The sequence below is a fragment of the Micrococcus sp. genome (assembly GCF_030523875.1).
Classification (GTDB): domain Bacteria; phylum Actinomycetota; class Actinomycetes; order Actinomycetales; family Micrococcaceae; genus Micrococcus.
Map to the genome: position 1 here is coordinate 1 of NZ_JAUNHR010000001.1, position 55708 is coordinate 55708.

Annotated in this window: 51 protein-coding genes and 1 tRNA gene (1 of these 52 cut by a window edge); 35 read left to right on the plus strand and 17 right to left on the minus strand. The window is 75.2% G+C overall.

Annotated elements, in window-relative coordinates:
• The 3 genes from Q4D18_RS00005 to Q4D18_RS00015 all read right to left on the minus strand — a co-directional run.
• Positions 1–730: SURF1 family protein (locus tag Q4D18_RS00005; RefSeq protein ID WP_303124584.1), on the minus strand; the 730-nt coding region annotated here is incomplete at its 3' end.
• The gene (locus Q4D18_RS00010; protein ID WP_303124586.1) at positions 727–1041 is read right to left on the minus strand and encodes a hypothetical protein; all 315 of its coding nucleotides are present in this window, start codon (positions 1039–1041) and stop codon (positions 727–729) included. The genes Q4D18_RS00005 and Q4D18_RS00010, both read right to left, overlap by 4 nt.
• Positions 1038–1472, minus strand: coding sequence for a DUF3099 domain-containing protein (locus Q4D18_RS00015; protein WP_303124587.1), 435 nt, complete (start codon positions 1470–1472; stop codon positions 1038–1040). Before Q4D18_RS00015 ends, Q4D18_RS00010 begins: the two co-directional genes overlap by 4 nt.
• Before the next feature lie 158 nt (positions 1473–1630).
• Here Q4D18_RS00015 and Q4D18_RS00020 point away from each other — a divergent pair, with 158 nt between their 5' ends.
• Together Q4D18_RS00020 and Q4D18_RS00025 are read left to right on the plus strand one after the other, a co-directional pair.
• Positions 1631–2365, plus strand: a complete 735-nt coding sequence (locus Q4D18_RS00020; RefSeq protein ID WP_303124588.1) for a beta-ketoacyl-ACP reductase — start codon at positions 1631–1633, stop codon at positions 2363–2365.
• 48 nt (positions 2366–2413) lie between these two features.
• Positions 2414–3187 (plus strand): SDR family oxidoreductase, encoded by a 774-nt coding sequence (locus Q4D18_RS00025; RefSeq protein ID WP_303124589.1) that lies wholly within the window; start codon positions 2414–2416, stop codon positions 3185–3187.
• A 104-nt stretch (positions 3188–3291) separates the two neighbouring features.
• On the opposite strand, the gene serB is transcribed toward Q4D18_RS00025, so the two are convergent.
• Positions 3292–4143 (minus strand): phosphoserine phosphatase SerB, encoded by an 852-nt coding sequence (gene serB, locus Q4D18_RS00030; RefSeq protein WP_303124591.1) that lies wholly within the window; start codon positions 4141–4143, stop codon positions 3292–3294.
• Between the two features lie 84 nt (positions 4144–4227).
• On the opposite strand from serB, the gene Q4D18_RS00035 reads away from it, so the two are divergent.
• From Q4D18_RS00035 to Q4D18_RS00055, 5 genes are all read left to right on the plus strand, one after another.
• On the plus strand, positions 4228–5076 hold the full coding sequence (locus Q4D18_RS00035; RefSeq protein WP_303124592.1) for an ABC transporter ATP-binding protein: 849 nt from the start codon (positions 4228–4230) through the stop codon (positions 5074–5076).
• Positions 5073–5915 (plus strand): sulfite exporter TauE/SafE family protein, encoded by an 843-nt coding sequence (locus Q4D18_RS00040; protein WP_303124593.1) that lies wholly within the window; start codon positions 5073–5075, stop codon positions 5913–5915. The genes Q4D18_RS00035 and Q4D18_RS00040 overlap by 4 nt, the downstream gene beginning before the upstream one ends.
• 50 nt (positions 5916–5965) lie before the next feature.
• Entirely contained in the window at positions 5966–6796 is an 831-nt protein-coding gene (locus Q4D18_RS00045) for an RNA methyltransferase (RefSeq protein WP_303124706.1), read from the plus strand.
• A 112-nt stretch (positions 6797–6908) separates the two neighbouring features.
• Positions 6909–7166 carry a type B 50S ribosomal protein L31 gene (locus Q4D18_RS00050; protein ID WP_248123346.1) on the plus strand — a complete coding sequence of 86 codons (258 nt, stop codon included), beginning with the start codon at positions 6909–6911 and terminating at the stop codon, positions 7164–7166.
• Positions 7167–7423: 257 nt separating this feature from the next.
• Positions 7424–8482 (plus strand): biotin/lipoate A/B protein ligase family protein, encoded by a 1059-nt coding sequence (locus Q4D18_RS00055; RefSeq protein WP_303124596.1) that lies wholly within the window; start codon positions 7424–7426, stop codon positions 8480–8482.
• An 85-nt stretch (positions 8483–8567) separates the two neighbouring features.
• Here the strand turns inward: Q4D18_RS00055 and pepN are convergent, their stop codons facing one another.
• Positions 8568–11249 (minus strand): aminopeptidase N, encoded by a 2682-nt coding sequence (gene pepN / locus Q4D18_RS00060; protein ID WP_303124598.1) that lies wholly within the window; start codon positions 11247–11249, stop codon positions 8568–8570.
• Between the two features lie 61 nt (positions 11250–11310).
• Positions 11311–12555, minus strand: a complete 1245-nt coding sequence (gene glgC / locus Q4D18_RS00065; RefSeq protein WP_303124600.1) for a glucose-1-phosphate adenylyltransferase — start codon at positions 12553–12555, stop codon at positions 11311–11313.
• A gap of 111 nt (positions 12556–12666) precedes the next feature.
• Between glgC and glgA the strand changes: the two genes are divergently transcribed.
• Positions 12667–13863 (plus strand): glycogen synthase, encoded by a 1197-nt coding sequence (glgA, locus tag Q4D18_RS00070; protein WP_303124602.1) that lies wholly within the window; start codon positions 12667–12669, stop codon positions 13861–13863.
• Positions 13864–13953: 90 nt separating this feature from the next.
• On the opposite strand, the gene Q4D18_RS00075 is transcribed toward glgA, so the two are convergent.
• Both Q4D18_RS00075 and Q4D18_RS00080 read right to left on the minus strand, forming a co-directional pair.
• Complete coding sequence (locus Q4D18_RS00075; RefSeq protein ID WP_303124604.1) at positions 13954–16080, minus strand: acyl-CoA dehydrogenase; 2127 nt, start codon at positions 16078–16080, stop codon at positions 13954–13956.
• A 1-nt stretch (position 16081) separates the two neighbouring features.
• Positions 16082–16750, minus strand: coding sequence for a TetR/AcrR family transcriptional regulator (locus tag Q4D18_RS00080; RefSeq protein ID WP_303124606.1), 669 nt, complete (start codon positions 16748–16750; stop codon positions 16082–16084).
• 94 nt (positions 16751–16844) lie between these two features.
• Here Q4D18_RS00080 and Q4D18_RS00085 point away from each other — a divergent pair, with 94 nt between their 5' ends.
• The 3 genes from Q4D18_RS00085 (at position 16845) to Q4D18_RS00095 (ending at position 20513) form a co-directional block, all read left to right on the plus strand.
• Positions 16845–18182, plus strand: coding sequence for an acetyl-CoA C-acetyltransferase (locus tag Q4D18_RS00085; protein ID WP_303124608.1), 1338 nt, complete (start codon positions 16845–16847; stop codon positions 18180–18182).
• Positions 18183–18252: 70 nt separating this feature from the next.
• A complete protein-coding gene (locus Q4D18_RS00090; RefSeq protein ID WP_303124610.1) occupies positions 18253–19617 on the plus strand; it encodes a 3-oxoacyl-ACP reductase in 1365 nt (454 codons plus the stop codon).
• Positions 19614–20513, plus strand: a complete 900-nt coding sequence (locus Q4D18_RS00095; protein ID WP_303124612.1) for a MaoC/PaaZ C-terminal domain-containing protein — start codon at positions 19614–19616, stop codon at positions 20511–20513. Before Q4D18_RS00090 ends, Q4D18_RS00095 begins: the two co-directional genes overlap by 4 nt.
• A 93-nt stretch (positions 20514–20606) precedes the next feature.
• On the opposite strand, the gene malQ is transcribed toward Q4D18_RS00095, so the two are convergent.
• Together malQ and Q4D18_RS00105 are read right to left on the minus strand one after the other, a co-directional pair.
• On the minus strand, positions 20607–24074 hold the full coding sequence (malQ, locus tag Q4D18_RS00100; RefSeq protein WP_303124613.1) for a 4-alpha-glucanotransferase: 3468 nt from the start codon (positions 24072–24074) through the stop codon (positions 20607–20609).
• Between the two features lie 188 nt (positions 24075–24262).
• Positions 24263–24347, minus strand: a tRNA-Leu gene (locus tag Q4D18_RS00105).
• A gap of 120 nt (positions 24348–24467) precedes the next feature.
• Here Q4D18_RS00105 and Q4D18_RS00110 point away from each other — a divergent pair.
• Positions 24468–25790 carry a M20/M25/M40 family metallo-hydrolase gene (locus tag Q4D18_RS00110; protein WP_303124614.1) on the plus strand — a complete coding sequence of 441 codons (1323 nt, stop codon included), beginning with the start codon at positions 24468–24470 and terminating at the stop codon, positions 25788–25790.
• Between the two features lie 44 nt (positions 25791–25834).
• Here the strand turns inward: Q4D18_RS00110 and Q4D18_RS00115 are convergent, their stop codons facing one another.
• A complete protein-coding gene (locus Q4D18_RS00115; protein ID WP_303124616.1) occupies positions 25835–26074 on the minus strand; it encodes a DUF5703 family protein in 240 nt (79 codons plus the stop codon).
• Positions 26075–26162: 88 nt separating this feature from the next.
• Between Q4D18_RS00115 and Q4D18_RS00120 the strand changes: the two genes are divergently transcribed.
• The 3 genes from Q4D18_RS00120 to mshC all read left to right on the plus strand — a co-directional run bounded on the left by Q4D18_RS00120 (position 26163) and on the right by mshC (position 28626).
• Positions 26163–26393, plus strand: coding sequence for a hypothetical protein (locus tag Q4D18_RS00120; protein ID WP_303124618.1), 231 nt, complete (start codon positions 26163–26165; stop codon positions 26391–26393).
• Between the two features lie 90 nt (positions 26394–26483).
• A complete protein-coding gene (locus Q4D18_RS00125; RefSeq protein ID WP_303124620.1) occupies positions 26484–27317 on the plus strand; it encodes an undecaprenyl-diphosphate phosphatase in 834 nt (277 codons plus the stop codon).
• A 43-nt stretch (positions 27318–27360) separates the two neighbouring features.
• Positions 27361–28626 (plus strand): cysteine--1-D-myo-inosityl 2-amino-2-deoxy-alpha-D-glucopyranoside ligase, encoded by a 1266-nt coding sequence (gene mshC / locus Q4D18_RS00130; RefSeq protein ID WP_303124622.1) that lies wholly within the window; start codon positions 27361–27363, stop codon positions 28624–28626.
• Between the two features lie 10 nt (positions 28627–28636).
• On the opposite strand, the gene Q4D18_RS00135 is transcribed toward mshC, so the two are convergent.
• On the minus strand, positions 28637–29620 hold the full coding sequence (locus Q4D18_RS00135; RefSeq protein WP_303124623.1) for a PAC2 family protein: 984 nt from the start codon (positions 29618–29620) through the stop codon (positions 28637–28639).
• 80 nt (positions 29621–29700) lie between these two features.
• On the opposite strand from Q4D18_RS00135, the gene Q4D18_RS00140 reads away from it, so the two are divergent.
• From Q4D18_RS00140 to Q4D18_RS00165, 7 genes are all read left to right on the plus strand, one after another.
• The gene (locus Q4D18_RS00140) at positions 29701–30396 is read left to right on the plus strand and encodes an HAD family phosphatase (RefSeq protein WP_303124625.1); all 696 of its coding nucleotides are present in this window, start codon (positions 29701–29703) and stop codon (positions 30394–30396) included.
• Complete coding sequence (locus tag Q4D18_RS00145) at positions 30393–31568, plus strand: site-2 protease family protein (RefSeq protein ID WP_303124627.1); 1176 nt, start codon at positions 30393–30395, stop codon at positions 31566–31568. Before Q4D18_RS00140 ends, Q4D18_RS00145 begins: the two co-directional genes overlap by 4 nt.
• Positions 31565–32728, plus strand: coding sequence for a tRNA (adenine-N1)-methyltransferase (locus Q4D18_RS00150; protein ID WP_303124629.1), 1164 nt, complete (start codon positions 31565–31567; stop codon positions 32726–32728). Before Q4D18_RS00145 ends, Q4D18_RS00150 begins: the two co-directional genes overlap by 4 nt.
• Positions 32721–34484 (plus strand): proteasome ATPase, encoded by a 1764-nt coding sequence (gene arc / locus Q4D18_RS00155; RefSeq protein WP_303124630.1) that lies wholly within the window; start codon positions 32721–32723, stop codon positions 34482–34484. Before Q4D18_RS00150 ends, arc begins: the two co-directional genes overlap by 8 nt.
• Entirely contained in the window at positions 34481–36220 is a 1740-nt protein-coding gene (gene dop, locus Q4D18_RS00160) for a depupylase/deamidase Dop (RefSeq protein ID WP_303124631.1), read from the plus strand. The genes arc and dop overlap by 4 nt, the downstream gene beginning before the upstream one ends.
• A gap of 119 nt (positions 36221–36339) precedes the next feature.
• A complete protein-coding gene (locus Q4D18_RS11895) occupies positions 36340–36471 on the plus strand; it encodes a hypothetical protein (RefSeq protein ID WP_368389620.1) in 132 nt (43 codons plus the stop codon).
• Between the two features lie 20 nt (positions 36472–36491).
• Positions 36492–36800: a hypothetical protein gene (locus tag Q4D18_RS00165; protein ID WP_368389621.1), complete on the plus strand. Its 309-nt coding sequence runs from the start codon at positions 36492–36494 to the stop codon at positions 36798–36800.
• 15 nt (positions 36801–36815) lie between these two features.
• Here Q4D18_RS00165 and Q4D18_RS00170 read toward each other — a convergent pair whose 3' ends face one another.
• Together Q4D18_RS00170 and Q4D18_RS00175 are read right to left on the minus strand one after the other, a co-directional pair.
• Positions 36816–37409, minus strand: coding sequence for a cyclodeaminase/cyclohydrolase family protein (locus Q4D18_RS00170; protein WP_303124633.1), 594 nt, complete (start codon positions 37407–37409; stop codon positions 36816–36818).
• A gap of 55 nt (positions 37410–37464) precedes the next feature.
• Positions 37465–37947, minus strand: coding sequence for a pyrimidine dimer DNA glycosylase/endonuclease V (locus Q4D18_RS00175; protein WP_303124634.1), 483 nt, complete (start codon positions 37945–37947; stop codon positions 37465–37467).
• Positions 37948–38060: 113 nt separating this feature from the next.
• On the opposite strand from Q4D18_RS00175, the gene Q4D18_RS00180 reads away from it, so the two are divergent.
• The 10 genes from Q4D18_RS00180 to Q4D18_RS00225 all read left to right on the plus strand — a co-directional run bounded on the left by Q4D18_RS00180 (position 38061) and on the right by Q4D18_RS00225 (position 49557).
• On the plus strand, positions 38061–38249 hold the full coding sequence (locus Q4D18_RS00180; protein ID WP_303124635.1) for a ubiquitin-like protein Pup: 189 nt from the start codon (positions 38061–38063) through the stop codon (positions 38247–38249).
• Positions 38250–38269: 20 nt separating this feature from the next.
• A complete protein-coding gene (pafA, locus tag Q4D18_RS00185; RefSeq protein ID WP_303124708.1) occupies positions 38270–39634 on the plus strand; it encodes a Pup--protein ligase in 1365 nt (454 codons plus the stop codon).
• 35 nt (positions 39635–39669) lie between these two features.
• A complete protein-coding gene (locus tag Q4D18_RS00190) occupies positions 39670–40767 on the plus strand; it encodes an FKBP-type peptidyl-prolyl cis-trans isomerase (protein WP_303124636.1) in 1098 nt (365 codons plus the stop codon).
• A 31-nt stretch (positions 40768–40798) separates the two neighbouring features.
• Positions 40799–41194, plus strand: coding sequence for an FKBP-type peptidyl-prolyl cis-trans isomerase (locus Q4D18_RS00195; RefSeq protein ID WP_135027441.1), 396 nt, complete (start codon positions 40799–40801; stop codon positions 41192–41194).
• Between the two features lie 13 nt (positions 41195–41207).
• Positions 41208–43310, plus strand: a complete 2103-nt coding sequence (locus tag Q4D18_RS00200) for a YafY family protein (RefSeq protein WP_303124638.1) — start codon at positions 41208–41210, stop codon at positions 43308–43310.
• Positions 43311–43340: 30 nt separating this feature from the next.
• Positions 43341–43604, plus strand: coding sequence for a Sec-independent protein translocase subunit TatA (tatA, locus tag Q4D18_RS00205; RefSeq protein WP_303124640.1), 264 nt, complete (start codon positions 43341–43343; stop codon positions 43602–43604).
• Between the two features lie 29 nt (positions 43605–43633).
• Entirely contained in the window at positions 43634–44494 is an 861-nt protein-coding gene (gene tatC, locus Q4D18_RS00210) for a twin-arginine translocase subunit TatC (RefSeq protein WP_303124642.1), read from the plus strand.
• A gap of 100 nt (positions 44495–44594) precedes the next feature.
• A complete protein-coding gene (locus tag Q4D18_RS00215) occupies positions 44595–47615 on the plus strand; it encodes an RNA helicase (RefSeq protein WP_303124644.1) in 3021 nt (1006 codons plus the stop codon).
• 25 nt (positions 47616–47640) lie between these two features.
• Positions 47641–48729 (plus strand): hypothetical protein, encoded by a 1089-nt coding sequence (locus tag Q4D18_RS00220; protein WP_303124646.1) that lies wholly within the window; start codon positions 47641–47643, stop codon positions 48727–48729.
• A 96-nt stretch (positions 48730–48825) separates the two neighbouring features.
• Positions 48826–49557, plus strand: coding sequence for a polyprenol monophosphomannose synthase (locus Q4D18_RS00225; RefSeq protein WP_303124648.1), 732 nt, complete (start codon positions 48826–48828; stop codon positions 49555–49557).
• A 199-nt stretch (positions 49558–49756) separates the two neighbouring features.
• On the opposite strand, the gene Q4D18_RS00230 is transcribed toward Q4D18_RS00225, so the two are convergent.
• The 3 genes from Q4D18_RS00230 to Q4D18_RS00240 form a co-directional block, all read right to left on the minus strand.
• A complete protein-coding gene (locus Q4D18_RS00230) occupies positions 49757–50098 on the minus strand; it encodes an RNA polymerase-binding protein RbpA (protein ID WP_303124650.1) in 342 nt (113 codons plus the stop codon).
• Positions 50099–50196: 98 nt separating this feature from the next.
• Positions 50197–51360, minus strand: coding sequence for an SPFH domain-containing protein (locus Q4D18_RS00235; RefSeq protein WP_303124652.1), 1164 nt, complete (start codon positions 51358–51360; stop codon positions 50197–50199).
• A gap of 37 nt (positions 51361–51397) precedes the next feature.
• Entirely contained in the window at positions 51398–51874 is a 477-nt protein-coding gene (locus tag Q4D18_RS00240; RefSeq protein ID WP_303124654.1) for an NfeD family protein, read from the minus strand.
• Positions 51875–52083: 209 nt separating this feature from the next.
• Here Q4D18_RS00240 and Q4D18_RS00245 point away from each other — a divergent pair, with 209 nt between their 5' ends.
• The 3 genes from Q4D18_RS00245 to Q4D18_RS00255 all read left to right on the plus strand — a co-directional run.
• The gene (locus Q4D18_RS00245; RefSeq protein ID WP_303124656.1) at positions 52084–54186 is read left to right on the plus strand and encodes an FAD-dependent oxidoreductase; all 2103 of its coding nucleotides are present in this window, start codon (positions 52084–52086) and stop codon (positions 54184–54186) included.
• 51 nt (positions 54187–54237) lie between these two features.
• Positions 54238–54783 (plus strand): hypothetical protein, encoded by a 546-nt coding sequence (locus Q4D18_RS00250; protein ID WP_303124657.1) that lies wholly within the window; start codon positions 54238–54240, stop codon positions 54781–54783.
• A 465-nt stretch (positions 54784–55248) separates the two neighbouring features.
• Positions 55249–55708, plus strand: partial view of an FMN-binding glutamate synthase family protein gene (locus Q4D18_RS00255; RefSeq protein ID WP_303124661.1) — the start only. 1157 nt of this gene lie beyond the right edge of the window; only the first 460 of its 1617 coding nucleotides appear in the window; the start codon lies at positions 55249–55251; its stop codon lies beyond the right edge, outside the window.

The window sequence follows — 55708 nt, forward strand, 5'->3', positions numbered from 1 at the left end:
CCATGGCCGCGAAGATGTACCACTGGATCGCGTAGGACAGGTGCGGGCCCTCGTCGAGGGTGGGCTCCACGAGCGCGCTCGGCGTGGTGTCCGCGGCGGGGGTCTCCTCGACCATCAGGCCGTACGCGGTGCCCGCCACCGGCCCGTCCACGAGACCGCCGATCTGGGCCAGGTCGATCGAGGGCACCTGCCCGTCCGGGGCGTCCCGGTCCAGGGCGGGCTCGCCGGGCTTGACGCGCACCACCACCTCGCGGGCGTCTGGGTGCGGGGCGGGGATCGTGTCGGGCCGGCCCGGCTGGGAGCCGATGGGCAGCCAGCCGCGGTCCACGACCACCACCGGCCCCTCCTGGGTGCGGAACGGCACGAGCACCTCGTAGCCGGGGCGCCCGGCGCGCGGCCGGTTGCGCACCACGAGGGTCTGCTCCTCGACGTACTCGCCCCTCAGCGTCACGGGGGTCCACTCGTCGTCGCTGTCGACGGCGGTGAACATCCCGGACGCCTGCGCGAAGGGGACCGGCTCGTCGTCGTAGTTCTCCAGGACCCGGTTGACCTGGTGCATGACCTCCACTCGCCGGTCCCACTGCCACTGGGCCAGCCCATGGCACAGGAGGGCGAAGAGGATGCACACCACGAACCCGAAGATCCAGCCCGGGCTGAGCACGAAGCCGAAGCGCAGCGGCGGCAGGTCCGTCGGGGCCTCCTCGACGACGGGCGTGGGGGCGGGGCTCATGCGGGGTCCTCCCGGGGGGTCGGGGCGCCCAGCGCGGCGACGTCCCGCAGGAAGCCGCGCGAGGCGAGGAAGTCGTCCAGGTGCGCGCGGTGCTCCTCGCACGCGGTCCAGGTCTTCACCCGGTCCGGGGCGTGCACGCGCGGGTTGTTCCAGTGCAGGGCCCACACCGCCGGGGCGGTGCAGCCGCGGCGGGAGCAGACGGGGGCGCCGTCCGGCGTGGCGGCCTCCGCGGAGGGGCGGGCGGCGGGCACGGAGGGGGAGGCCGGGTCGTGGCCGGCGGCCAGGGCGCCCAGCAGGTCGGGGCCGGTCACGCGACGCCCCCGGGCCGGGCGGCGGGCAGGGCACGACGCGCGGCGGGGTCGTCCTCGTCCACCACCTCGCCCACCAGCACCACAGGCTCGGCGGGGGCGGCGGCCGCACGGGACGGCTCCGCCGCGAGCGCGGGGCGGGCCGGCGCGGTGGGGCGGATCTGCCCGGCGGCGTGGGGGCCGGCGTTGTTCACGCGCACCACGGCGACGTAGGGCAGGATCACGGCGCCGGCGATGAACACCAGCTGCCACCACCCGTGGGTGAACAGGGCGGCGATGAAGCAGGCCGTGCGGACGGCCATCTGCACGACGTAGACGCGCATGCGGGCCTGGCGGTCCTCGCTGCGCGGTGCGGCCGCGGTGGTCACGCCCTGGACGTCCGGGGCGCGGCGCGCGCCGCGGCCCGTGGGCGTCCCGGGGTCGGCGGTGGTCATCGGACTGCTCCTCACCGGGGGTGTCGGGTGCCCTCCACGGCGGTGCGCCGTGCGTAGAGTGTGCTGCATCGGCGGACGCACGAGAGGAGATCCGGTGAGGATCGCCGTCGTCGCCCGTTGACCCTCCAGTCTAGTCCCGAGCAGCGAAGGTGGTCGTCATGGCCGAGCAGTCCGCGTCCGAGTCCCAGGGCCGCAGCGTCCTCGTCACGGGAGGCAACCGGGGCATCGGGCTGGCCGTCGCCGAGGCCTTCCTCGCCGCGGGCGACCGGGTGGCCGTGACCTCGCGCTCCGGGGAGGGCGGCCCCGAGGGTGCGCTGACCGTGGCGGCCGATGTGACCGACGCCGCCTCCGTGGACGCCGCGTTCCGTCAGGTGGAGGAGGCGCACGGCCCGGTGGAGGTGCTCGTGGCCAACGCGGGCATCACCCACGACCAGCTGCTGCTGCGCATGACCGAGGAGGACTTCACCTCGGTGGTGGACACCAACCTCACGGGCTCCTTCCGCGTGGTGCAGCGCGCCACCAAGGGCATGATGCGCCTCAAGCGCGGGCGGATCGTGCTGGTCTCCTCCGTGGTGGGCCTGCTGGGCTCGCCGGGCCAGGTGAACTACGCCGCGTCGAAGTCCGGCCTCGTGGGCATGGCCCGCTCCATCACCCGCGAGCTCGGGGCGCGCGGGGTGACCGCCAACGTGGTGGCCCCCGGCTACATCGACACCGAGATGACCCGGGCCCTGGACGAGGACCTGAAGAAGCAGTACAAGAAGTCCATCCCGGCCGGCCGCTTCGCCGATCCGGCGGAGGTGGCCGGCGTCGTGCGCTGGCTCGCCTCGGACGAGGCCGCATACGTCTCCGGGGCCGTGATCCCCGTGGACGGCGGCCTCGGCATGGGCCACTGACCCCGCACCCCGCACCATCGACCAGCACCCCTGCCGCAGGAGGCACCCATGACCGAGAACACCACCCAGGACCTCGCCGGCAAGGGCGTCGTCGTCACCGGCTCGTCCCGCGGGATCGGGGCGGAGACCGCCGCGCTGCTGGCCGCCCGCGGCGCCGGCGTCGTCGTGAACTACCGCCAGAAGGCGCCCCGGGCGAACAGGGTGGTCCAGGGCATCGAGGCGGCCGGCGGCCGTGCGGTGGCCGTGGGCGGGGACGTGACGCAGGCGGAGGACCGCGCCGCGCTGCTCGACGCCGCCGTGGAGCACTTCGGCTCCCTGGACGTGCTCGTGCTCAACGCCTCCGGCGGCATGGAGTCCCAGTTCGGCGAGGACTACGCCATGACCCTCAACCGGGACGCGCAGGCCGCGCTGGCCGACGCCGCCCTCGAGCGGATGTCCGCTGGCGGGCAGATCGTGTTCGTCACCTCCCACCAGGCGCACTTCATCGACGAGGTCCCCACGATGGACTCGTACGAGCCCGTGGCGCGCTCCAAGCGCGCCGGCGAGGACGCCCTGCGCGAGCGCATCCCGGCGTTCACCGAGAAGGGCGTGGGCTTCGCCGTGGTCTCGGGCGACATGATCGAGGGCACCATCACCGCCACCCTGCTGAACCGCGCCGAGCCGGGGGCCATCGAGGCCCGCCGCGAGGCCGCGGGGAAGCTGTACACCGTGGAGGAGTTCGCCGCCGAGGTGGCGGCCCTCGTGGGCCGGACGGACCTCGAGGTCGGGCACACCGAGCTGGTCGGCGGCGCGCAGGACTTCCTGGCCCGCCAGCAGGGCTGAGCCCGCCGCGTACGCTCCCTCTCCGGGGGGTTGTGGTCACGACGCGCCGTACGCTCGCCCCGCGACGCGGCGCGTCGTGACCACAGGCGTCTGTGGCCTGGCGGTCAGAGGCCCAGCAGCCAGCGCACCGGCGTCAGGGACGGCACGTCCAGCTCGACGTCCGCGTGCTCGCGCAGCGCCGGCTTGGCGCACAGGGCCACGCCGCAGCCGGCCGCGGCCAGCAGGTCGATGTCGTTGGCGCCGTCGCCGAGGGCCACGGCCTGCTCCGGGGTGGTCCCGGCCTCCTGCGCCCAGTGGCGCAGCATCCGCGCCTTGGCCGCCCGGTCCACCACGTGGCCGACGATCCGCCCCGTCAGGCGCCCGTCGATCACCTCGAGCGTGTTGGCCGCCCAGGCGTGCAGGCCCCACCGCTCGGCCAGGGGCTCCAGCACCTGGGTGAAGCCGCCGGAGACGGCGCACACCCGCCCGCCCGCGCCGGACACGGCCGCCACGAGCTCCACGGCCCCATGGGTCGGCTCCACCGTCGCGACGACGTCGTCCACCACCGACGCCGGCAGGCCCGCCAGGGTCTCCACGCGCGCGTGGAGGGACTGGGCGAAGTCGAGCTCGCCGCGCATCGCCCGCTCGGTGACGGCCGCGACCTCCGCCTCCCGCCCGGCGTGGGCGGCCAGCAGCTCGATGACCTCCTGACGGATCAGGGTCGAGTCCACGTCCGTGACCACGAGGGGCGCGGACGCGTCGGCCAGCGGACCCGGCAGGACGGCCGCGGCCCAGCCCTCCGGCGCGGCGACCTCCTCCGCCCCGCGCCAGCGCCAGCCCTCGAGCACGCTGCCGTCCGGGCCCTCGGCGTGCAGGGCCTCGGCCTCGGCCGGGACGGCGGCGGGACGGTCCGCCCCCGGCGCGGCGGCGTCGGCGGGGGAGAGGGCGCGGTGGATCAGGCGGCGGGGCTGGCTCATGCCCCGATGGTAGGGGTGGCCTCCTCCTCGATCGGGCACATGGCGCGGGTGCACGCGTCCCCGCCCCGCACTAGGCTGGCCGCCATGACCGCGCCCCACGATGCCGCCCGCCCCTCGCCCGCCGCGTTCGAGGACCCCTTCACGCCCGACGAGGACGCGGTCCTGCAGCTGCACGGGGTGACGGTGCGCCGCGGCGCCAAGGACATCCTGGCCGGCGTCGACTGGACGGTGCGCGCGGGGGAGCGGTGGGTCGTGATGGGCCCGAACGGGGCCGGCAAGTCCACGCTCCTGCAGATCGCGGCCTCCCGGATGTTCCCGACCTCCGGCGAGGTGGGCATCCTCGACGAGGTGCTCGGCGCCGTCGACGTGTTCGAGCTGCGCCCGCGCATCGGCCTGTCCTCCGCGCTGCTGGCGAACCAGGTGCGCGAGGAGGAGACCGTGCAGGACGCCGTGATCACCGCCTCCTACGGCATGACCGGCCGCTGGCGCGAGGAGTACGAGCTGGAGGACCGTGCCCGCGCGCTCGGCCTGGTCTCCGAGTGGGGCCTGGCCCGCCTGGCGCACCGCCGGTTCGGGACCCTCTCCGAGGGCGAGCGCAAGCGCGTGCTGATCGCCCGCGCCCTCATGACGGACCCCGAGCTGCTGCTGCTGGACGAGCCCGCCGCAGGCCTGGACCTGGCCGGCCGCGAGGCGCTCGTGGCGCAGCTGAGCGCCCTGGCCGAGGACGAGGCCGCCCCCGCCACCGTGCTGGTCACCCACCACGTGGAGGAGGTCCCCCCGGGCTTCACCCACGCCCTCCTCCTGAGCGAGGGCGCCGTGGTCTCCGCCGGCCCGCTCGAGGAGACCCTGACCTCCGAGCGGCTGTCCGAGGCGTTCGGCGTCGCCCTGAAGGCGACCCGCACGGACGGCCGCTACACCGCCGTCGCCGCGTGAGCACGCTGCTCACGTCCCAGGTCCTGGGCATGGACCTGTGGCAGGTCCTGCTGGTCCTGATCGCCGGGTTCTGGGCGGGGACGATCAACTCGATCATCGGCTCCGGCACGCTGGTGACCTTCCCGACCCTCGTGGCCGTGGGCTTCCCGCCGGTCACCGCGCAGGTCTCCAACGCGATGGGCCTGGTGGCCTCCGGGTTCTCCGGCACGTACGGCTACCGCCGCGAGCTCGGCCAGTCCCGGGCCCTGCTGCCCCGGCTGACGCTCGCCTCCTTCCTGGGCGCGGTCATCGGGGCGGGCCTGCTCACCGTCCTGCCGCCTGCGGTGTTCGGGTACGCGGCGCCGGTGCTGCTGGTGCTGGCCCTGACCATCGTGGTGCTGCAGCCGCGCATCCAGGCCTGGGTGCGCCGTCGCTCGGCCGACGGCGGCGAGGTCCCCGGCGCCGACTCGCCCGTCCCCGTGGGGCCGGCGTCCCCGGCGCTGTGGGCGCTCGTGTTCCTCACCGGCATCTACGGCGGGTACTTCGTGGCCGCGCAGGGCGTGATGCTCATGGCGATCTTCGGCGTGATGCTGGTGGGCGGCACGCTCGTGCACGCCAACGCGGTGAAGACCTGGCTTTCCCTCGTGGTGAACCTGACCGCCGCCGTGTTCTACCTGCTCTTCGCGTTCGACCGGATCGACTGGCGGGCCGTGGCCCTGATCGCCGTGTCCTCCCTGGTGGGCGGCTCGGTGGGCGCGCGGATCGGCCGGCGGATCTCCCCGACCGCGCTGCGCGTGACCATCGTGCTCGTGGGCCTCGCCGGGCTGGCCGTGATGGTCGCCCGCCAGGTTGGCGCGTGAGCGGGACCGCCCCGGGCCCGGCGGGGGAGCCCGCCCCGTTCCCCGGCGAGGTGCGGCTGCGCACGACGGCGGACCTCGCCGACCCGCGTCTGGCCCCCTACACCACGCTCACCGACGCGGCCCTGCGTCGGGACGCGGACGCGGCCCACGGCGTCTTCCTCGCCGAGTCCTCGCCCGTGGTGCGTCGCGCTCTCGACGCCGGCCACACGCCGCGGTCCTTCCTGCTGGGGGACCGGTACCGCGAGTCCTTCGCGGACGTGCTCGCCGCGCACCCCTCCGTGCCCGTGTTCACCGGCCCGGACGAGGTGCTCACCGCCCTGACCGGGTTCCATCTGCACCGCGGCGCGCTGGCCGCGATGGACCGCCCGGCCCCGCGCCCCGTGACCGATGTCCTGGCGGGCGTGCGCCGCGTACTGATCGCGGAGGACCTCGTGGACCACACCAACCTCGGCGCGGTGGTGCGCTCCGCCGTCGCCCTGGGCTGGGACGCCCTACTGCTGACCCCGCGGGCGGCCGACCCGCTGTACCGGCGGGCGATCCGCGTGTCGATGGGGACCGTGTTCCGCCTGCCCTGGGCGCGCACCGCGGGTCCGCTCGAGGACGTGGTCCCGGTCCTGCGGGAGGCCGGGTTCGCGACGGCCGCCCTGGAGGTGACGGACCGCGCCGTGGGCCTGGACGCCCCCGAGCTGGAGCCGATCCGCAGCGCGGACCGCCTTGCCCTCGTGCTGGGCCAGGAGGGACCGGGCGTGCGGCCGGAGACGCTGGCCGGCGTCGACGCCCACGTGGTGATCCCCATGCCGGAGGGCGTGGACTCCCTCAACGTGGCGGCCGCCGCGGCCGTGGCCCTGTGGGAGCTGCGGGCACGCCGCGCCGATCGATGACGGGCAGGGCCCATGCGGTAGAGTGGGCCGCTGGCCCGCCCGACGGCGGCGCCTCCCAGACCACCTCTCGCGCCCCTGGTCCCAATCAGGCGGCTGGAACGAAGGACACACCATGAAGACCGAGATCCACCCGGACTACCGCTACGTCATCTTCAACGACCTCGCCTCCGGTGAGAAGATCCTCACCCGCACCACCGCGAACTCCTCGAAGACCGCCACGTGGGAGGACGGGAACGAGTACCCGATCATCGACGTCGAGATCTCGGCCGCCTCGCACCCGTTCTACACGGGCAAGCAGCGCATCATGGACACCGCCGGCCGCGTCGAGCGCTTCAACGCCCGCTTCAAGGGCTTCGGCGGCAAGAAGTGATCTGAGGCGGCGTCGCGCCGCCCGCCCGATCCTCACGAGGGGTCCGGCACCCGGGAGCACCGGGTGGCGGGCCCCTCGTCGCGTCCGCGAGGCCTGCGCGCACCCGTGCGACCGACCGCTCCGTGGGCAGAAGCGGCGAACGGAACGGCTCCGTGGGCAGAACCCGCAAGCGACGCCGCCGCCCCGGTCGGGCCGCGGGGTTCCGCCGCGGGCGCACGGCCCCGACCCGCCGGCGCACGGGTCCGTAGGCTGGGCCCATGAGCACACACCACGGCGAGTACAAGGTGGTCGGCGGCAAGCTGGTGGCCGCTGACCTGACCATCGAGGACGGCCGGATCGTCTCCGCCAGCGTCAACGGCGACTTCTTCCTGGAGCCCGACGAGGCCCTCGAGGACCTCAACGCGGCCGTCACCGGCCTGTCCGCGGACGCCGAGCACCGGGCGATCCGCGACGCCGTCCAGCAGGGCCTGCGGCCCGAGGCCGAGCTGTTCGGCGTGGACGCCTTCGCGATCGCCTCCGCCGTGCGCCGCGCCCTCGGCAAGGCGACGACGTGGGAGGACCACGCGTGGGAGATCCTGCCGCCGCAGCCGCTGCCCATCACGCTGACGGTGGCCCTGGACGAGGTGCTCACCCGTCAGGTGGCCGAGGGGCGCCGCAGCCCCACCCTGCGCCTGTGGCAGTGGACCGAGCCGGCCGTGGTGATCGGGGCGTTCCAGTCCCTTGCCAACGAGGTGGACCCCGCCGGCGCCGAACGGCACGGGATCACCGTGGTGCGCCGCATCTCCGGCGGCGGGGCCATGTTCATGGAGGCGGACAACTGCGTCACCTACTCCCTGCACGCGCCCGCGTCCCTGGTGGACGGCCTCGAGACCGCGGAGACCTACCCGTTCCTGGACGAGTGGGTGATGGACGCGCTCTCCCGGATGGGCGTGCAGGCGTTCTACCAGCCGCTCAACGACATCGCCACGCCCGAGGGGAAGATCGGCGGCGCCGCGCAGAAGCGGGTGGGCGCGGACGGCCTGCTGCACCACGTGACCATGAGCTATGACATCGACGCGGACAAGATGCTCGAGGTCCTGCGGATCGGCCGCGAGAAGCTCAAGGGCAAGGGGGTCGCCTCCGCGAAGAAGCGCGTGGACCCGCTGCGCCGCCAGACCGGCCTCTCCCGGCCGGAGATCTGGGAGACCCTGATGGCCGTCTTCGAGGAGCGCCACGGTGCCCGCCGTGCGGAGCTCGACGAGGCCACCCTCGAGGAGGCCCGCGAGCTGGCCCGCATCAAGTTCGGCACCCAGGAGTGGCTCCACCGGGTGCCGTGACGGCCCGCACCGCGACGACGCCGAGGGACCCGGTCCGTCCAGGACCGGGCCCCTCCGTGTGCGCCGCCGGGCGCGGCCGGGCCCGTCAGCCCCGCGGCTGGGCGGCCTGCACCCGTAGGGACCGCCGCAGCTGGTCGGTGTGCTCCACGACGAGCCTGCGCAGCGCCCCCGGGGCCTCGGGATGGCCGTCAAGCCAGCCCTGGGCCGCGGCGAGCACCGGGTGCCGCTCCTGGACGTCGGCGTCGCCGGCCACGGCGTCCTGGTGCAGCGGGAACAGCCCCGCGATGGCCCGTGAGGCCAGCCCGTTGGACCGGGAGGACCACACGCGTTCCAGCTCCGGGAACAGCCGCACGGCATACGGGGCGGTGAGGGCGGCGTCGCCGGCGGCGAAGCCCTCGGCGGTGGCGGAGAGCAGGTCGTTCGAGAGCTCCCCGCCCTCGGCGTCCCGTCCGGCCAGCACGGCATCCCAGGCCGCGGCCTTCACCGCCGGGTCCGGGAGGGCGTGCACGGCCAGGCGGTGGCCCACCACGGTCCGGGCCGTGCGCCGCTCCGCGAGCGCGGCGTCCAGGGCGGCGCGGTCGATCCGGCCGGTGGCCGCCTGGGCCTGGAGCACCAGCCAGCGGATCTCGTCGTCGACGGCCAGGCCGGGGGCGGCGGTCGGGGCGTCCGTCAGCAGGGCCTGCTCCGCGCGCGCCGCGAGCGTCGCGTCCCGGCGTGCGACCAGGCCCAGCACGCGCGCGGCGGCGCGCTGCCGGTCCGACCCGGCCTCGAGCCCGGCCACGTGCCGCAGGAGGAGGTCCCCGAGGCGTCCGCGCAGGGCCGCCCGCTCCCCGGCCGCCGCGTAGAGCCCCACGGCGGAGGCCGCCTGCGAGAGCACCTGGGTGTACACGCCCACGGGCGCGATGGTGTCCGCGAGCCTCTCGACGGCGGCCACGAACGTCCGCACGGGCAGGTCGCCGGCGCGCACCATGGCCCACAGGGCGGCCCACACGGTCGCCTGCGCGAGCGGGTCCGCCACCCGGTGGGCCAGCACCGCGTCCAGGGACGCCTCGTCGAGGGCCACGGCGGCGTAGGTCAGGTCCTCGTCGTTGGGCAGCACGAGGCGCACGCCGTCGCTCGGCACGGTGAGCCCCACGAGCGGGGTGCGCTCGACGCCGGCCGCCACGTCCGCCCGCAGGCTCGAGGTGCGCACGAGGGCGCCGGAGGCGTCCGGCTCGTACAGGCCGACCTGCACCACGTGGGGGCGGCGGATGGGCTCGCCGGTGGTCGGGTCCTCACCCGACTGGACGAGCGCGGCGGCCCCGTCCGGATCGACCTCGACGCGCAGGTGGGGGACGCCCGCCGTGTGGAGCCAGGCCTGCGCCCACGCGGACATGTCCCGCCCGGAGGCCTCGGAGAGCACCGCGAGGAAGTCCGCGAGCTCCGCGTTGCCCCAGGCATGGCGGCGGAAGTACGTGCGGGCCGCGGCCTCGAACGCGTCCCGGCCCACGAACGCCGCGAGCTGCTTGAGCACCGAGGCGCCCTTGGCATAGGTGATGCCGTCGAAGTTCTGGCGCGCGGCCTCCAGGTCCACGATGTCCGCGACGATCGGGTGGGTGGTCGGGTACTGGTCCTGCACGTAGGCCCACGCCTTGCGCCGCGACGCGAAGGACGTCCACGCCTCGGTGAAGCCGGCCGACTCGTCCGAGGCCAGCGTGCCCATGTAGTCGGCGAAGGACTCCTTCAGCCACAGGTCGTCCCACCAGCGCATCGTCACGAGGTCGCCGAACCACATGTGCGCCATCTCATGGAGGATCGTGTTCGCCCGGCCCTCGAGCTGTGCGCGGGTGGGCGCCGTGTCGTGGATGTAGTGCTCGGTGAACGTCACCAGCCCCGGGTTCTCCATGGCGCCCAGGTTGTACTCGGGCACGAACGCCTGGTCGTACTTGCCCCACTCGTAGGGGACGCCGAACAGGTCGTGGAAGAAGTCCAGGCCGTCCTTCGTGACGCGGAACAGGGCGTCCGCGTCCAGGTGCTCCGCCAGCGTCCGGCGGCAGAGCAGGCGCAGGTCGACGGCCGCCGCCCCGGTGGGCGGGTGGCCGTCCCAGCGGTCCTCGACCACCGCGTACGGGCCCGCCAGCAGGGCGGTGATGTAGGTGGACTGCGGCCGGGTGGGGGCGAAGGCCACGGTGACCGAGCCGTCGTCGTGGACCTGCCGGGAGGTCTCCACGCCGTTCGAGGCGAGCACCCAGTCCGCGGGGCCCGTGAGGGAGAAGGAGAACGAGGTCTTCAGGTCCGGCTGCTCGAGGGTGGGGAACACCCGGCGCGCGTCCGCCGGCTCGTACTGCGTGTACAGGTAGACCTCGCCGTCCGCGGGATCGACGTACCGGTGCAGGCCCTCGCCGGAGCGGGAGTAGAGGGCCCGACCCGCGATCCGCACCTTGTGGGCGCCGGCGCTGAGGGACGGCAGCACGATGCGGGCGCGGCCGGCGACCCGTGCCGGATCCAGGTGCCGCCCGTCTATGGACACGGCCGTGACGGCGTCGTTGAGGAAGTCCACGCGCAGGTCGGCGCCCTCGGTGAGGACGTCCACGCTGAGCTCGGTGGTCACGGCGAAGGTGAGCGCGTCCTCGTCGCGGACCCCTGCGAGGTCCACGTGGACGGTCTGGGCGGTGAGCCGGACGGCCGCGGCGCGGGCGCGGGCGTCCTCGCGGGTGAGCGTGGCGTCGTCGAGGGCGGCGGGGGTGGCGGGCGCGGACGACGGGGGAGTGTGCGGGGTGTCGGACATGGCGCCCATCACATCACACCGGCCCCGCCCTCGGGTCGAGAGCGGGGCCGGCGCGCTGGGGTCAGCGCGGGTCGGGCACCCTCTGGCCCTTGGACAGGACGGTCAGGCCGGACTCGGTGACGGTGTAGCCGTTGGCCTCGTCCTCGGCTCGGTCGAAGCCGATGCGGGCGCCCGCCGGGACCACCACGTTCTTGTCCAGGATGGCGTTGCGCACGTGGGCGCCCTCGCCGACGACGACGGAGTCCAGCAGCACGGACTGCTCCACCCACGCCTCGTTCTGGACGCGGACGTCGGTCGAGAGCACGGACTGCGCCACGGTGCCGCCGGAGACGACCACGCCCTGGGACAGGATCGAGTCGCCGGCCGTGCCGGGTCGGCGGGAGGCCGAGCGGACCAGCTTGGCGGGCGGGGACACGGACTGGCGCGTGTACAGCGGCCACTGCCGGTTGTAGAGGTTGAACTCGGGCCACGGCTGCACCAGGTCCATGTGCGCGTCGTAGTACGAGTCGAGCGTGCCGACGTCGCGCCAGTAGTGCTTGCCCGGGGTGCCGCCCGGGACCTCGTTGGTGGTGAAGTCGTACACGCCGGCCTCGCCGCGGGCCACGAAGGCCGGGATGATGTCCCCGCCCATGTCGTGGTCCGACTCCGGGTTCGCGTCGTCCTGGTTGAGCGCCTCCACGAGCGCATCCGTGTCGAAGACGTAGTTGCCCATGGACGCCAGGAACTGGCCCGGGTCGTCCGGCAGGCCCGGCGTGGTCGCCGGCTTCTCCACGAACGCCTTGATGCGCCCCGGGTCCGACGGATCGGTCTCGATCACGCCGAACTGGTCGGCGAGCTCGAGCGGCTGGCGCACCGCGGCCACCGTGGCCTTGGCCCCCGAGGCGACGTGCTGGTCCACCATCTGCTGGAAGTCCATGTGGTAGACGTGGTCGGCCCCGATCACCACCACGATGTCCGGCCGGGCGTCCGAGATGAGGTTCATGGACTGGAAGATGGCGTTCGCGCTGCCCGTGAACCAGTCCTTGCCGCGGCGCTGCTGCGCAGGGACGGTGGCCACGTAGTTGTTCAGCATCGTGGACATCCGCCATGTCTCGGAGATGTGCCGGTCGAGGGAGTGCGACTTGTACTGCGTGAGCACCACGATCTCGCGGTACCGGGAGTTGACCAGGTTCGAGAGGGCGAAGTCGATGAGCCGGTAGTCGCCGCCGAACGGGACGGCGGGCTTGGCACGGTCCGCGGTGAGCGGCATGAGGCGCTTGCCCTCACCTCCCGCGAGCACCACCGAGAGGACCTTCTTCTGCACCATCGTGGGACCACTTCCTCGTGACTGGGCGTCGTCGTCGGGGCCGGTCAGGTGACCCCCGGACCGGGCCCCGCCAGACTATCGGCACGCCGGGGCGGGGACTAGGTTGGAGGCGTGCGCATCGACATCGTGACCAAAGAGTTCCCCCCGTCCGTCTACGGCGGCGCCGGCGTCCACGTAGCCGAGCTGACCCGGGTCCTGGCCTCCCGGGCCGACGTCCGCGTCCACGCCTTCGGCGCGCCCCGGGACGCCGACTACCACGGCGCGACCGTCCACGCCTACGAGCAGCCGGCCGGGTTCGAGTCGGCGAACGGTGCGGTGCAGACCCTGGCCACGGACCTGTCGATCCTCGAGCACCTCGAGGGCGCGGACGTGATCCACTCCCACACCTGGTACGCCAACATGGCCGGCCACCTGGGCGGGCTCATGCACGACATCCCGCACGTGCTCTCCGCCCACTCCCTGGAGCCGCTGCGGCCCTGGAAGGCCGAGCAGCTCGGCGGCGGGTACGCCCTCTCCGGCTGGGCCGAGTCCACCGCCTACCACGGCGCGGCCGCCGTGATCGCGGTCTCCGAGGGCATGCGCCGGGACATCCTGCGCTGCTACCCGGACGTGGACCCGGCGAAGGTCCACACCGTGCACAACGGCATCGACACCGAGCTGTGGACCCCGCAGACCGGGTCGTCCGCCCTGGAGAAGTACGGGATCGACCCGTCCCGCCCGTCCGTGGCCTTCGTCGGCCGCATCACGCGCCAGAAGGGCGTGCCGCACCTGCTGCGCGCCGCACTGCGCCTGCCCGAGGACGTCCAGCTCGTGCTGTGCGTCGGCGCCCCCGACACCCAGGAGCTCGCCCACGAGGTCAACGGCCTGATCGCCCGCCTGCGCGAGGAGCGCGACGGCGTCGTGGTGGTGGAGGGCATGATCCCGCGGGCCGAGGTCATGGAGATCCTCTCCGCAGCCACCGTGTTCGCGTGCCCGTCCGTCTACGAGCCCCTCGGCATCGTCAACCTGGAGGCCATGGCGTGCGGCACCGCCGTTGTCGCCTCGGCGGTCGGCGGGATCCCCGAGGTCGTGGAGGACGGCGTGACCGGCCTGCTGGTGCCCGTGGCGCAGGTCGACGACGGCACCGGCACCCCCGTGGACGCGGACGCGTTCGCCGCGGACCTCGCCGACGCACTCACCCGGGTCCTCGAGGACCCGGCCCGGGCCGAGGAGATGGGCCGGGCCGGCCGCGAGCGCGCGATCGGGCACTTCTCGTGGGAGACCATCGCGGACCGCACCATGGAGGTCTACCGCTCCGTGGCCGGCTGATCCTCCGGCCAACCCGACGACGAGGGCCCCCGCCGCGGGATGCGGCGGGGGCCCTCCTGCACCGGTGGGTCGGCGCGGGCCGCCCCCGGGTCAGCGGCGGGAGGCCTTCTCCCGGTCCCGGATGACCTTCTCGTCCACCGGCGCCTCGCCCGAGGCGCGCAGGGCGGCGTAGTGGGCGGCCGCTTCGTCCTGGCGCTCACGCTCGGCGTCCGTGGCGATCTCCATCCGCAGGTGCTCGGGCTGGAGGCCGTACGCCTGGGTCAGCTCGAGCGCGAAGGGGCGCAGGCGCTCGGCGAGGCGGTTGACGTAGCCGCGCAGGGCGCGGCCCCGCTGGCTGGAGACGCGGCCGTGGGCCACGAACCAGCCCAGGTCGTCCTCGATCAGGCGGAGGGCGTAGAGATCGCGCAGCCAGGTCAGCACCGTGCGGGTCTGCGTGTCCTCCAGCGCCTCGACCGCGCGGGTGAAGGCCTCCCACTGGAGCAGCTCGGCGTGCATGCGGGCCACCTCGATCAGCTCGTGCTGCCGGGCATTGAACGCGGCGCTCTGCTCGGCCCGCGGCTTGGAGCGCACGGAGGAGAGGGTTCCGGCGATGTCCGCCACGCGGGTTCGGACGCGGTCGGTCAGCAGGGAGCGCTGCACCTCGGGGGCCTTGAACCAGTTGGCGGAGCGGCGCTCGTCGCCGCGGTCCTGCACGGACTGCACGGCCTTGTGCAGGCCCACGCGATGCAGGGCGTCCGAGGCCTCGGCGGACACGTAGCGGGACACCGCGCCCACGTTGAGGCGGCCGAACTCCTTGGAGTAGTCGGTCAGCAGGCGCTTGCCCACGAGCTGGAGCAGGACGGTGTTGTCACCCTCGAAGGTGACGAAGATGTCCAGGTCGGCGCGCATCTGCGTGAGGCGGTTGCGCGCCATGAACCCCATGCCGCCGGTGGCCTCGCGGCACTCCTGGAGGGCGTCCAGGGCGTGCCACGTGGTCAGCGGCTTGATCGCCGCGGCGAGGGTCTCCAGCTCCTGCCGGTCCTCGTCGGAGGCGTCATGCCCGGAGAAGACCTGGTCGAACTTCTCGAGGAGCTCGTTGGCGGAGAACTGGTCGGCATAGGTCCGCGCCAGGCGGTCGATCAGGCGGCGCTGATGGTTCTGGTAGTCCATCAGCAGCTCCTCGCGCTCCGGGTCGGTCGCGTTGAACTGCCGGCGCTGCTCGGCGTAGGTGATCGCGCCCTGCAGGCCCAGGAACGACGCGCCAGACGCGGCCTGCGCCAGCGAGACGCGTCCCTGCACGAGGGTGCCGAGCATCGTGAAGAAGCGGCGGCCGGGGGAGGCGATCGGGGACGAGTAGGTCCCGTCCTCGGCGACGTCGCCGTAGCGGTTCAGCAGGTTCGTGCGAGGCACGCGCACGTGGGTGAAGTGCAGCCGACCGTTGTCGATGCCGTTGAGGCCGCCCTTGAGTCCGTCGTCCTCGCCGCCGACACCGGCCAGGAAGTTCCCGTCCTCGTCACGGATGGGCACGTAGAAGCAGTGCACGCCGTGGTTCACGCCGCCCGTGATCAGCTGGGCGAACACCGTGGCCGCGCGGCCGTGCAGGGCGGCGTTGCCGAGGTAGTCCTTCCACGCCGCCTTGAACGGCGTGTGGATGACGAACTCCTGCGTGTCCTTGTCGTAGGTCGCCGTCGTGCCGATCGAGGCGACGTCGGAGCCGTGCCCGATCTCCGTCATGGCGAACGCGCCGGGGATGCTCAGGTCCATCGCGCCCGGCAGCCACGCGCGGTGGTGCTCCGTGGTGCCCAGGTGCAGGATCGCGGAGGAGAACAGGCCCCACTGGACGCCGGCCTTGATCTGCAGTGAGGGGTCCGCGAACACGAGGTCGGCGAACGCGGCGATGTTGCCGCCGTGGTCGTCCGCGCCGCCGAACTCGGCCGGGAAGGCCCGGTGCATGGTGCCGTTCTCCGCCAGGACGCGGAGCTGGCTCAGGACCCGCTCCCGGTGCTCGTCCATGCCGAGCAGCGGGTCGCGGTGCATCTGCGGGTCCCGGATCGTCTCCCGCACGGCGCGGCGGGCGTCGGCCCAGCGGCCCAGGAGGGCGTCCTCCAGGGCCGCCGCGTCGAGCGCGCCCGGCGTGGGGTGCTCGGGGGCGATCTCGTCCACATCGCGGGGGAGGGTCTCCGCCGAGCGGGCGGTGGTGCGGGTGTCGTCCGTGTCGGGGCGGGTGGTGGTGGTCATGTCAGTGCTCCTTGATCAGGGGGGACATCAGGGCGGGGGCGTGCAGGCCGCCCAGCAGCCAGCGCGTGACGGCGTCGGCGGTCTCGTCACGGCCGGGGCGGTCGTCCGCGGGGACGGCGAGCCAGGCCTCGACGACGGCGCGCACCATGCCGACGGCGCCGCGCGGCCACAGTGACAGCGGCGAGGCCGGCGTCAGGCCCGCGCCCGGCAGGGACCGGGCGAGGCCGTCGGCCAGCACGTGGGACACGCGCTCGAAGAAGGGGCCGAGCACCAGGGCGCCGTCCGCGTCCGGCTCCGCCTCCGTGATGGCGAAGGCGTAGACGGCGGGGGAGGAGGAGGCCACGGTGAGGCACTCCGCCACCATGCGGTGCAGGGCGGAGGGTCCGTCCGGTGAGCTGTCCGCGGCCTCCCGCAGGCGCTGCTCGACCCGCTCGGTGACCCGCTCGGCGACGGCCCGGCGCAGGCCGGCGCGGTCGCCGAAATAGCGGTAGAACACGGACTTGGACGTGCCGGCGTGCGCGGCGATCTCCTCCATGGAGACGCCGGGGCCGAGCTCGTGCACCGCCTCGCGGGCGGCTCGCACCAGCTCGCGGCGGCGCCGGGCGCGGTGCCGGTCCCAACGCGAGCTGCGTCCGTCGCGGACCGCGGGGTCCACTGTGTCTTGTTTCACAAGACCCAATGTATCAGGTACGCTCGGTATCAGTCATCAGGGCGTGACGATGCGCCCCAGCCGATCCCGGGCGCCGCCCGACGGAAGGACCGCCATGAGCACCGAACCCCGCACCCCCGCCACCGACCGCCCCGCCCTCGCCGGGGGCGCGCTGCGACCCGCCGTCGTGGTGGGCTCCAACCGCATCCCCTTCGCCCGCGCGCACACCGCGTACCGCGAGGTCACCAACCAGGAGATGCTGACCGCCGCGATCGACGGCCTCGTCGCCCGCTTCGGCCTCCAGGGGGAGCGCCTCGGCCAGGTCACCGCCGGTGCCGTGCTCAAGCACCCCCGTGACTTCAACCTCACCCGCGAGTGCGTGATGGGTTCCGCCCTGTCCTCCGAGACGCCTGCGGCGGACGTGCAGGTGGCCTGCGCCACCGGCATGGAGGCCATCGGCACGCTCGCGGACAAGATCCGCCTGGGCCGGATCGACTCCGCCATCGGTGGCGGCGTGGACTCCATCTCCGACTCCCCGGTGAGCTACACCGACGGCGCCCGCCGGGTCCTCTTCGACCTCAACGCCGCCAAGACCCTCAAGGACCGCGTCCGCGCCGTCTCCCGGCTGCGTCCGGGGCACCTGGTGCCCCAGCCCGCCGGCGCCGGCGAGCCCCGTACCGGCATGTCCATGGGCGACCACCAGGCCCTCACCACCCACGAGTGGGGCATCACCCGCCAGGCCCAGGACGAGCTGGCCGCCGCCAGCCACCAGCGCCTCGCCGCGGCCTACGACGCCGGCGTCATGGACGACCTCGTCACCCCCTTCCGCGGCCTGACCCGGGACAACAACCTCCGCCCGGACTCCTCGGTGGAGAAGCTGGCGAAGCTCAAGCCCGCCTTCGGCCGCCACCTCGGGGACGAGGCCACCATGACCGCGGGCAACTCCACCCCCCTCACCGACGGCGCGTCCGCCGTGCTGCTCTCCTCCGAGGGCTGGGCGGCCGAGCACGGCCTGCCCGTGCTCGCCGAGGTGGTGGACGTGGAGAACGCCGCCGTGGACTTCGTGGACGGCCGGGACGGCCTGCTCATGGCGCCGGTGTACGCCGTGCCGCGCCTGCTGGACCGCCACGGCCTCACGTTGCAGGACCTGGACTTCGTCGAGATCCACGAGGCCTTCGCCGGCACCGTGCTGGCCACGCTGGCCGCATGGGAGGACGAGTCCTTCTGCCGCGAGCGCCTGGGCCTGTCCGGCGCGCTCGGCTCCGTGGACCGCGCCAAGCTCAACGTGCACGGCTCCTCGCTGGCCGCGGGCCACCCGTTCGCCGCCACCGGCGGCCGCGTCGTGGGCCTGCTGTCCAAGACCCTGCACGAGGCCGGCGAGGGCTCGCTCGGCCTGGTCTCGGTCTGCGCCGCCGGCGGACAGGGGATCGTCGCCCTGCTCCGCGGGCGCTGAGCGACCCCGCCCCGTCTCCTCTCCTCCCGCCCCTGGCCGGCGGTCCGCCGCCGGCCGTGAAAGGACCACCATGCCCTCCTCCGACCCCTATGGCGACCTCGTCCGCAGCCCCCTGGGCCGCCGGCTCACCGGCGCCCTCGGCCTGCCCCGCCCCGCGCAGCTGCGTCGCCTTGAGGTGGGCACGCCGGAGTTTGGCGGGGACGTCCTCGTCCTCGGCGAGGGCCCCGGCGCCGAGCAGGCCCGCGCCCTGGTCAGCGCCGCGGGCGCCCGCCCCGTGGCCGAGGCGCCCGCCGAGGGCGGCCTGACCGGCGTCGTGGCGTGCTTCGACGCGGTCGCCCACCCGGGCGACCTCTCCGCCACGGCGCTGGCCCTGGGCGGAGCCCTGCGCTCCCTGGGCCCCAGCGCGCACGTGGTCACCGTCGTGCGCGACCCCGAACAGGCCGAGGACGCGGCCGAGCGGGCCGCCCGCGCCGGCGTGGTGGGGCTGACCCGTTCGCTGGCGCACGAGATGCGCCGCGGCGGCACGTCCAACGTCCTGCTGCTGCGCGACGACGCCGCGCTCTCCGACCCCGGCCCCGCCGGGGCCCTGGCCTTCCTGCTCTCCCCGCGCTCGGCGTTCGTGTCCGGCCAGCCTCTGCCGGTCGGCCCGGGCACCCCGGCACCCACGGGGGCGGCCGGGGAGGCCGAGGCCCCGCTGGCGGGACGCGTCGCCGTCGTCACGGGCGCGGCCCGGGGCATCGGCGCGGCCATCCTGCGCACGCTCGCCCGGGACGGGGCCACCGTGATCGGCGTGGACCTGCCCGCGGCGGGCGAGGACCTGATGCGCCTGGTCAACGAGGTGGGCGGCACGGCCCTGGCCCTCGACATCACCGCCCCCGACGCCGGCCGGCGCCTGCTCGAGCACGCCCGCACCCGCCACGGCCGCCTGGACGTGGTGGTGCACAACGCGGGCATCACGAAGGACCGCATGCTGGCGAACATGGACGCGGCCCGGTGGGACGCCGTCATCGCGGTGAACACCGCCTCGCAGCTGGCGATCAACGAGGTCCTGCTGTCCGAGGACGCCAAGGACACCGTGGCGGCGGACCTGCGGATCGTGGGCCTGGCGTCCATCTCCGGCATCGCGGGCAACCGCGGCCAGACCAACTACGCCGCCTCCAAGGCCGGCGTCATGGGTCTGACCGCCGCGACCGCTCCCGTGCTCGCCGCCCGCGGCGGCGGCATCACCGCGGTGGCGCCCGGGTTCATCGAGACCGAGATGACCGCCCGCATCCCGATGCTCACCCGTGAGCTCGGCCGCCGCCTGAGCTCCCTGCAGCAGGGCGGCCGCCCGGAGGACGTGGCCGAGGCCGTGGCCTTCCTCGCCTCGCCCGCCGCCTCCGGCGTCAACGGCACCACGCTGCGCGTGTGCGGCCAGGCGATGATGGGGGCATGACCGTGCAGACCCGCCCCCTGACGACCATGCCGGCGCTGGCGCCGCTGTACGCCCGCGCCGCGGCGCAGGCCGGCCGCGACGCCCTGCGCCGGCGCTCCCGCCCGGCCGAGCTGCCCGCCACCCGGCTGGTGGTGGCCGACCACCGGATCGGCGAGGACGCGGTGCGCCGCTGGCGCGAGGGCGTGGGCCCCGTGGACCCGGCCGCGCTGCCCTCGGTGCTGGTGCACACCCAGGTGTTCGGCGTGGCGATGGAGCTCATGGCGGACCCGGAGTTCCCCCTGCCCCTGCCGGGCATGGTGCACCTGACCAACTCGGTGACGCACCGCCGCCCCGTGGCCGCCGGGCGTCCCCTGACGGTCACGGCCGAGGCCGTAGGCCTGGTACCGCACCACGCGGGCACCGCGGTGGACCTGCTGGTGCAGGTGCGGGAAGCGGACGCGCCCGATGACGCCGACCCGGCCTGGGAGGGCGTCTCCCGGTACCTGGCCCGCGGCGTGCACGTCTCCCCGCTGCGGCCCGAGCGCCCCGCGCGCGAGGAGTGGACGGCCCCGGCCCTCACGGCGCAGTGGAGCCTCGGCGCCGGAGCGGGTCGCTCCTACGCCCGCGTCTCGGGGGACTGGAACCCCATCCACCTCTCCGCGCCGTCGGCGAGGGCCTTCGGCCAGAAGGGGGCGATCGCCCACGGCATGCTGCTGGCCGCCCGCATGCTCGAGCGCCGGGAGCCGGCCGCGGCCGGGTTCCGCTGGGAGATCGCCTTCGAGGCGCCCGTGGTCCTGCCCGGACGCGTGGCCGTGCGCTACGCCGAGGAGGCCGGGGGCCTCACCCGGGTCACCGGCTGGGACGCGCGCCGCGGCCGCCGGCACTTCACCGGGTCGATCGCCCCGCTGCAGGGCTGACGCCGCCGGCCGGGCCCGCGCCCGGCGGCCCCGGCACGTCCCAGCCCCCGCCCGACGGCGGGGGCTCGGTCGTGAGAGGACGTCCTCGGGGCGTCAGGGCCGGGGCAGCTCCCGCAGTGCCTCCAGCAGCCCCTCGGCCCAGCCGTCCCAGGCGTGGCCCCGGGCGTGCCGGACCGCCGCCGGGGACATCGCCGCCCAGGCCGCCCGGTCATCCCGGATCCCGGCGAGGGCGTCCGCCCACGCCTCGGCGGTGTTGGGCCGTACGAGCAGCCCCGTGACGCCGTGCTGGACGGCGTGCACGAGCCCGCCCACCCGGTGCGCCAGCACCGGGGTGCCGCAGGCCTGCGCCTCCACGGCCACCAGTCCGTAGGTCTCCGAGGCGCTCGGCATGGCGACGGCGTCGGCGCCCCGCATCTGCTCCGCGAGCCGCTCCGGCGGCACCGGGGCGGACACGCTCACCAGGTCGGCCACGCCCCGCTCGGCGGCGAGGGCGAGGATGTCCGGCGCGTCGGGCCCGGAGGCCTCCCCGTTGACGTGCACCCGCACACCCGGGTCCCTTCCTTCGGCGCGTTCCCGCAGCTCGGCGAGGGCCGCCACGAGCAGGTGCGGGCCCTTGTGGGTCTGCACGCGTCCGGCGAAGAGCACCCGCAGCGGCGCGTCGTCGCCGTGGCCGGCGTCGTCCTCCGGGCCGGGCCAGGCGGCGGGTCCCTCGGGGGTGAAGACGTCGAGGTCCACCCCGGGCGGCAGCACCCGCAGCCGGCGGCGGTCCACCTCGAACAGGTCGTTCAGCTCGCGGGCCTCGGCGGGGGAGTTGACCACGAGCAGGTCCGCGGCGTGGACCAGCTCGGCCTCGGCCTCGAGGCGCTCGGGCGGCTCGGTGTGGCTCTCGTCCTCGACCACCTTCACGGCGCCCGTGGTGTGCATGGTCTGCAGCAGCGGGGCGGCGAGGTCCTCGGCGAGCGCCGCGGCGGTGGCGGCCGAGAGCCAGTAGTGGCCGTGGACGAAGGCCACGCGGCGCGCCCGTTCCCGGGCTCCGGCGTCAGCGCCCAGCAGGGGGCCGCCGGGGACGGCGTCCGAGGCCAGCCAGGTGCGGGCCGCGGCGGTGAAGGCGGCGCGGTGCACCGCGAGCTCCTCCTTGGCGACGGGTCCGTCCGGGCCGACGGGCAGCTCCACCACGGTCACGCCGGGGGCGTCGCCCTCGGCGGGCAGCTCGGTGACGCGGGCCGCGGCGCCGCCCAGCGGCTCCTCCGCGCGGGTCAGCAGCAGCATGCGCAGCCCCCGGCGGGCCAGGGCGCGGGCCGACTGGCGGACGTACACGTTCATGCCGCCCGCGTCCCCGCGCCCGGGCTGGGCGAGGGGGGAGGTGTGCAGGGAGACGGCCACGCCGACCGGCTCCGCCCCGCACAGCTCGGCGTCCACGGCGTCGTAGAGCCGGGCCACCGAGGGGGTGCGCGGCAGGTCCTCGACCGTGAGCGTGCGCCCGTCCGGATCGCCCAGGGGCACGGTCCAGTTGGGGTACTGCTCCTGCAGGGTGCCGGGCTGGTTCTGGATGCGCCGCTCGCCCACGGCGTCCACGAGGGCCACGCAGTGCAGGGCGGAGGGGGCCTGTGCCAGCAGGCGGTGCAGGCCCACCACCCGGTCCTCGCGGGTCTCGGCGCCGTCCGGGCCGGTGGCCTCGAGCACCCCCCGCTCGCGCGCGGCGGTGAGGAACGCCTCCACCTCCGCGGCGGAGCGCTCCCGCTCCCGGGCAACGTCCACGGTGTACAGGCCCAGTCGCTCGCGCAGGTCCAGGTGCACGCCCTCGAGGTAGCCGGCGGTGGGCGGCAGGTCGTGGGTGTTGACGGCGGCCAGGCACAGGCGCCGGTAGCGCTCCGGCGCAGTGGGCACGCCGTCCTCCTGCTCGAACCACAGGATGGAGGTGCCCAGGATCCCGGCCTCGGCCAGGCGGCGCTGCACCCACGGCTCGAAGGTGCCCAGGTCCTCGCCGATCACCACGACGCCGGCCCGCTGGGCCTCCAGCGTCAGGACGGCCAGCAGCACCTCGTGGTCGTACTCGACGTACGCGCCCTCGGGCGCGCCCATGCCGTCCGGGATCCACCACAGGCGGAACAGCCCGAGGACGTGGTCCATGCGCAGCCCGCCGGCGTGGGCGATCACGGTGCGCACCATGTCCCGGAACGCGGCGTAGCCGGTCTCGGCCAGGCACACGGGGTGCCAGGGGTGCTGGGACCAGTCCTGGCCCAGCTGGTTGAACACCTCGGGGGGTGCGCCCACGGACATGCCGGGCACGAGCACGTCCCCGAGCATCCAGGCGTCGGCGGAGCCGCGCGTCGCCCCGACGGCGAGGTCGAGCATCACGCCCAGGCGCATGCCCGCGGCGCGAGCCCGGTCCTGGGCGGAGGCGAGCTGGCCGTCGGCGACCCACTGCACCCAGCGGTGGAAGTCGACGTCGTCGGCCCGTTCGGCGCGCACACGCTCGGCCTCCGCACCGCCCGGGACCCAGTCGGGGTCCTGCGGGCGTGGCGCGGGGGAGGAGGGGTCAGCGGCCTGGGCGTCGAGCCGCAGGACGGACCACAGGGCGAAGTCGTCCAGGCCCGGGCCCTGCCGACGGCGGAACTCCGCGTAGTCGGCCTCCCGCTCGGGGGTGCGGGGCGCCTGCCAGACCCGGCGCAGCGCCGGCCACAGGGCGGCCGCGGCCGCGGAGCGGTCCACGCGGCCGCCCTCGAGCAGGGCGGCCTGGGCCCGGGCGCCGGCGGCGCGCAGCTCCGCCTGCTCGTCCGCAGGCAGGGCCGCGAACTCGGGGATATCGGTCACCCGGATCAGGAGGGCGGAGAGGAACCGCCGGGACACGGGGGAGTAGGGGGAGTCCGTGGGGTGCGGGCCCGGCTCGATCGCGTGCAGGGGGTGCAGCAGGACGAAGTCCGCCCCGTGGCCGGCGGCGTGCTCGGCCACCGCGGCGGCGTCGGCAACGTCGCCCACGCCCCACGAGTCGGCCGAGGTCACCGAGTAGCCCTGGGCGGCGACGCCCCAGCCCCGGCGGGCCAGGAACGGGGCCGTGGTGGTGAGCCGGTCCGGGGCGCAGATCAGCGTGGCGGTGTGGGTGGAGCCGGTGCCGCTGACCACCTCCAGCCGGTGCCAGCCCAGGGGCAGGTCGGCCGGGATCTCGAGGTCGTGGCGCACGCGCTCCTGGCCGTCCACGAGGCGGGGCTGGCCGACGGGGGCGGTCGCGACGAGCTCCCGCTCCTGCCCCTCCTCGGTGCGGACCACGGCCGTGAGCCCGGCGTCGGGCGCCAGGTGCACCGGCACGGTCTTGCGGTGCCCGCGGCGCACGGCCACGGTGGGCGGCAGCACGCGGCGCCAGGGGGCGTCCTGGGCGTCCTCGAGGGCGGTGGTCAGGCCGACGACCCCGTGTGGGTCCACCTCGACGCCCAGGGCGGCGAGCACACGGACGAGGGTCTCGTCCCCGACGGACTGCTCCGAGCCGTCCTGCCCCGTGTACCGGGTCTGCACGCCGTGCGCGCGGGCCAGCCTGTGCAGGAGCGTGCGTGCGTTCTCAGCCATGTCCGTGAAGTCCTCCGTCGCCGTCGCCGGGTGTGCGCGGCCCGGGCCCGGCGGCGCACACGTGTCTCCACTCTAGGCGGAGCCGCAGGCCGGGGCGGTGGGGATGCACCGCCGTCGTCCGGCGACACGGGGGGCAGACGACGACGGCCCCGGTCCGCAGGGACCGGGGCCGTCGTGCTGATGAGCAGTGCGCGAGGGGGGACTTGAACCCCCACGTCCTTTTGGGACACAGCGACCTCAACGCTGCGCGTCTACCAATTCCGCCACTCGCGCTCACCCGTGGATCCCCGCCGGAGCGGTGATCCGAGCGCCTCCGTCCGACCCTGATCTCTCAGCGTCCTCGGGAAGGCAACTCGAGAACAGTAGCACGCCCCCGGCGGTAGGCTCAAATCCATGGTCGACCACGCCCCTGAGACCCCGTCCACCCCCGACGCCGACGTCGTGCAGATCTGCCGCGACCTGATCCGGATCGACACGACCAACCGCGGCGGCAACGTGTCCGTCGGCGAGCCCGAGGCCGCCGAGCTCTGCGCGGAGCTGATGCGCCGGGCGGGCATGGAGCCACGCCTGTTCGAGTCCTCGCCCGGCCGCGTCTCCGTCGTCGGGCACCTGTCCGGCTGGGACCCCGAGGCGCCGGGCCTGGTGGTGCACGGGCACACGGACGTCGTCCCGGCCGAGGCGGAGGAGTGGTCGGTGGATCCCTTCGGCGCCGAGCTGAAGGACGGGATGGTCTGGGGCCGCGGCGCCGTGGACATGAAGGGCATGGACGCCATGGTGCTGTCCGTCCTTCTGCACCTGGCACGCACGGGACGGCGCCCCCGGCGACCGCTCACCGTCGCCTTCTTCGGGGACGAGGAGGCCGGCGGTGTGTACGGGGCGCGCTGGATCGTGGACCACCACCCCGAGGTCTTCGAGGGGTGCACGGAGGCGATCAGCGAGGTGGGCGGCTTCTCCACGGAGGTGGCCGGCACCCGCGCGTACCTCGTGCAGACCGCCGAGAAGGGCCTGGTCTGGCTGAACCTGCGGGCCGAGGGCGCCCCCGGTCACGGCTCCGCGCCGCACCCGGACAACGCCGTCACCCGCCTGGCCGGGGCCCTGGACCGCATCGGTCGGCACGAGTGGCCGCTGACGTACACCAAGACCACCCGCCAGCTGCTCGAGTCGGTGGCCGAGATCACCGGCGTCCCCTTCGACGAGGCCGACCCGACGCCGCAGCTCGAGGCCCTCGGCCACGCCCGCACCTGGGTGGCCGGCACCCTGCGCACCTCCTCCAACCCCACCGGCATGAGCGCGGGGTACAAGCACAACGTCATCCCGTCCTCGGCCACCGGCACCGTGGACGTGCGCCTCATCCCCGGCGAGGAGGAGCAGACCCTGCAGCGGCTCGCAGAGCTCGCGGGGGAGGGCGTGGCCTTCACGCCCGAGCACCAGGACATCGGTCTCGAGGTGCCCTTCTCCGGCGACCTCGTGGAGCTCATGGTGGACGCGCTGCAGGCCGAGGACCCGGGCGCCGAGGTGCTGCCCTTCATGCTCGGCGGCGGCACGGACAACAAGTCCCTGGCCCGGCTCGGCATCACCGGATACGGCTTCAGCCCCCTGCGCCTGCCCCCGGACCTGGCGTTCACGTCCCTCTTCCATGGCATCGACGAGCGCGTCCCCGTGGACGCCCTGCGCTTCGGCTGCCGTGTCCTCGAGCGGATGCTCGAGCCGCGCTGAGGGCGGAGGCCGACGACGGCGGTGCGCGCCGTCGTCGTCCGGGCTCAGCCGGCGTCCAGGGTGGACGCCACCCGCATGACGCGCCGTCGCATCCAGTGCCGGCGGGCGCCACCGCGGTAGTGCACGGAGCGCTGGAGCTCCCAGCCGCCGTACTCGGCGTGGTCCACGAGGCGGCGGCGGGCGTCGCCGAGCGACTCGTGGGGCGCCACGGTGAGGACGAGGTACTCCCACTTCTGGCCGCGGGTGATGGAGTCCAGGGTCGAGGACATGAGCTGCTCACGCATGGCAACCATGCTGGCAGACGACCGACCCGGCCGCCGCACCGGCACGGCCGCCCTGGTCGGAGCGGGGTGGGCGGGATACGGTGCACCCATGAGCTCTGACGCCCGCACCGCCCTCGAGGCCCTCACCTCCGCCCTCAACGAGCACCTCGTGGCCGCCCAGAACCGCCGCGGCGAGGACGATCCGGCCGTCGAGGCCGCGTTCTTCGCCGTCGCCGACGCGTTCGAGGCCTACGAGGACGCCCTCTACGCCGAGACCGAGGAGGTCACCCCGCTGGACCTCTTCGACGACGAGGACGAGGACCTCTCCGACCAGGACTGACCGTCGCGCTCCACCGGCTGACAGGCGCCGTCCGAGCCCTGGGTCACGGCCCCGGGGAACGTCCGGGACCATGACGTACAGTGACCCCTCGTGACGTGGATCGAAGCAATCATCCTGGGCCTGGTGCAGGGCCTGACCGAGTTCCTGCCCGTCTCCTCCTCGGCGCATCTGCGCATCGTGGGCGAGTTCCTCCCGTCGGCGGCCGACCCCGGGGCGGCGTTCACGGCCATCACCCAGCTGGGCACCGAGCTGGCGGTCCTGATCTACTTCTGGAAGGACATCACCCGGATCGCCGGGCGGTGGTTCCAGGCCCTCGCCGGCCGTGTGCCGCACTCCGATCCGGACGTGCGCATGGGCTGGCTGATCATCATCGGCTCGGTCCCGATCGGCGTGCTCGGCCTCCTGCTCGAGGACTGGATCGACACCGAGTTCCGCTCGCTGTGGATCACCGCCACCATGCTGATCGTCTTCGGCGTCCTCCTCGCCCTGGCCGACCGGCTCGGCCGGCAGACCAAGCCCCTGACCCGGCTGACCGTGAAGGACGGCCTGGTCTTCGGCTTGGCCCAGGCCCTCGCCCTGATCCCGGGCGTCTCCCGCTCCGGCGGCACGATCACCGCCGGCCTGGCCATGGGCTACACCCGTGAGGCCGCCGCGCGCTACGCGTTCCTGCTGGCCGTGCCCGCCGTGTTCGCCTCGGGGCTGTACAAGCTCGCCCAGGTCCTCACGGAGCCGGGACAGCAGGGCCCGTACGGCATGGGGGAGACCGCCCTGGCCACCGTGATCGCGTTCGGGGTGGGCTTCGCGGTCATCGCCTGGCTCATGAAGTTCATCACCACCAACTCGTACATGCCGTTCGTCTGGTACCGGATCGCCCTCGGCCTGGGCCTCTACGCCCTGCTCGCCGCGGGTCTCATCTCCGCCTGACCCCGGCCCGTCCCACCCCTCCGCCGCCCACCACAGGAGCACCGTGAAGTCCTGGTCCACCCCCGCGCCCGCCCCCCTGCCCGTGCAGCCGGACCGGCTGCGGGTGTTCGACACGGCCACGCAGTCCCTCCGACACCCCGGCAACGACGCCGAGCGCTCCTCCCTGTACGTCTGCGGCATCACCCCGTACGACGCCACCCACCTGGGCCACGCCACCACGTACGTCTCCTTCGACCTCCTCCAGCGCTACTGGCGGGCCGCCGGGCTGGAGGTGGCGTACACGCAGAACGTCACGGACGTGGACGACCCGCTGCTCGAGCGCGCGGAGGCCACCGGCGTGGACTGGCGCGAGCTCGCCGCGGACCAGACCGAGCTGTTCCGCACGGACATGGCCGCGCTGAACGTCCTGGCACCGGACCACTACGTCGGCGCCACGGAGGCGATCGACCTGGTGGTGGACGCCGTGGAGGCGATGCTGGCCGACGGTCTGGCGTACCGCGTCCCCGGCCGGGAGGGCGAGCCCGACGGTGACCTCTACTTCGACGTGCGGGCAGCGGAGGCCCGGGGCGGCTGGCGTCTGGGGGAGATCGGCGCGCTGAGCGCCGACGAGATGGCGGAGGTCTTCCCCGAGCGCGGCGGCGACCCGGACCGCCCGGGCAAGCGCGACCCCCTCGACCCGCTGCTGTGGCGCGTGCGCCGCGAGGGCGAGCCGTCCTGGGACGGCCGGACCCTCGGCGAGGGCCGGCCCGGCTGGCACATCGAGTGCTCCGTGATCGCCCGCGAGCACCTGCCCGCGCCGTTCACCGTGCAGGGCGGTGGCTCCGACCTGCGCTTCCCGCACCACGAGTTCTCCGCCGCGCACGCCACGGCCGTGGACGGCCGCCCGCTGGCCCGCACCTACCTGCACTCCGGGATGGTGGCCCTGGACGGGCAGAAGATGTCCAAGTCGCTCGGGAACCTCGAGCTCGTGTCCCGCCTGCGTGCCCGCGGCGTCGAGCCGGTGGCCATCCGCGCCGCCCTCCTGGACCGCCACTACCGGTCCGACTGGGAGTGGTCCGAGGACCTGCTCGCCGGCGCCCAGGAGCGCCTGGCCCGCTGGCGTGCCGCCCTGGAGGGGCCCCACGCAGGCGCCGGACGCGCCGTCCTGGCCGCCGCGCACACGGCGCTCTCCGAGGACCTCGACGCCCCCGCCGCGCTGCGCGTGCTCGATGCCTGGGCCGCAGGCGAGCTGCCCGGCCTCGACGACGGGGCCGAGCCCCTCGACGTCGCCGTGGTGGCCGACGCGCTCCTGGGCCTGCGGCTGCGCTGACCCGCGGGGGTCAGCGCCCGCCGCGGCCGCGCAGGTACCGCTCGAACTCCCGGGCGATCTCCTCGCCGGACGCCTCGGGCAGCCCCTCCGCGTCCTGGCTGCGCTCCAGCCGTCTCACGTACGCGGCCACCTCGGGGTCCTCCCGGGCGAGCTCGTCCACACCCCGCTGCCAGGCCCGGGCGTCGTCGGCCAGCTCGTGGGTCATCACGGGCACGTGCAGCAGGTCCTCCACCGCCTCCACGAGGCCCAGCAGGGTCTTCGGGGAGGGCGCCTGGGCCACGTAGTGGGGGACCGCCCCCCACAGGGAGATGGAGGCGAACCCGCGGCGGGCCGACTCGTCCGCCACGACCCCCACGATCCCGGTGGGCCCCTCGTACTCCGGCCGGCCGGCGTCGACGGCCACGCGCACGTCCACGAGCGGCGAGGTGGGCCGCGCCCGCAGCGGACGGGTGTGCGGCACGTCCGCCAGCAGCGCGCCCAGGGTGATCACCGCGTCCACGTCCTCGCCCGCGGCCAGGGTGAGCAGCTCGTCCACGAACGGCCGCCAGCGCACGTTCGGCTCGACGCCCGAGGCCAGCAGCACCCGCAGCCCGTCGGCGGGGGCGTGCTCGTCCACGAGGGGCCGGCCGCGGGCGTCGAGGTGCACCTCGTGCAGGTCCAGCGCCGGCCACTGGAGGACGCCGAGCCCGTCCGGGTCCCGCCGGACCACGGGGCGGGTCACCTGGTAGTCGTAGTAGTCGCCGTCGCACACCCGGCCGGCCTCCGCGGCGTCCCACTGGGCGCGCAGGGCGGCCAGGGCCCCCGTGGCGGCCTCGCCGGCGTCGTTCCAGCCCTCGAAGGCCACCAGCAGGACCGTGGGAGGGCGCCGACCCGCCTCGAGGTCGGGCACCGTGGCCGTCAGGTGGGCGCGCAGGGCGCCGAGGCGGTCCTCGACGGCGTCGGCCGGGAGGCCCTCGGCGGGCTCCCGCGGGTCCGGGGCGGGTGCATCGGTCATGCCCGCCACCCTAGGCGGGCCCGCGTCGCGGGGTCAGCCCCGAGGCCGCGCCCCGTCGTACGCTCGATAGGATGACGGGCATGTCCGCCCCCTCCGAGCACCCCGCCCTGCCCGCCGCCGTGCTGTGGGACATGGACGGGACCCTCGTGGACACCGAGCCGCTCTGGAACGCCGTCCAGCGCCGGCTGGTGGAGGAGCACGGCGGCCGCTGGTCGGAGGAGCTGGCCGCCTCGCTCGTCGGCCGTCCCCTCGACGAGGGCGCCCGTCGGCTGCAGGAGGCCGGGCTGGACCTGCCGGTCGAGGAGGTCATCGCGCTCACGATGGGCGAGGTGGCCCGCGGCGTCGCCGACGCCCCTCCGTGGCGTCCCGGCGCCCACGAGCTGCTGACGGCCCAGGCCGAGGCCGGCGTGCCCGGGGCCCTCGTGACCATGTCCCATGCCCCCCTGGCGCGCGTGCTCGCGGAGCAGGCCCCGGCGGGGGCGCTGCGCGTGGTCGTCACGGGGGACGAGGTGACCGCCGGCAAGCCCGATCCCGAGGCCTATCGGCTGGCCCTCACACGCCTGGGGCAGCACGTCCCCGGCCTCGCCGTCGAGGACTGCGTGGCCGTGGAGGACTCGCCGGTGGGCGTCGCCGCCGCCATGGCGGCCGGCCTGCCCACCGTCGGGGTGCCGAGCGTGCTGCCGCTCGACGACGGCGCGGCCACGGTCCGGTGGGACACCCTGGCCGGACGCACCCTCGACGACCTCGCCGCGGTCCGCCCGGGCGGGCGCCGATGAGCGCCTCCCGCGGCGTGCGCCTGGGCCGGGTGGCCGGCGCTCCCGTCGTGCTGACCCCCGCGTGGGTCCTCGTGGCGACGTTCGTGGTGCTGGCCTTCGGCCCCCAGGTGGCCCGCGCCCTGCCGCAGATCGGCGCGGGGGCATGGCTCGTGGCGGGCGCGTACGCCGTGCTGCTCGCCCTGTCCGTGCTGGTGCACGAGATCGCCCATGCCGTGGTGGGGCGCGCCTTCGGGCAGCGGCCCCACGAGATCGTCCTGACCCTGTGGGGCGGGCACACGCAGTTCCGCGGCCCCCACGCCGGCCCCGGGGGCTCCGTGGCCACGGCCCTGGCCGGGCCCGCCGCCAACCTGGTCCTCGCCGCCCTGGCCTGGGGCGCGGGGGAGGCCCTCGGGGCCCGCGGGGTGGCCGGGCTGCTGCTGGACGTGACGGTGTGGGCGAACCTGCTGCTCGCCGCGTTCAACGCGCTGCCCGGCGCGCCCCTGGACGGCGGACGCATGGTGGAGTCGGCCGTGTGGGCCGCCACCGGCTCCCGCGATCGCGGCGTGGCGGCCGCCGGCTGGGCCGGGCGGGCGGTGGCCGTCGGGCTCGTCGCGCTCGTCCTCGGGGGCCCGCTGCTGCGCGGGGAGCGTCCCGGCCTCGTGATGACCGTGCTGCTCGTCTGGGTGGCCCTGACCCTGTGGCGAGGGGCCTCCGAGGCCGTCGAGCGCGGCCGCTGGGGCCGCCGCCTGGAGCGGGTCCGCCTCGATGCGCTGCGCCTGCCCGCCGTCCCCGTCCCGCTGACGGCCACCGTGGCCCAGGCCCTCGCCGTCGGGGACGCGACCACCGCCCGGGTGGCCGTGGACGAGGCCGGCCGGCCCCGCGGCGTCGTCGACCTCACCGCCGTGCAGGCCCTCGCCCCGGAGGTCGCCGCCGCCACGCCCGTGTCCGCCGTGTGCCGCGCCGTCGCCCCCGAGGCCGTCCTCGACGCCGACGCCCTGCCCGCCGCCGGCGGCGACCTCGTGACGGCCCTCGCCGCTCTGGACCGCCGCGACGGCCTCTCCGCCCTCACCGAGACCCCCGTGTGGGTGCTCACCGACGCGCACGGCGCCGTGCGCGGCGTGCTGCCCCGCGAGACCATCCTCACCGCGCTCACCGACGCGCGGCCCGCCGACCCCCAGGAGCACCGAGCATGAGCGACGCCCCCGCGTCCCCGACCCCCCACCACCCCGCCGACGCAGCCCCGCAGAACGTCCCCGCGGGCGTCACCGCGCAGGACACTCCGGCGGGCGTCACGGCCCGACGCGGCCCGCTGCGCGCCGGCCAGCGCGTGCAGATCAAGGACGCGAAGGGCCGGCTGAACACCATCACGCTCCTGCCGGGCGGCGAGTTCCACAGCTATCAGGGCGTGCTCCGGCACGACGACCTGATCGGCGGCCCCGAGGGCGTGGTGGTGCAGAACTCCTCCGGGCACGACTACCAGGTGCTGCGCCCCCTGCTCAACGACTTCGTGCTGTCCATGCCGCGCGGCGCCACGGTGGTCTACCCCAAGGACGCCGGGCAGATCGTGCAGCAGGCGGACGTCTTCCCGGGCGCGGTCGTCGTCGAGGCGGGCGTGGGCTCGGGCGCGCTGTCCATGTCCCTGCTGCGCGCCGTGGGGGACCACGGTCAGCTGCACTCCTACGAGCGCCGCGAGGAGTTCGCCGAGGTGGCCCGCGGCAACGTGGAGTCCTTCTTCGGCGGCGAGCACCCGGCGTGGTCCATCCACCTCGGCGACGCCCAGGAGAGGATGCTGGAGGTCCACGAGCCCCACTCCGTGGACCGCGTGGTCCTGGACATGCTCGCCCCCTGGGAGTGCCTCGACGCCGTGGCCACCGTCCTCGCCCCCGGCGGCGTGTGGCTGAACTACGTGGCCACCGCCACCCAGCTCTCCCGCGTGGCCGAGGCCATCCGGGACTCCGGGAAGTTCACCCAGGTGGAGGCCAACGAGACCCTCGTGCGCGGCTGGCACCTGGACGGCCTGGCCGTGCGCCCGGACCACCGCATGGTGGCCCACACCGGCTTCCTGCTCACCGCGCGCCGCCTGGCCACCGGCGAGGAGGCGCTGCGGCTCAAGCGCCGGTCCAAGGTGTCCGAGTTCAAGGACGTGGACGTCGAGGCGTGGCGCCCGGCCGACGAGGCCCGGTGGACCCCCCAGGCGCTCGGCGAGCGCCCCGTGACGGACAAGAAGGCCCGCAAGGCCGCCAAGGAGGCCCGGCTCATGGCGCGCCGCGCGCGCGAGGCCGAGGCCGACGTCGACGCCCGGGGTCAGCGCCGCCCCGCCGCCGGCGCGGCAGGAGAGGAGCAGCATGACTGAGCACCCCATCGGCAGCGCCGGACAGGACGGGGCGGCCCTGCGTCGTCGCCTCGAGGAGGCCCGCGAGCTGCTGCGCCAGGAGCAGTCGCGCGCCGAGCGCCTGCAGCACCAGCTGGACGCGGCCCAGCGCCACGGGGCCCAGCTCTCGGAGCGGCGCCGCGAGGCGAGGGCCCAGCTGGACGTCGCCGCGCGCAACAACCGCCGCATGGTGGACCTGCTCGAGGCGACCCGCGGGGAGATCACCACCCTCAAGGAGGCCCTCGACGCCACCACCAAGCCGCCCTTCACCTTCGCCCGCCTGGAGTCCGTCCTGCCGCCGCGTGAGCCGGTCGAGGGCGTGGAGACGGGCGCCGTCGTGCGCGGCGGCGCGGACGTCGTCCAGAACGGCCGGCGTCTGCGGGTCAGCGTGTCGCCGCTGCTCGAGCCCGAGCGCCTGACGCCGGGCGCGGAGGTGCTGCTGGACGAGTCGAGCACCGTCGTCGGCGTCGCGGACGCCAGCCCCGCCGGCCAGCTGCTGCGCGTGAAGGAGGTGCTGGACTCGGGGGACCTCGTCCTGGCCGGCACCGCCGACGAGGAGCGCCTGGTCCGCCGGGCCCCGGCCCTGGAGGGCGTGCCGCTGCGCCACGGGGACGCCGTCACGGTGGACCCGCGGATCGAGTGGGCGCTGCGGCACGTGGAGCTCTCCGAGGTGGACGACGTCCTGCTCGAGGAGGTCCCGGACGTCACGTTCGAGGACATCGGCGGCCTCGGCCCGCAGATCGAGCGCATCCGCGAGGCGGTGGAGATCCCGTTCCTGCACCCCGAGGTGTACCGCGAGCACGGGCTGCGCGCGCCGAAGGGCATCATGCTCTACGGCCCGCCCGGAACGGGCAAGACCATGCTCGCCAAGGCCGTGGCCAACGCGCTGTCCGCGCGCTCCGCGGACGGCTCCCGCTCCTTCTTCCTGAACATCAAGGGCCCCGAGCTGCTGAACAAGTACGTGGGCGAGACCGAGCGGCAGATCCGGATCATCTTCGACCGGGCCCGCGAGCGCGCCGCCGCCGGGTTCCCCGTGGTGGTGTTCTTCGACGAGATGGAGTCCCTGTTCCGCACGCGCGGCTCGGGGGTGTCCTCGGACGTGGAGACCACGATCGTCCCGCAGCTGCTCGCCGAGATCGACGGCGTGGAGTCCCTGGACAACGTGATCGTGATCGGCGCGTCCAACCGCGAGGACATGATCGACCCGGCCGTGCTGCGCCCGGGCCGCCTGGACGTGAAGATCCGCGTGGACCGCCCGGACGCCCGCGGCGCGGTGGACATCATGGCCCGCCACCTCACCGACGACGTCCCGCTGCACGCGGACGAGGTGGCCGCCGCCGGCGACGCCGAGCAGGCCCGCGAGGACCTGATCGCCGCCGCCGTGACGGCCCTGTACGAGCGCTCGCCCCGCACCGCGCTGGCCGAGCTCACGGACGTCACGGGCGCGGCGCACACGCTGCACCTGGCGGACCTGGTCTCGGGCGCCGTCGTGGCGGACGTGGTGGACCGCGCCAAGCGCTCCGCGGTGCGCGACCTGCTGGCCGCGGACATGGCCGACGACGCCCGCGGGCTGCGGCAGAACCACCTGCTGGACGCCGTGGACGCGGTGCTGGCGGACCAGGCGGACCTGCTGTCCACGGTGGCGCCGGGGGAGTGGGCCCGCACCTCGGGCTGGCGTGGCCCGCGCCTGGCCGGGCTGCGCATGCTGCCCGGCGGCACGGCGGGGGCGGGCGCATGAGCGCGCCAGGTCGCCTGCCCGGCGGGATCGGCGCCGGGGAGGCGGGGCGGACGGGCACGACGCCGGCCGGCACCCCCGCCTTCGACGGCCAGCGCCGGCTGTTCCCGGCGGACGCGGCCGGTCCGCCGCTCGGCCGGGACGCCGCGGGCTGGGGCGTGCACCGCGTGATGGGCACGGAGACCGAGTTCGGGATCCACGCCCCGGCCAACCCGGGCGCCCACCACAGCGTGCTGTCCGTGGAGCTGGTCAACGCCTACGCGGACCTGGTGACCCACGGCGGGGGCGCGGTGGCGGGCACGGAATGGGACTACACGGGCGAGTCGCCGCTGGTGGACGCCCGCGGCTGGCGCATGCCCCGCTCGGCGGCCCACCCCTCCCAGCTGACGGACCAGGCGCTCGTGGGCCCGGACGGGGAGCCGGTGCACCTGCTGCTGTCCACCGTGCTGCCCAACGGGGCGCGCTGGTACGTGGACCACGCCCATCCGGAGTACTCCTCCCCGGAGACCGCCTCCCCGCGCGAGGCCATGGTGTGGGACGCGGCGGGGGACCGGATCGCCCAGGCCGCCGCCGAGCACATCGGCGCCGCCGAGGGCGCGCCCGAGGTGCTGGTGTACAAGAACAACACGGACGGCAAGGGCCGCTCCTACGGCACCCACGAGAACTACCTGGTGGCCCGCGCCCTGGACTTCGAGGAGCTGACCGCCGTCCTTCTGCCGTTCTTCGCCGCCCGTCAGGTGCTGGTGGGCGCGGGCCGCGTGGGCCTGGGGCCCGAGGGGGAGCGCCCCGGGTTCCAGCTGTCCCAGCGCGCGGACTACTTCGAGGAGCAGGTGGGCCTGGAGACCACGATCCGCCGGCCGATCGTGAACACGCGGGACGAGCCGCACGCCAGCGCCCACGCGTACCGGCGGCTGCACGTGATCATCGGGGACGCCACGCTCAGCCAGCACGCCACGTGGCTGCGGATGGGCATGACCGCCCTCGTCCTGGCCCTGGCCGAGGCCGGCACGGCCCCGCGGCTGCGCCTGGACGACCCCGTGGCCGCGCTCCAGGCCATCAGCCACGACCCCACGCTGCGGGCGCGCGTGCCCGTGTGGGAGACCGACGACGCCGGCACGCGCCGCGTCGAGATGTCCGGGCTCCAGATCCTGGGCGCCTACCACCGGGCCGCGGCGGAGCACTGCGCGTGGTTCGGCGTGACCGACCCGGAGACGGCCGAGGTGCTCGAGGCCTGGGGACGGGACCTGGCGGACGCCGCCGAGGACCCGCTCTCCCTGGCGGACCGGGCCGACTGGGCCGCGAAGCTGCGCGTGCTCGAGGGGATGCGCGCCCGCGCCGGGCTCGGCTGGGACGACCCGCGCCTGGCCATGGTCGACCTGCAGTACGCGGACCTGCGGCCGGCGAAGTCGCTGCACGCCCGCCTCGTGGCCGCCGGCGCCCTGCGCGTGCTGGCCTCGGAGGACGAGGTGGCGGCCGCCGTCGACGCCCCGCCCGCGACCACCCGGGCGTGGACGCGCGGGAACCTCGTGCGCCGCCACGGCGGGCTCGTGGCCGGCGCGGCGTGGGAGTCCGTGCTCCTGCGCGCCGGCGGCGAGGACGGCCGGATCCACCGGCTGCACCTCGGCGAGCCCCTCGAGGGCGCGGCCGCCGATCTGCCCGGGTGGTGGGCCGGGGACGGTGAGGACCCCTCGGCGGATCAGCTGGCCGCTGTGCTGGTGCCGCTGCTGCGCCGGGACTGACCCGGCGGCCGGCGGGGGTCGTCAGGCCGGGCGTCCCCCGCCGCCCGGCGGGCGTTGACCCATGTGGGGCGGGGGAGGACGGCGGGGCGTGACACCCCCGCTCCGAGAGGCACCCCGCCGTGTTCATCCCGCACGTCGCCGACGGCGTCCACCTGCTCACCCACGCCCATGTGAACGTCTACCTGATCGAGGATGAGGACGGCCTCACCCTCGTGGACGCCGGCCGGACGAGGTCGCCGCGCTCCTGCTGACACACGGTCACTTCGACCATGTGGGCTTCGCACGCCGCGCCCAGCGCGAGTGGGACCTGCCCGTGCACGTCCACCGGGCGGACGGCCGGCTGGCCCGGCACCCCTACCGGTACCGGCCCGAGCGCAGCCGGCTGTCCTACCCCCTCACCCATCCGCGGTCCCTGCCGGTGCTGGGCGGCATGGCCGCCGCCGACACCGCCGAGGCCCTGGCCTCGCTGGATGCGATCGCGTCGACGGGGGCCCGGACGCTGCTGCCCGGGCACGGCGGCCCCTGGCACGGCGGAGCGGTCGAGACGGTCCGGCGCGCCCTGCAGGAGGGGGCCCACTGACCCCCTCGGCGCGCGTCAGCCGGAGATGCGCCCGCGCACGTCGCCGATGAGCGCGTCGGCGCGCTGCGTGAGCCGGTCGGCCCGCTCGATGCGGGCCGTGAGCTCGGCGCCCAGCTCGTCGTCCTTGAGCGGGGAGAGGTTGGTCAGCAGGGTGACGACGGCGGCCGTCAGCCCCGCCCGGGCGCAGCCCAGGGCCGTGGCGACGTCGGAGAGGGTGTTGGGGTTGCCGCCGTCGAGGGCCTCCTCGGCGAGGTCCAGGAGCCGGCCGGCGGCGTCGACGATCGCCTCGGGCGGGCGCACCGCCTCGGCGAGCGCGTCCTGGACGGCCGCGGACCGGGCCTCCCGCTGCCGATGGGTGTCCTTCGGCAGGCCGAACGCCTCGGCCACGGCCCCGAAGCCCTGCTCGTCCTCGTCGGCCACCGCCAGGCAGTCCCGGATGAGGTCGCCGCAGCGGGCGGCCAGCTCCTCGCGGTCGGCGTAGCGGGCGGCCATGGACACCAGGCCGGCGCCCTGCGCCACGGCCAGGGCGCCCGTGGCGCCGCCGCCGGGGGTGGGCTCCCCGGAGGCCAGGCGGGTCAGCAGGCCCTCGATGCTCTCGTCACGGATCATGCGCCCATCCAAGCACGCGCCGCACGCGTCCGCCCAGGTCGGGGCCCACCCGGGCTCAGACCCGCTCCCACGAGGCCACGGGCCCCTCCTCGAGCTCGAACAGGGGGTGCAGGTCCGGGACCGCCACGTGCTCCCAGCGGGCCAGCCACTCGGGGCTCCGGGCGGCGAGCTTGGCGCGCAGGTGGGCCCACTCATGGTCCCGCTGGCCGGTGGTCGCCGGGATGGGGGCCAGGCGCAAGGGCAGCACCAGCTCGCCGGGGGCGCCGTCGTCGCCGGCGGGCGGGGTCTCCAGGGGCCGGTCGATGCGCGAGGTGTCGAACCGGTACCCGCGCGCGGACGCCTCCAGGGCGATCCCGGTCAGGAACGCCCCGATCGCCGACGCCGGGTCCCCGTGGTCGCGGAAGCGCTCGAGCTGGGGGTGGTTCCGGTAGCCGCGCGTGCGGCGGGCCAGCGCGGCCTGGGCCAGCAGCGCCTCCCGCCACGCGCCGGTCAGGCCCTGGCGGTCCAGGTGCCTCGGGTGCAGGGTCCACAGTCGCATGCGCCCATCCTGGCACCCCGGCCGACGCCCGCCGACGCCGGTCGCCCGGCCCCGGCCCGCCGACGTAGTCTCGGAGCAGACGCACCGACCACCCCCTGATCAGGAGGAGCACCATGTCCCAGGAGCAGATCCGCCCCCGTCCCGCCGGCGGCGACGACGACGCCCCCGCCGCGGGCCAGGCCCAGGTCAAGGCGCAGACGCAGGACACCGGCCTGGACGGCCTGCTGGACGAGATCGACTCGGTGCTGGAGACCAACGCCGAGGAGTTCGTCAAGGGCTTCGTCCAGAAGGGCGGCCAGTGACCGCCGAGGCCCGCCGGGTGATGGGACTGGAGACGGAGTACGGGGTCCAGCACTGGAACCCCGACGCCCGGCCGCTGAGCGCCGAGGAGGTGGTGCGGTACCTGTTCCGCCCCGTCCTCGCGTGGGGCCGCTCGTCCAACGTCTTCGTGTCCAACGGCTCGCGGCTCTACCTCGACGTGGGCTCCCACCCGGAGTACGCCACGGCCGAGTGCTCCACGCTGGACGAGCTGATCGCCTCGGACGCCGCGGGCGACCGGATCCTGCAGGGCCTGATCGGTCAGGCGGAGGCCGCCATGGCCGCGGACGGGATCGGCGGCTCCCTGCACCTGTACCGCAACAACGCCGACTCCTCGGGGAGCTCCTACGGCTCGCACGAGAACTACCTGTTGCGCCGGCGCACCGAGTACCGGCGCCTCACCGAGGCGCTGGTCCCCTTCCTGGTCTCCCGGCAGATCATGGTGGGCGCCGGGCGCGTGGTGCCGGCGGGGACGTGGCCGGAGGGCACGGGGGAGGCGCACTTCGCCTTCTCCCAGCGCGCCGACTTCGTCCAGGAGGGCGTCTCCTCCTCCACCACGCGCTCCCGCCCCATCATCAACACGCGGGACGAGCCGCACGCGGACGCGTCCCTGTACCGCCGCCTGCACGTGATCGTGGGGGACACCAACCTCTCCGAGCCCACGCACCTGCTGCGCTTCGGCGCCACGGACCTCATGCTGCGCATGATCGAGGCGGGCTTCCCCCTCGGCGACCACCGCGTCACCCACCCCACGCTGGCCGTGCGGCAGGTCTCCCACGACCTCACGGGCACCGCCCGCATCGCCCTGCGCGAGGGCGAGGCCAGCGCCCTGGACCTGCAGGAGCACTACCTCGACTGTGCCCGCCGGTTCGTCGATGCCGAGGGCCCCCACCACGAGCGCGTGGGCGAGGTCCTGAACCTGTGGGGCACGGTGCTCGACGCCGTCCGCTCCCAGGACTTCGGCCCCATCGAGGACACGATCGACTGGGCGATCAAGCTGCGCCTGCTCGAGCGGTTCCGCGAGCGCGACGGCCTCGACTGGTCCTCGCCGCGGATCGCCCAGCTGGACCTGGCCTTCCACGATATCGCCCCCGGGCAGGGCCTCTACGCGATGCTGCGCGACCGCGGCGCCGTGCGCCGGGTCCTGCCGGAGGGGGCGGGCGAGGCCGCCGTCGACGCCGCCCCGTCCACCACGCGCGCGGCGGTGCGGGCCGACTTCATCGCCCGGGCCCGCGAGCGCGGGATGGACTACGCGGTGGACTGGACCACGCTGAAGCTGACCGACCACCCGCTGCACACGATCAGCCTCAAGGACCCGTTCGACACGGCGCTCGACGCCGTCGACGCCCTGTTCGCGCGGGTCGGCTGAGGCGACGTCCAGAGAGCGTCGGTAGGGTGTCCGCCATGACCTCGTTCCCCTCCTCCGCGACGGCCGTGCGCCGCCGTCGCCGTCCCGTGACCGCCTTGACCCTCGGCGTGGCCGGCCTCCTGCTGGCCACCGCGTGCAGCGCGGGGGAGTCCGGCGAGGACGCCTCCTCCTCGGAGGGCCAGGCCTCGTCGTCGTCCTCCGCGGCCGCGCCGGAGCAGTCCTCGACCTCGCCCGCGGCGGAGGGCGACGGCCAGGGCGACCCCGAGGCCCTGTCCGGGCTGTCCCTGTCCGTGGCCGAGGACGGCACGCCGAGCGTGGACGTGGACGGCGGGATCGAGACGGACCAGCTGACCACCCGCGTCCTGGATGCCGGCGAGGAGCAGAAGCTGGGGCACGGCTCGATCGTGAAGCTGCACTATCTGTCCGCGGACCCGGCCACGGGTGACGTCCAGGCCGAGACGTTCACGCAGGACCCGCAGACCGTGGTCCTCGACGACCAGCTGAAGCAGGCGAACCCGGAGATGTACGGGCTGCTGACCGGTGTGGGCGTGGGCGGGCGGATCGCCGCCTACGTGCCGCCGCAGGAGGTCCCGGCCCCGGCCGCCTCGTCCGCGTCGGAGGGCGCCTCGCCGTCGTCGACCACCGTCCCGGCCCAGCTGTTCGTCTACTCGATCGCTGGCCGGGTGCCCTTGGAGGCCCAGGGCGAGGAGGTCGCCGAGCGCGACGAGCGCCTGCCCGAGGTCACCGTCGAGGACGGCCGTCCCGTGATCGGCAAGCCCGAGGGCGAGGCCCCCGCCGAGCTCGTCGTCCAGCCCCTGATCCAGGGGGAGGGCCGCGAGGTGACGGCGGAGGACACCGTGACGGTGCACTACACGGGCGTGACGTGGTCCGAGGGCTCCACGTTCGACTCGTCGTGGGAGCGCGGCACGCCCACCTCCTTCCCCCTCTCGGGCGTCATCGAGGGCTGGTCCCAGGGCCTGCAGGGCCAGAAGGTCGGCTCCCGCGTGCTGATCTCCATCCCCGCCGAGCAGGCGTACGGCGCCGAGGGCTCCCCGCCGAAGATCGGCCCGGACGAGGACCTGCTCTTCGTCGTGGACATCCTGGACGCCCAGGCCCCCGCCCCCCAGAACTGACCCACCCACCCCGACCCCAGGAGGAGACACCATGTCCTTCGGACAGCGCGACTACGACCGCACCAAGCCCGAGATCGACTTCCCCGGCGACACCCCGCCCGAGGAGCTCGTCGTCGAGGACCTGATCGAGGGCTCCGGCCCCGCCGTGGAGCGCGGCTCCCGCGTCCAGGTCCACTACGTGGGCGTGGCCTGGTCCACCGGCGAGGAGTTCGACGCCTCGTGGAACCGCGGCACCCCGCTGCCGCTGACCGTCGGCGTGGGTCAGGTCATCGCCGGCTGGGACCAGGGCCTGCTCGGCATGAAGGTGGGCGGCCGGCGTCGCCTCGAGATCCCGCCGCACCTGGGCTACGGGGCGCAGGGCGCCGGCTCGGCCATCGGGCCGAACGAGACCCTGATCTTCGTGTGCGACCTCGTCTCGGTCGACTGACCCCGGACACGGCATGACCGTCGCCCGGCCCCGCTCCGCGGATGAGCCCGCCGAACGGATCATCTCCCTGCTGTGGCTGCTGCTCCACGAGCCGCGCGGCTACGCCCGGGAGCAGATCCGGCGGCTCGTCGTCGGGTACGAGGGGCTGGGCGACGGCGCGTTCGAGAAGCTCTTCCAGCGGGACCGCCGGGCGCTGCGCGCCGTGGGGGTCCCGCTGGCCGTCGTCGGGGGCGAGGACGCCGAGGACGACGACGGCCCCCGCTACCGCGTGGACCGGACCTCCCTGCTGCTGAGGGACCTCGACCTCACCGTCGACGAGCGCCGCGCGCTCGTCCGCGCCCGCCGGCTGTGGGGGGACTCCCCGCTGCGGGACGAGGTGGTCCGGGCCGTCGGCGTGCTGCTGCACCCCGGCGAGCTCTCCGGCCAGGACCAGCTCGAGGGCTACCACACCGTGATGCCCCGGGCGGACCCCCGCCTCGAGGCCCTCACCGAGGCGGCCGCCGAGCAGGCCCTCGTGCGCTTCGCCTACCGCGACGCCGCCGGCGCCCTGACCGAGCGCACCGTGCGGGCCTGGCTGCTGACCCTGGTTCGGGGCCGCTGGTACCTCACCGGCTGGGACGTGGACCGGGAGGCGGAGCGCTCGTTCCGGCTCTCCCGCCTCGAGTCCGACCCGGTGGTCCTCGAGCAGGCCCCCTCCGAGGCCGCCCGGCGCGCCCCGCGTCGTCCTGCCGACCACGACCACGCCGCCCTGCGCGCCCGCCTGGCCGGCCGGGCCGAGGCCGAGACGGTCCGCGTGTGGCTGTCCCCGGGCCGGGGCCAGGGCTTCCGGGTGGCCGGCCGGCGGGTGGACCCCCGCGCCGCCGACGGACCCGCCCCCGGCGAGGGCTGGGAGCTGTGGGAGTCCGCCACGGGCCCCACGGAGGACGGCGTGGTGGCCGAGGCCGCCACCGCCGCCGGACACGTGCTGTTCCCCGCCTCCGAGCCCGAGCCGGCCCGGCGCCTGGCCGCCGCCCTCACCGCGGCCGCGGACCTGCACGCCGCGCCCGCCGACCCCGGGTGCGCCGACGTGCGCCTGAGCGCCCCGGTCCGCCGCCGCGTGCGCACCTCGAGCGAGGACCTCGTGGGCCGGCTGCTGGACATCGTCGGCCTGGCCAACCGCGCCGAGGGCATCGACCGCGCCGAGCTGCAGGAGCGGCTCGGCGTCTCCGCGGCCGACCTGGACCGGGACCTCGAGGTGCTGCGCTACTGCGGCATGCCCGAGCGCGAGTTCCCCGGGTTCCAGTTCGATGTGGAGGAGGACGACGGGCGCGTGCGCGTCCACCAGGCGTCCGAGCTGGCCGCCCCCGTGCGGCTCACCCTGCCCGAGGCGCACACGCTGGTGGCCACCCTGCAGACGGTGGCCGAGATGACCGTCCTGACCGACGCCGAGCGCGACGCCGCCCGCTCGGCGCAGCGGCGCATCCGCGCCTCCCTCGTGGACGCCGGCCAGGACGTGCCCGCCGACCCCGTCCCCGCGCCCGGTGGGACGGAGGGGGCCGGGGCGGACGACGGGGGCGCCGTCGTCGCCCACTGGGACGTCGCGGTGGACCCGGAGACCGTGCGCACGCTCCTGGCGGCCATCGCCGAGCGCGCCGTGGTGCGCCTGCGCTACCACGGGGTGCGCACGGACGAGGTGACGGAGCGGGACGTGGAGCCGCTGGCCGTGGTGCAGGAGCGCACCCGGCTGTACCTGCAGGCCTGGTGCCGGCGCGCCGCGGGGCTGCGCGTGTTCCGCGTGGACCGGATCGGCGCGCTGGAGACGACGGGGGAGACGTACCGGCCCCGCGCGCGGCCCGGCCGGTGGCGCCTGCACCCGGAGGGCGAGGGGGTGTCCGCGCTCGTGCGCTGGGACCACCCCGTGCGCGACGCCGCCGAGGCCTACCGCCCGGCGGCCGCCGCCACGCTCGAGGACGGCGCCGCCCTGACCCGGCTGACGCTGCTGGACGAGGAGGCCGCCGTCGCCCTGGCCGCCCGTCACGGCGGACGCGTCGAGGTGCTCGAGCCCTCGGACCTCCGCGACGCCGTCGCCGCGCGCCTGGGCCGGGCCGCCCGTCTGGCCCGCGGCGCGGTAGCCTAGATCGCAGGACCCCCGTCGAAAGGACCCCCCATGTTCGCTGGACTCCAGGGATGGCAGCTCGTCATCATCATCGTGCTCGTGGTGCTGCTCTTCGCGGCCCCCAAGCTCCCCTCCATGGCCCGCAACCTGGGCCAGTCCATGCGCATCTTCTCCTCCGAGGTGAAGCAGATGCGCACCGAGGACAAGGAGCGCAAGGCCGGCGACGACGCCTCCGGCGCGGGCTCCCACCCCGCCGAGCCGGTCGAGCCCGTGGAGGGCCGCGTCGTCGACCGCGACGACCGCGACGTCCGCTGACGTCCGCTCACGTCCGGGAGGCCTAGCCCATGACCACCGTGGACGAGACCGCGCGCCGCCGCCGGCGGCGTGCGGAGCGGCGGCCCAAGAACCCCACCGGGGAGATGCCGCTGCGCGAGCACCTCGCGGAGCTGCGGAGCCGGCTGGTCAAGTCCGCCCTGGGCATCGTCCTCGGCGCCGTGCTGGGGTTCCTGCTCTACAAGCCGTTCATGCAGGAGCTCACGCGGCCCCTGCGTGACGCCCAGGAGCACGGCGTCAACGCCGCCCTGGCCTTCGACACGGTCAGCTCGCCGTTCGACATGATGCTCAAGGTGGCGCTGTTCATCGGACTCGTCGTGGCGAGCCCGATCTGGCTCTACCAGATCTGGGCGTTCGTCGTCCCCGGCCTCAAGAAGCAGGAGAAGAAGTACGCCGTCGGCTTCCTCGCCGCCGCGATCCCGCTGTTCCTGCTGGGCATCCTGCTCGGCTGGATGGTGCACCCGCAGGCCGTGCAGTTCTTCATCGGCTTCACCTTCGAGGGCTCGGCCGCGCTGCCCACCGCGCAGAAGTTCCTCACGTTCTCCCTCAACCTGTTCCTGGCGTTCGGGGCCTCCATGGTGCTCCCGGTGTTCCTCGTGGGCCTGAACATGATGGGCGTCCTCCCGGCCGCCACCCTCCTCAAGCACTGGCGCATCACGGTGTTCGTGATCGCGCTCATCGCCGCCCTGGCCGCGCCCGGCTCGGACGCGATCTCGATGTTCTACCTCGCCGCTCCGCTGTTCCTGCTCTTCGGCATCTCGATCGCCCTGTGCTGGATCAACGACCGCCGCCGCGCCCGCCGCGCGGTGAAGGGGGAGGCCGACCTCGAGGCGGAGATCGCCGCCGGCCCCCGGCCGCTGGACCAGATCTGACCCCGGCCGACGACGCCTCCCGCGCCCCGCTCCGTTCGCCCGGAGCGGGGCGCGGCGCGTTCGGGCCCCGTCCCGTCCGCCGCGCCCGTACGCTGGGGACATGGCCCCGCACCCCTCGACCGACACCCCCGCCGGCCCTCCCGAGGAGCCGCGCCTGAGCCCCGCCGAGCGCTACGCGCAGGCCCGCCGCGAGCGCCACCACGCCGGCTCCGAGCTGGCCGCGTTCGCCGCGCGCCTCGACTTCCCGCTGGACGACTTCCAGCGCGAGGCCTGCCGGGAGGTCGAGGACGGCCACGGCGTCCTGGTGGCCGCCCCCACCGGGGCGGGCAAGACGGTGGTAGGGGAGTTCGCCGTCCACCTCGCCCTGGCGCGCGGCCGCAAGGCCTTCTACACGACGCCCATCAAGGCGCTCTCGAACCAGAAGTTCCTGGACCTCGGCCGGGTGCACGGCGTCGAGAACGTGGGCCTGCTCACGGGCGACACGTCCGTCAACGCGGACGCCCCCGTGGTGGTGATGACCACCGAGGTGCTGCGCAACATGCTCTACGCGGACTCCGAAGCCCTCACGGACCTGGGGTACGTGGTCATGGACGAGGTGCACTACCTCGCCGACCGCTTCCGCGGCCCGGTGTGGGAGGAGGTCATCATCCACCTGCCCGAGCACGTGCAGCTGATCTCCCTGTCCGCCACCGTGTCCAACGCCGAGGAGTTCGGCTCGTGGCTGGACACCGTGCGCGGGGCCACCACCGTGGTGGTCTCGGAGCACCGCCCGGTGCCCCTGTGGCAGCACGTCATGGCCGGCGGACGCCTCTACGACCTCTTCGCCGAGGACGTCGCCTTCGAGGACACCGCCGACGCCGACGGCACGCCCCTGCTCAACCCCGAGCTGGAGCGCCTCGCCCGGGACGCTGAGCGCGGCGGGCAGCGCCCGGACTGGGGCCGGCCCGCCCGAGGCCGTCGGGACGACGGCGGACGCGGCGGCCCCCGAGGCCGTGGCGGGCGCCACGGCGGCCGGGACAGGGGGCGGGGCGGACGTGGCGGCAGGGGCGCCGACCGCTCCTCGGGGTGGGACCGGGACCGCGGCACGAGCGCCGCGGTGGGCTCCTCCGGCGGCGGACGGGACCACCGGGACGGGCGTGGCCCGGGCCTGATAACCTCGCGCCCGGACATGATCCGGGCCCTTGACCGCGAGGGCCTGCTGCCGGGCATCACCTTCATCTTCTCCCGGGCCGGCTGCGACGGAGCCGTCGAGCAGTGCCTGCGGGCGGGCCTGGACCTCACCACCGCCCAGGAGAAGGCCCGGATCGCCGCCCGCGTGGACGAGGCGGCCCGCCTGCTGCCGCCCGAGGACCTGGACGTGCTCGGCTTCTGGGCGTGGCGGGACGGACTGTCCCGGGGCTTCGCGGCCCACCACGCGGGCATGCTGCCGCCGTTCAAGGAGGCCGTGGAGGACCTGTTCGCGGCCGGGGCGCTCAAGGTCGTGTTCGCCACAGAGACCCTCGCGCTGGGCGTGAACATGCCGGCCCGGTCCGTGGTGCTCGAGAAGCTCGTGAAGTTCAACGGCGAGTCCCACGTGGACGTGACGCCGGGGGAGTACACCCAGCTCACCGGACGCGCCGGCCGCCGCGGCATCGACGTCGAGGGCCACGCCGTGGTCATGTGGCGCCCGGGTCTGGACCCGGCGGCCGTGGCGGGCCTGGCCTCGCGCCGCACGTATCCGCTGAAGTCCTCGTTCCGGCCCACCTACAACATGTCCGTGAACCTGCTGGCCCAGGTGGGCGCCGAGCGCGCCCGGGGGATCCTCGAGTCCTCCTTCGCGCAGTTCCAGGCGGACCGCTCGGTGGTGGGCCTGGCCCGGGAGGTGCGGGCCAAGCAGGGCACGCTGGAGAAGTACGAGGCCGCCATGGCGTGCGAGCGCGGCGACTTCGCCGAGTACCTCGCCCTGCGCAAGGAGGTCGCCTCGGCCGAGAAGTCCGGCTCGCAGGGGCGCCGCCGCGCGCACGTGGCCGCGGTGAAGGAGTCCCTCGCGGACCTCGCCGTGGGGGACGTGATCGAGCTCGACGCCGGCCGCCGCCTCGGCCGCGCCGTCGTCGTGATGCCCGCCGGGAACCCGCAGAACCCGCGCGTCGGCGTCGTGACGGACTCAGCCCAGCTGCGCCGCATCACCCTCGACGACGTCGCCGCGCCCGTCGAGCCGGTGGCCGGGGCGGACCTGGGCCAGACCGTCCAGGTCAAGACCCCGTCCCAGCGCAAGGACGTGGCCGCGCGCATGCGCGAGGCCGTGCGCACCCACCGCCCGCCCACCGGCGGGACGCGGCGGGGGACCGGCTTCCGCCTGCGGGAGGAGGCCGACTCCCCGCGTCTGGAGGAGCTGCGCCGCCGTCTCCAGGCGCACCCCTGCCACGCGTGCCCGGACCGCGAGGACCACGCCCGCTGGGGCGAGCGCTGGTGGGGCATGCGCCGCGAGGTGGGCCTGCTGCGCGAGCGAATCGCCGGACGGACCAACACCATCGCGCGCACGTTCGACCGCGTGGTGGACCTGCTGGACCGGTACGGCTACGTCGGACCGGACCCGGACGCGCCCGCCCGGGCGCTCTCGGAGCGCGGCCAGACCCTGCGCCGCGTGTACGGCGAGCGGGACCTGCTGACCTCGCTGGTGCTGCACGACCCCGCCACCGCGCACCTGGGCCCCGAGGACTGGGCGTGCGTGGCCGCCCTGCTGGTGTACCAGGGCAAGGGGGAGTCCCAGGGGCTGCCGGTGGCCATGCCCAACGCCCGGCTGCAGCGGGTCGCCGAGGCCGTGGAGGAGCTGGAGGAGCGGCTGCGCGCGGACGAGGCGGCCGCGCGGATCGAGCCCACCCCGCCCACCGACCTCGGTCTCGTGGGGCCGGTGCACCGCTGGGTCCGCGGCGGGACCCTGCGCGAGACGCTGCAGGGCGCCGAGCTGGCCGCCGGCGACTTCGTGCGGTGGGCGCGCCAGGTGATCGACGTGCTGGACCAGATCGCCCAGGTGCCCGGAGATGCGCACCGCTCGCGCAGCTGCCGGCGCGCCGCCGGGCTCGTGGCCCGCGGCGTGGTGGCCACCTCCCTGCCCGGTGCCGCGGCCGACCCGGAGGAGTGAGGCCCGCGGCGGCTAGGGTGGAGCGGTGACCAGCACCCTCCTGCACAGCGCCGTCGTCCACTCCGCCACCGACCCCTACGCCACCGCCCTGCTCGTGGCGGACGGGGTCGTCGCCTGGCTCGGGGAGGACGCCTCGGCGGACCGGGTGGCCGACGACGCCGTCCCCCGCCAGGACCTCGAGGGGGCCGTGGTGGCGCCCGCGTTCGTGGAGCCGTGCGCCCGTCCCGCCGAGGCGCGCGCCGCCGTCGGGCGGGGGACGGCCGTGGTGACCGTCCTCGCCGAGCCGGGCCGCTCGACGGCGGAGACTCGGACGGAGGGCCCCGCCGCCCCCGTGCAGACCGTGGTGTACCGCGCCGCCGAGACCGTGGACCCGGACGCCGCCGGCGTGTGGCTCACGGCCGGGGAGACCGACCGGGCCGCCCTCGCCGGACTGGTGGCCGCCTCCACCCGGGTGGGGGAGCAGGTGTACCTCGTCCCGCCCGCCGAGGCCGACGCGGCCGCCCTGACCGCCGCCCAGGAGGACGCCCTGGCCGCCCTGCGCGCCGCCGCCGACGAGCTGGGCGTCGCCGCCCTCGGCCGCGTCCGCCACCGCCTGGCGCTCACCGGGCCGATCACCGCCGAGGACCGGGCGTTCCTGGCCTCCGCCGCCGTGTCCGTGACGGTGGCCCCGGACGCGGACGGCGTCCTGCGGGCCCCGCTGGGCACCCTGCTGGCGGACGCCGTGCCCGTGTGCCTGAGGACCCGCGGCGGGGACAGCCCGTGGGCCGCGGTCCGAGCGGCCCTGTCCCATCCGGACGAGCAGGAGCGCATCTCGGCCCGCTCGGCGTTCACCGCCGCCACCCGCACCCCGCTGCGCGCCCTGCCGGACGTGCCCACCGCCGCGGTCCAGGCCGCCCCGCGCCTGGCCGTCTCCAGCCCGGCGACGTTCGCCGTGTGGCGCACGGACGCCGTCGCGGTGCAGTCCCCGGACGGACGCGTGGCGGCGTGGAGCACGGATACCCGTGCCGGCACCCCGCTGCTGCCCTCCCTGGACGACCAGACCCCGCTGCCGGAGTGGCTGGCCACGTGGGTGGACGGCGAACCGCTGGAGGCCGACGGCCCGACCTCCGCCTGACCCCGAGTCCCCGCCGGACTTCCTATACTCGAACGGATGCCAGGGCCCCGCACCGTGCTGAGGGCCGCCCCGACCCCCGGAAGGCGAGACCACCGCATGCGCGTGCTCACCATCATCCCCACCTACAACGAGATCGAGTCCCTGCCGCTCACCCTGGGCCGCCTCCGCGACGCCGTGCCGGACTCCGACGTGCTCGTGGTGGACGACGCCTCCCCGGACGGCACCGGCGCGTGGGCGGACGAGCGCGCCGCGCAGGACCCGAGCGTGCACGTGCTGCACCGCTCGGAGAAGAACGGCCTCGGCGGGGCGTACATCGCCGGCTTCCGCTGGGGCCTGGAGCGCGGCTACGAGGTGCTCGTGGAGATGGACGCGGACGGCTCCCACCAGCCCGAGCAACTGCCCCGCCTCCTGGAGGCCGTGCGCACCGCCGACCTCGTGATCGGCTCGCGCCGCGTGCCCGGCGGCAAGATGGTCAACTGGCCGGCCTCCCGCAAGCTGATCTCCGCGGCCGGCTCCCTGTACCCGCGGATCATGCTCGGCCTGAAGCTGACGGACATCACCGCCGGCTACCGCGCGTACCGCGCGGAGACCCTGCGGAAGATCGACCTCGACGCCGTGCAGTCCAAGGGCTACGGCTTCCAGGTGGACATGACCTTCCGGGTGGCCCGCCTCGGCCTGCGCATCGTCGAGGTGCCGATCACCTTCGTGGAGCGCGAGCTGGGGGAGTCCAAGATGAGCGGCGGCATCATCGGCGAGGCCGTCGTCAACGTGACCAAGTGGGGCGCGAAGGCCCGCTGGGAGACCCTGACCGGCCGCTCCGGCCGCTGACGCCGGACGCGGCGGCGCGGACGACGACGGGGGCCCACCAGGGTGGTCGGGCCCCCGCGGGGGGGGGGGGGGGCGGGGGGGCCCCGGCCGCGGACGCGGGACGCGGGGGGGGGCAGGCCGCCGGGGCCCCACCTGCTGCCAGGGGCCCCGGCGTCGTGGGCGGGGGGCGGGGAGGCCGCCGCCGGTCATGCGGTGATGCTCAGGCGTCCTCGCCGCGGGAGGCGCGCAGCTTCTTCAGCTGGATCTGGAAGGTCTCCTCGAGGTCCTCCATGGAGCGGCGCTCCAGCAGCATGTCCCAGTGGGTGCGCACCGGCTTGCCCTCGTTCTCCTCCGGCTTCTCGCCGTCCACGCGGAGGGCCTCCTTGCCGGTCTTGGAGGTCCACGTCGCCGGGACGTCCGCCTCGACGGCGAAGGTCACGAACACCTGCTCGCCGTCCTCCGTGCGGTACTCGACCCGCTGGCGGGGCGCCGGCTCGACGCCGGCCTCGGACTCCAGGGACTGCGCCCCCAGGCGCATGCCGCGCAGGCTGCGATCGCTCATCTGACCTCCTCGTCGGGCCGCGGCGCCGGGGTCCCGTGCGGGACGCTTCCGGGCCGCCGCGGCGGCTCACTTCTTCCTCGGTGCAACCACCGATCCTCTCATGCCATTCCCGGGCCCCGGCGGCGCTCGGGGTCGACGGCGGGCAGGGGGTCCTCGAGGCCCGCCGGCGTGGCCAGGGCCTCGTCCAGCGTGGTGTCGTGCAGGGCCTCCGGGACGGCGGTCCCCGCGGTCAGCGCCTCCGGCACCCCGGCGGCGCGCAGGGCCTCGGCAGTGGTGGGCCGGCCCTCCCGCGGGCCGCGGGTCCGCTCGGTGCCGCGCGGAGAGGAGCCGCGCCCACCGCGACGGGCCGGGCGGGCGCCGTCGTCGTCCGCGTCCTCCGAGGAGGACCCGGCGTCCCGGCCGGGGCCGAACGCGTCCCCGAGGCCCTCGAGGGCGCGGGTGAGCTCGGCCGGGACCACGAACATCGTGTTGGAGGTGCCCTCGGCGATCCGGGGCAGCTGCTGCAGGTACTGGTAGGCCAGGACCTCGGAGTCGGCCTCGCCCTCGTGGATCGCGTCGAACACCACCTGGATCGCCTCGGCCTCGGCGTTGGCGCGGAGCACGCGGGCCTGGGCGTCGCCCTCGGCGGCGAGGATCTGCGCCTGGCGCTCGCCCTCGGCGGTGAGGATCGCGGCCTGCTTGGTGCCCTCGGCGGTGAGGATCGCGGCGCGACGGTCGCGCTCGGCGCGCATCTGCTTCTCCATGGAGTCCTGGATGGACATGGGCGGGTCGATCGCCTTGAGCTCCACGCGCGAGACGCGCAGGCCCCAGCGGGTGGTGGCGTCGTCGAGGACGCCGCGCAGCTGGGAGTTGATCGAGTCGCGGGAGGTCAGCGCCTCCTCGAGGTTCATGCCGCCCACCACGTTGCGCAGGGTGGTGGTGGTCAGCTGCTCCACGGCCTGGATGTAGTTGGCGATCTCGTAGGTGGCGGCCTTGGCGTCCGTCACCTGGAAGTAGACCACCGTGTCGATCGAGACAACGAGGTTGTCCTCGGTGATCACCGGCTGCGGCGGGAAGGAGACCACCTGCTCGCGCATGTCCACCTGGGGGAGCATGCGGTCGATGAACGGGATGATCAGGGTCAGCCCGGCGCCCGCGGTGCGCTGGTACTTGCCCAGGCGCTCGATGTTCGCGGTCCGGGCCTGGGGGATGATCTTGACGGACGAGGCCAGCACGACGATGACCAGGACGGCCAGCACCGCCAGCACGATGAGTGTCTCCATGGGGTTCCCTTCGATGGGTTGGTCGGGGACGGACGGGTCAGGGACGCGGGGCGTCCCAGTCGATGACGGGAGCCGCGCGGACCACCAGGTGGGCGCCGGCGACCTCGAGGACGGTGACCTCCTGGCCAGGGGCGGCGGGGCGCGCGCCGGGCTCGATGCGGGCGGACCAGGTCTCGCCGTCCACGGTGAGCACGCCGGAGTCCTCGGTGACGGGGGAGTCGGCGGTGAGGCGGCGGCCCACGAGGCCGTCCAGGTAGGAGGCGGAGGCGCCGGTGTCCTTGCGCAGGTGGCGCAGGGCCACGGGGCGGACGGCGGCGAGCATGAGCAGGCTCGCGGCGGCGAACACCGCCACCTGCACGCCGACCCCCGCACCCGCGAGCGCGGCCGCCCCGGCCGCGGCGGCGCCGGCGGCGAGCATCACGAGGACGAGGTCCAGGGTCAGCAGCTCCACGCCGGCCAGCACGACGGCGGCCGCGAACCACAGCCATCCCGCGTTCGCCTCGAACCACTCCACGCGATCGACCTCCCCGTCCGTCCGGGCACTGCGGGCCGGCCGCCCGCGACACTGCCGCCGGGCCCGGTCCCTGCGCGTCGCCCGTGGGCGGACCCGGTCGGACCCGTGCCCCCATCCTGCCCCACGGGGGCCGCGGGCGCACCCGTGGGCGGTCTTCCGGTGGAGGGACGGGGGACGGGCGGCGCGTCGACGGCGCTAATGTGACGTGCATGACATCACCGACCGAGACCGCGTCCCCCCTCCTGCAGCCGATCACGGTGCGGGGGAGGACCCTGCCCAACCGCGTGGTGATGGCCTCGATGCACCTGGGCCTCGAGGACCGCGTGGAGGACCTGGGCGCCCTCGCCGCCTTCTATGCGGAGCGGGCCGCCGGCGGCGTGGGGCTGATCGTCACCGGCGGCCTCGGCGTCACGCCGGAGGGCACCGTGTCCCCGGGGGCGGGGCTGCTCGCCACCGCGGCCGACGCCCGCGCGCACCGGGCCGTCACGGACGCGGTCCACGCCGCCGGCGGCCGGATCCTGGCGCAGCTGCTGCACACGGGCCGCTACGCCCGCGGGGCGGACCTGGTGTCCGCCTCGGCCACCCGCGCGCCGATCTCGCGCCACACCGCGCACGAGCTCACAGCGGCGCAGATCGAGGAGCTCGTGGCCGCCTACGCACGGTCCGCCGCCCTGGCCCGGGAGGCCGGCTACGACGGGGTCGAGGTCATGGCCTCGGAGGGGTACCTGCTGAACCAGTTCCTCGCGCCGGCCACGAACCACCGCACGGACGCGTACGGCGGGGACGCCGCCGGACGCCGCCGGTTCCCCGTGGCGGTCGTCGCGGCCGTGCGCGAGGCGCTGGGGGAGGACGGGCTGCTCTCCGTGCGCACCTCCCTGACGGACCTCGTCGCGGACGGCCAGGACGGCGAGGAGGTCCTCGCCGCGGCCGCCGCCTTCGAGGCCGCCGGTGCGGACCTGCTGATGACGGGCATCGGCTGGCACGAGGCGCGCGTGCCCACGATCCTCACCTCCGTGCCTCGGGCCGCCTTCCTGCAGACCACGGCCCGAGTGCGCGCTGCGGTCGGGATCCCCGTGATCGCCGCCAACCGCCTGACCACCCCGGCCGACGCGGAGGAGGCGCTGACCAGCGGGGCCGCCGACCTCGTGGGCCTGGCCCGCCCGCTGCTGGCCGACCCGGAGTGGGTGCGGACCATCGGGCGGCCCGGCGCCGAGCACCTCACCCCGTGCATCGCCTGCAACCAGGCGTGCCTGGACCACGTCATGGTCGGCCGGCCGGTGAGCTGCCTGATGAACCCGCGCGCCGGTCGGGAGACCGACCCGCGCTACGCCCGCCCTGTCCCGGTGCCGCTGGAGCGGCGTCGTCGCATCGCCGTCGTGGGCGCCGGTCCGGCGGGGCTGACCGCGGCGCACCGGGCCGCCCGGTTCGGCCATGAGGTGACCCTGTTCGAGGCCGCCGAGGAGATCGGCGGGCAGTTCCGCCTGGCCCGTCGCATCCCGGGCAAGGAGGAGTTCGAGCCGGCCCTGGAGCACCTGCGCGCCCGCGCGCTCGCCGCCGGCGTGGAGCTGCGCACCGGCGCGGCGATATCGGCCGGCACGCTGCTCACGGCCGACGGCGCCCCGGTCTTCGACGAGATCTTCGTGGCCACGGGCGTGCGTCCGCGGCCGGTGGAGCTGCCGGGTGCGGCGGAGCCCGGTGTCCCGGCCGTGCACGCGTACGACGACGTCGTCTCCGGGCGCGTGGTGTGCGGTCCCCGGGTGGCCGTGATCGGGGCCGGCGGTGTGGGCGTGGACGTGGCCCAGCTGCTGGCCGCGCCCGAGGGGGAGCGACCGGGGGAGCCGGAGACGGTCGGGCACTGGCGCGCCCGCTGGGGCGTCACCGACGACCCGTCCGTGCGCGGCGGCCTGACCGCCCGCACACCGCGCACGCCGGCCCGGTCCGTGGTGCTGCTGCAGCGCTCGCCCGAGCCGATCGGCGCCCGGCTGCGGCCGACGTCGGGCTGGGTGCACCGTGCGGAGCTGGCCGCCCTGGACGTGGAGCGGGTCAGCGGGGCGACGTACGAGCGGCTCTCCGGGGACGGGCTCCACATCACCGTCTCCGGGGACGACCCCGAGACGCGCGCGTCACGGGTGCTGGACGTGACCGACGTGGTGGTGTGCGCCGGCCAGGAGCCGGTGGCGGAGCTGGCCCAGGAGCTCGTGGCCGCCGGGTACCCGGCGGAGGCGGTCCGGGTGATCGGCGGCGCGGCCGAGGCCCGGGAGCTGGACGCGTACCGGGCCATGGACGACGCCGTGCGGGCCGTGTCCGGCTGAGGGACGGCTCGTCCTGGTGCCGGCCCGCTCCCCAGGGCTAGCGTTCCCGGCATGGCTCTCATCTACACCGCACAGCTGGACCCGGACAAGAACGAGTGGATCCGCCTCGCCCTGGTGGGCCGCGGCGAGCCGGCGGACGTCGCCTTCGAGAAGGTCGGCTCCTACCGGTTCGACGACCCCGAGGGGGAGATCGGCGTCGAGGTGATGATCGTGCGCGTGGGGGAGCGCCTGGTGCAGATCCCCTTCTCCTATCGCTCCGCCGAGCCGGCCGAGGGTCAGGTGGTGACCACCGCCGAGCACTCCGTCCTCGGGCGGCGCTGGATCGTCGACGCCGCCACGGACCCGCAGGCGCGGGACATCCTGCGCCGCGGCGTGGCCGGGGAGCTGCCCCAGGCGGTCCTGGAGATGCATGACGAGTCCGGTTCGTACCTCGAGACCCGCCAGCCGGACGTGACCCTCACGGTCGTCGGCGAGGGATCCGGGGGAGAGCTCGACCTGACCACCGAGCTCGATCCGCGCGCCACGGTCGACGGCGTCCGGGCCCTGGTGGCCGACGGACGGGACTTCAGTGCCCTGCCCGTCGCACGCCTGATCTGACCCGCGCGCGGACGTCGGCGACCACGGCGCTGACCGAGTGCTGTGGAGACACATACCATTCACAGGTTACTGGTGGCGGCGAAGGAGGCGCATGTGCGTGCGACGGCGGCGCCGAGTCCGGGCGACAGCACACCGGAGGTGCCTGAGCGTCTCTGGTCGTCCGGGGGATCCGGAGGCTGGTGCGGGCGTGGCTCCAGGATGAGACGCACCCGGCGGCCACGGGCTGAGCGGCTGCACGAGCTGGTCGGCGGCCCGCGGCCGAGTGCTCGGCCGACCACGCACCGGACGGTGCGCAGGGATCAACCGTGGGATGTGGGGTGAACGTCCGGATCGGCATCTCCGCGCCGATCCCGGAACCGCCGATAATATACATTATGTCAGGTCAGCCGTGGAACGGCTCCCCTGGGGGCGCGTCCCCGCGCGTCGTGACTGGCCGAGCGCCCGGACGTGGCGCACAGTGGTCCCATGAACCCGAAGACCCTCGCCGCCGCGGCGGCCTCCGCCCTCGCCGCCGGTGTCACCGGCGTCGCCGTCACCGACGTCGTGCAGAAGAGGCACGCCCTGCGCCGCAACTTCCCGGTGCTCGCCCGAGCCCGGTACGCCCTCGAGCGCATCGGCCCCGAGCTGCGCCAGTACATCGTGGCCAGCAACGACGAGGAGCGCCCGTTCAGCCGCGACCAGCGCAGCTGGGTGTACTCGTCCGCCAAGGGCGCCAACAACTACTTCGGCTTCGGCACGGACAACAACGTGGAGAACACCACGTACCCGGTGGTCAAGCACCGCACGTTCTCCGATGTCGCGCCGCTGTCCGCGCTGGCGCTGGACCCGTCCGAGACCCTACCCAGCGCCAAGGTCCTCGGTGGACCCCGGGGTCGCCGCCATGCGTTCCGTCCGACGTCCGTGGTCAACGTCTCGGCCATGTCCT

Bases quoted from the DNA above. Each gene is read 5' to 3' on its own strand.
- glgC (WP_303124600.1), bottom strand. From the start codon at position 12,555: ATGGTGCAGAAGAAGGTCCTCTCGGTGGTGCTCGCGGGAGGTGAGGGC.
- Q4D18_RS00025 (WP_303124589.1), top strand. From the start codon at position 2,414: ATGACCGAGAACACCACCCAGGACCTCGCCGGCAAGGGCGTCGTCGTC.
- Q4D18_RS00135 (WP_303124623.1), bottom strand. From the start codon at position 29,620: ATGACCGATGCACCCGCCCCGGACCCGCGGGAGCCCGCCGAGGGCCTC.
- Q4D18_RS00120 (WP_303124618.1), top strand. From the start codon at position 26,163: ATGAGCTCTGACGCCCGCACCGCCCTCGAGGCCCTCACCTCCGCCCTC.
- Q4D18_RS00095 (WP_303124612.1), top strand. From the start codon at position 19,614: ATGACCGTGCAGACCCGCCCCCTGACGACCATGCCGGCGCTGGCGCCG.
- Q4D18_RS00180 (WP_303124635.1), top strand. From the start codon at position 38,061: ATGTCCCAGGAGCAGATCCGCCCCCGTCCCGCCGGCGGCGACGACGAC.
- Q4D18_RS00215 (WP_303124644.1), top strand. From the start codon at position 44,595: ATGGCCCCGCACCCCTCGACCGACACCCCCGCCGGCCCTCCCGAGGAG.
- Q4D18_RS00055 (WP_303124596.1), top strand. From the start codon at position 7,424: ATGAGCACACACCACGGCGAGTACAAGGTGGTCGGCGGCAAGCTGGTG.
- Q4D18_RS00145 (WP_303124627.1), top strand. From the start codon at position 30,393: ATGAGCGCCTCCCGCGGCGTGCGCCTGGGCCGGGTGGCCGGCGCTCCC.
- tatA (WP_303124640.1), top strand. From the start codon at position 43,341: ATGTTCGCTGGACTCCAGGGATGGCAGCTCGTCATCATCATCGTGCTC.
- Q4D18_RS00230 (WP_303124650.1), bottom strand. From the start codon at position 50,098: ATGAGCGATCGCAGCCTGCGCGGCATGCGCCTGGGGGCGCAGTCCCTG.
- Q4D18_RS00020 (WP_303124588.1), top strand. From the start codon at position 1,631: ATGGCCGAGCAGTCCGCGTCCGAGTCCCAGGGCCGCAGCGTCCTCGTC.
- Q4D18_RS00090 (WP_303124610.1), top strand. From the start codon at position 18,253: ATGCCCTCCTCCGACCCCTATGGCGACCTCGTCCGCAGCCCCCTGGGC.
- Q4D18_RS00245 (WP_303124656.1), top strand. From the start codon at position 52,084: ATGACATCACCGACCGAGACCGCGTCCCCCCTCCTGCAGCCGATCACG.
- Q4D18_RS00235 (WP_303124652.1), bottom strand. From the start codon at position 51,360: ATGGAGACACTCATCGTGCTGGCGGTGCTGGCCGTCCTGGTCATCGTC.
- Q4D18_RS00140 (WP_303124625.1), top strand. From the start codon at position 29,701: ATGTCCGCCCCCTCCGAGCACCCCGCCCTGCCCGCCGCCGTGCTGTGG.
- Q4D18_RS00200 (WP_303124638.1), top strand. From the start codon at position 41,208: ATGACCGTCGCCCGGCCCCGCTCCGCGGATGAGCCCGCCGAACGGATC.
- Q4D18_RS00170 (WP_303124633.1), bottom strand. From the start codon at position 37,409: ATGATCCGTGACGAGAGCATCGAGGGCCTGCTGACCCGCCTGGCCTCC.
- Q4D18_RS00225 (WP_303124648.1), top strand. From the start codon at position 48,826: ATGCGCGTGCTCACCATCATCCCCACCTACAACGAGATCGAGTCCCTG.
- dop (WP_303124631.1), top strand. From the start codon at position 34,481: ATGAGCGCGCCAGGTCGCCTGCCCGGCGGGATCGGCGCCGGGGAGGCG.
- Q4D18_RS00150 (WP_303124629.1), top strand. From the start codon at position 31,565: ATGAGCGACGCCCCCGCGTCCCCGACCCCCCACCACCCCGCCGACGCA.
- Q4D18_RS00175 (WP_303124634.1), bottom strand. From the start codon at position 37,947: ATGCGACTGTGGACCCTGCACCCGAGGCACCTGGACCGCCAGGGCCTG.
- Q4D18_RS00110 (WP_303124614.1), top strand. From the start codon at position 24,468: ATGGTCGACCACGCCCCTGAGACCCCGTCCACCCCCGACGCCGACGTC.
- pafA (WP_303124708.1), top strand. From the start codon at position 38,270: ATGGGACTGGAGACGGAGTACGGGGTCCAGCACTGGAACCCCGACGCC.
- Q4D18_RS00190 (WP_303124636.1), top strand. From the start codon at position 39,670: ATGACCTCGTTCCCCTCCTCCGCGACGGCCGTGCGCCGCCGTCGCCGT.
- Q4D18_RS00035 (WP_303124592.1), top strand. From the start codon at position 4,228: ATGACCGCGCCCCACGATGCCGCCCGCCCCTCGCCCGCCGCGTTCGAG.
- serB (WP_303124591.1), bottom strand. From the start codon at position 4,143: ATGAGCCAGCCCCGCCGCCTGATCCACCGCGCCCTCTCCCCCGCCGAC.
- pepN (WP_303124598.1), bottom strand. From the start codon at position 11,249: ATGTCCGACACCCCGCACACTCCCCCGTCGTCCGCGCCCGCCACCCCC.
- Q4D18_RS00075 (WP_303124604.1), bottom strand. From the start codon at position 16,080: ATGACCACCACCACCCGCCCCGACACGGACGACACCCGCACCACCGCC.
- Q4D18_RS00085 (WP_303124608.1), top strand. From the start codon at position 16,845: ATGAGCACCGAACCCCGCACCCCCGCCACCGACCGCCCCGCCCTCGCC.
- arc (WP_303124630.1), top strand. From the start codon at position 32,721: ATGACTGAGCACCCCATCGGCAGCGCCGGACAGGACGGGGCGGCCCTG.
- tatC (WP_303124642.1), top strand. From the start codon at position 43,634: ATGACCACCGTGGACGAGACCGCGCGCCGCCGCCGGCGGCGTGCGGAG.
- malQ (WP_303124613.1), bottom strand. From the start codon at position 24,074: ATGGCTGAGAACGCACGCACGCTCCTGCACAGGCTGGCCCGCGCGCAC.
- Q4D18_RS00195 (WP_135027441.1), top strand. From the start codon at position 40,799: ATGTCCTTCGGACAGCGCGACTACGACCGCACCAAGCCCGAGATCGAC.
- Q4D18_RS00015 (WP_303124587.1), bottom strand. From the start codon at position 1,472: ATGACCACCGCCGACCCCGGGACGCCCACGGGCCGCGGCGCGCGCCGC.
- Q4D18_RS00115 (WP_303124616.1), bottom strand. From the start codon at position 26,074: ATGCGTGAGCAGCTCATGTCCTCGACCCTGGACTCCATCACCCGCGGC.
- Q4D18_RS00050 (WP_248123346.1), top strand. From the start codon at position 6,909: ATGAAGACCGAGATCCACCCGGACTACCGCTACGTCATCTTCAACGAC.
- Q4D18_RS00250 (WP_303124657.1), top strand. From the start codon at position 54,238: ATGGCTCTCATCTACACCGCACAGCTGGACCCGGACAAGAACGAGTGG.